At 55.8% G+C, this 57,671-nt stretch carries 51 protein-coding genes and 1 pseudogene (1 of these 52 cut by a window edge); 29 read left to right on the top strand and 23 right to left on the bottom strand.

Annotation, left to right across the window (positions count from 1 at the left end; translation table 11 throughout):
* From DPA2511_RS12130 to DPA2511_RS12120, 3 genes are all read left to right on the top strand, one after another.
* Positions 1–1,401, top strand: the 3' portion of a protein-coding gene (locus DPA2511_RS12130; protein WP_035050192.1) for a LytS/YhcK type 5TM receptor domain-containing protein. 282 nt of this gene lie to the left of the window's left edge; the window shows 1,401 of its 1,683 coding nt (coding positions 283–1,683); its start codon lies off the left edge, out of view; it ends in the stop codon at positions 1,399–1,401.
* A gap of 19 nt (positions 1,402–1,420) precedes the next feature.
* Complete coding sequence (locus tag DPA2511_RS12125) at positions 1,421–2,155, top strand: LytR/AlgR family response regulator transcription factor (RefSeq protein ID WP_015854047.1); 735 nt, start codon at positions 1,421–1,423, stop codon at positions 2,153–2,155.
* Positions 2,156–2,359: 204 nt separating this feature from the next.
* Positions 2,360–3,577 (top strand): L-lactate MFS transporter, encoded by a 1,218-nt coding sequence (locus tag DPA2511_RS12120; protein WP_015854046.1) that lies wholly within the window; start codon positions 2,360–2,362, stop codon positions 3,575–3,577.
* A gap of 157 nt (positions 3,578–3,734) precedes the next feature.
* Here the strand turns inward: DPA2511_RS12120 and rplY are convergent, their stop codons facing one another.
* From rplY to DPA2511_RS12105, 3 genes are all read right to left on the bottom strand, one after another.
* Complete coding sequence (rplY, locus tag DPA2511_RS12115; RefSeq protein ID WP_015854045.1) at positions 3,735–4,022, bottom strand: 50S ribosomal protein L25; 288 nt, start codon at positions 4,020–4,022, stop codon at positions 3,735–3,737.
* 162 nt (positions 4,023–4,184) lie between these two features.
* Positions 4,185–5,945, bottom strand: a complete 1,761-nt coding sequence (locus tag DPA2511_RS12110; protein WP_023638350.1) for a DEAD/DEAH box helicase — start codon at positions 5,943–5,945, stop codon at positions 4,185–4,187.
* Positions 5,945–6,184 carry a YecH family metal-binding protein gene (locus DPA2511_RS12105; protein WP_015854043.1) on the bottom strand — a complete coding sequence of 80 codons (240 nt, stop codon included), beginning with the start codon at positions 6,182–6,184 and terminating at the stop codon, positions 5,945–5,947. Before DPA2511_RS12105 ends, DPA2511_RS12110 begins: the two co-directional genes overlap by 1 nt.
* 173 nt (positions 6,185–6,357) lie before the next feature.
* Between DPA2511_RS12105 and rsuA the strand changes: the two genes are divergently transcribed.
* The 11 genes from rsuA to DPA2511_RS12055 all read left to right on the top strand — a co-directional run bounded on the left by rsuA (position 6,358) and on the right by DPA2511_RS12055 (position 17,323).
* Positions 6,358–7,056 (top strand): 16S rRNA pseudouridine(516) synthase RsuA, encoded by a 699-nt coding sequence (gene rsuA, locus DPA2511_RS12100; protein WP_015854042.1) that lies wholly within the window; start codon positions 6,358–6,360, stop codon positions 7,054–7,056.
* 66 nt (positions 7,057–7,122) lie between these two features.
* Positions 7,123–8,319, top strand: a complete 1,197-nt coding sequence (locus DPA2511_RS12095; RefSeq protein WP_015854041.1) for a Bcr/CflA family multidrug efflux MFS transporter — start codon at positions 7,123–7,125, stop codon at positions 8,317–8,319.
* Between the two features lie 311 nt (positions 8,320–8,630).
* On the top strand, positions 8,631–8,984 hold the full coding sequence (locus tag DPA2511_RS12090) for a YejG family protein (RefSeq protein ID WP_015854040.1): 354 nt from the start codon (positions 8,631–8,633) through the stop codon (positions 8,982–8,984).
* Positions 8,985–9,195: 211 nt separating this feature from the next.
* Positions 9,196–10,029, top strand: a complete 834-nt coding sequence (locus tag DPA2511_RS21675; RefSeq protein WP_438919025.1) for an integrase arm-type DNA-binding domain-containing protein — start codon at positions 9,196–9,198, stop codon at positions 10,027–10,029.
* Positions 10,030–10,041: 12 nt separating this feature from the next.
* Positions 10,042–10,395, top strand: a complete 354-nt coding sequence (locus DPA2511_RS24340; protein ID WP_438919027.1) for a tyrosine-type recombinase/integrase — start codon at positions 10,042–10,044, stop codon at positions 10,393–10,395.
* Entirely contained in the window at positions 10,392–11,558 is a 1,167-nt protein-coding gene (locus DPA2511_RS12080) for a PDDEXK nuclease domain-containing protein (RefSeq protein WP_015854039.1), read from the top strand. The genes DPA2511_RS24340 and DPA2511_RS12080 overlap by 4 nt, the downstream gene beginning before the upstream one ends.
* 334 nt (positions 11,559–11,892) lie before the next feature.
* The gene (gene radC / locus DPA2511_RS12075; protein WP_015854038.1) at positions 11,893–12,402 is read left to right on the top strand and encodes a RadC family protein; all 510 of its coding nucleotides are present in this window, start codon (positions 11,893–11,895) and stop codon (positions 12,400–12,402) included.
* 239 nt (positions 12,403–12,641) lie between these two features.
* Positions 12,642–13,817, top strand: coding sequence for an HNH endonuclease (locus DPA2511_RS12070; protein ID WP_015854037.1), 1,176 nt, complete (start codon positions 12,642–12,644; stop codon positions 13,815–13,817).
* Positions 13,817–15,067: a nucleotidyltransferase domain-containing protein gene (locus tag DPA2511_RS12065; protein ID WP_015854036.1), complete on the top strand. Its 1,251-nt coding sequence runs from the start codon at positions 13,817–13,819 to the stop codon at positions 15,065–15,067. Before DPA2511_RS12070 ends, DPA2511_RS12065 begins: the two co-directional genes overlap by 1 nt.
* A gap of 247 nt (positions 15,068–15,314) precedes the next feature.
* Positions 15,315–16,835, top strand: coding sequence for a ThiF family adenylyltransferase (locus tag DPA2511_RS12060; protein ID WP_226376594.1), 1,521 nt, complete (start codon positions 15,315–15,317; stop codon positions 16,833–16,835).
* Positions 16,832–17,323: a Mov34/MPN/PAD-1 family protein gene (locus tag DPA2511_RS12055; protein WP_015854034.1), complete on the top strand. Its 492-nt coding sequence runs from the start codon at positions 16,832–16,834 to the stop codon at positions 17,321–17,323. The genes DPA2511_RS12060 and DPA2511_RS12055 overlap by 4 nt, the downstream gene beginning before the upstream one ends.
* Here the strand turns inward: DPA2511_RS12055 and DPA2511_RS12050 are convergent.
* The 10 genes from DPA2511_RS12050 to yeiP form a co-directional block, all read right to left on the bottom strand.
* Positions 17,320–17,868: a 3'-5' exonuclease gene (locus DPA2511_RS12050; protein ID WP_023638349.1), complete on the bottom strand. Its 549-nt coding sequence runs from the start codon at positions 17,866–17,868 to the stop codon at positions 17,320–17,322. The genes DPA2511_RS12055 and DPA2511_RS12050 overlap by 4 nt on opposite strands.
* Before the next feature lie 395 nt (positions 17,869–18,263).
* Positions 18,264–19,408, bottom strand: a protein-coding gene (locus DPA2511_RS12045) for an IS3 family transposase (RefSeq protein WP_153247100.1) whose coding sequence is annotated in 2 segments (ribosomal slippage) — positions 18,264–19,171 and positions 19,171–19,408 — 1,146 coding nt in all. Because the reading frame shifts where the segments join, the coding sequence is not laid out codon by codon here.
* 611 nt (positions 19,409–20,019) lie between these two features.
* Positions 20,020–21,612 (bottom strand): microcin C ABC transporter ATP-binding protein YejF, encoded by a 1,593-nt coding sequence (gene yejF, locus DPA2511_RS12035; protein ID WP_015854030.1) that lies wholly within the window; start codon positions 21,610–21,612, stop codon positions 20,020–20,022.
* Between the two features lies 1 nt (position 21,613).
* Entirely contained in the window at positions 21,614–22,639 is a 1,026-nt protein-coding gene (locus tag DPA2511_RS12030) for an ABC transporter permease (RefSeq protein WP_015854029.1), read from the bottom strand.
* A complete protein-coding gene (locus DPA2511_RS12025; RefSeq protein WP_015854028.1) occupies positions 22,636–23,730 on the bottom strand; it encodes a microcin C ABC transporter permease YejB in 1,095 nt (364 codons plus the stop codon). Before DPA2511_RS12025 ends, DPA2511_RS12030 begins: the two co-directional genes overlap by 4 nt.
* Before the next feature lie 9 nt (positions 23,731–23,739).
* A complete protein-coding gene (locus DPA2511_RS12020) occupies positions 23,740–25,503 on the bottom strand; it encodes an extracellular solute-binding protein (protein ID WP_404821627.1) in 1,764 nt (587 codons plus the stop codon).
* Between the two features lie 344 nt (positions 25,504–25,847).
* The gene (gene mepS / locus DPA2511_RS12015) at positions 25,848–26,423 is read right to left on the bottom strand and encodes a bifunctional murein DD-endopeptidase/murein LD-carboxypeptidase (RefSeq protein ID WP_015854026.1); all 576 of its coding nucleotides are present in this window, start codon (positions 26,421–26,423) and stop codon (positions 25,848–25,850) included.
* Between the two features lie 404 nt (positions 26,424–26,827).
* Positions 26,828–27,532 (bottom strand): phosphatase PAP2 family protein, encoded by a 705-nt coding sequence (locus DPA2511_RS12010; protein WP_015854025.1) that lies wholly within the window; start codon positions 27,530–27,532, stop codon positions 26,828–26,830.
* Between the two features lie 49 nt (positions 27,533–27,581).
* Entirely contained in the window at positions 27,582–28,559 is a 978-nt protein-coding gene (locus DPA2511_RS12005) for a CobW family GTP-binding protein (RefSeq protein ID WP_023638348.1), read from the bottom strand.
* A gap of 60 nt (positions 28,560–28,619) precedes the next feature.
* A complete protein-coding gene (gene yeiP, locus DPA2511_RS12000) occupies positions 28,620–29,192 on the bottom strand; it encodes an elongation factor P-like protein YeiP (RefSeq protein WP_015854023.1) in 573 nt (190 codons plus the stop codon).
* A gap of 177 nt (positions 29,193–29,369) precedes the next feature.
* On the opposite strand from yeiP, the gene DPA2511_RS11995 reads away from it, so the two are divergent.
* Complete coding sequence (locus DPA2511_RS11995) at positions 29,370–29,624, top strand: YkgJ family cysteine cluster protein (protein ID WP_023638347.1); 255 nt, start codon at positions 29,370–29,372, stop codon at positions 29,622–29,624.
* A gap of 11 nt (positions 29,625–29,635) precedes the next feature.
* On the opposite strand, the gene DPA2511_RS11990 is transcribed toward DPA2511_RS11995, so the two are convergent.
* Positions 29,636–30,814, bottom strand: a complete 1,179-nt coding sequence (locus DPA2511_RS11990) for a sugar efflux transporter (protein WP_015854021.1) — start codon at positions 30,812–30,814, stop codon at positions 29,636–29,638.
* Positions 30,815–31,143: 329 nt separating this feature from the next.
* Between DPA2511_RS11990 and fruB the strand changes: the two are divergent.
* The 3 genes and pseudogenes from fruB to fruA all read left to right on the top strand — a co-directional run bounded on the left by fruB (position 31,144) and on the right by fruA (position 34,918).
* Positions 31,144–32,278, top strand: a pseudogene (gene fruB, locus DPA2511_RS21670) (fused PTS fructose transporter subunit IIA/HPr protein).
* Complete coding sequence (gene fruK / locus DPA2511_RS11975; RefSeq protein WP_015854019.1) at positions 32,275–33,213, top strand: 1-phosphofructokinase; 939 nt, start codon at positions 32,275–32,277, stop codon at positions 33,211–33,213. Before fruB ends, fruK begins: the two are co-directional and overlap by 4 nt.
* A 16-nt stretch (positions 33,214–33,229) precedes the next feature.
* On the top strand, positions 33,230–34,918 hold the full coding sequence (gene fruA, locus DPA2511_RS11970; RefSeq protein WP_015854018.1) for a PTS fructose transporter subunit IIBC: 1,689 nt from the start codon (positions 33,230–33,232) through the stop codon (positions 34,916–34,918).
* A 116-nt stretch (positions 34,919–35,034) separates the two neighbouring features.
* On the opposite strand, the gene nfo is transcribed toward fruA, so the two are convergent.
* Entirely contained in the window at positions 35,035–35,901 is an 867-nt protein-coding gene (nfo, locus tag DPA2511_RS11965) for a deoxyribonuclease IV (RefSeq protein WP_015854017.1), read from the bottom strand.
* A 45-nt stretch (positions 35,902–35,946) separates the two neighbouring features.
* Complete coding sequence (locus tag DPA2511_RS11960) at positions 35,947–37,026, bottom strand: YeiH family protein (protein ID WP_015854016.1); 1,080 nt, start codon at positions 37,024–37,026, stop codon at positions 35,947–35,949.
* Positions 37,027–37,138: 112 nt separating this feature from the next.
* Between DPA2511_RS11960 and yieE the strand changes: the two genes are divergently transcribed.
* Positions 37,139–37,999 carry a DNA-binding transcriptional regulator YeiE gene (gene yieE, locus DPA2511_RS11955; RefSeq protein WP_015854015.1) on the top strand — a complete coding sequence of 287 codons (861 nt, stop codon included), beginning with the start codon at positions 37,139–37,141 and terminating at the stop codon, positions 37,997–37,999.
* A gap of 169 nt (positions 38,000–38,168) precedes the next feature.
* Positions 38,169–39,647: an amino acid permease gene (locus DPA2511_RS11950; RefSeq protein WP_015854014.1), complete on the top strand. Its 1,479-nt coding sequence runs from the start codon at positions 38,169–38,171 to the stop codon at positions 39,645–39,647.
* A 125-nt stretch (positions 39,648–39,772) separates the two neighbouring features.
* On the opposite strand, the gene DPA2511_RS11945 is transcribed toward DPA2511_RS11950, so the two are convergent.
* Positions 39,773–40,954, bottom strand: a complete 1,182-nt coding sequence (locus tag DPA2511_RS11945) for a sugar transporter (protein ID WP_015854013.1) — start codon at positions 40,952–40,954, stop codon at positions 39,773–39,775.
* A 603-nt stretch (positions 40,955–41,557) separates the two neighbouring features.
* On the opposite strand from DPA2511_RS11945, the gene DPA2511_RS11940 reads away from it, so the two are divergent.
* The 6 genes from DPA2511_RS11940 to DPA2511_RS11920 all read left to right on the top strand — a co-directional run bounded on the left by DPA2511_RS11940 (position 41,558) and on the right by DPA2511_RS11920 (position 46,599).
* Positions 41,558–42,646 carry a 3-oxoacyl-ACP synthase gene (locus tag DPA2511_RS11940; protein ID WP_226376593.1) on the top strand — a complete coding sequence of 363 codons (1,089 nt, stop codon included), beginning with the start codon at positions 41,558–41,560 and terminating at the stop codon, positions 42,644–42,646.
* Positions 42,647–42,813: 167 nt separating this feature from the next.
* Positions 42,814–43,296: a hypothetical protein gene (locus DPA2511_RS23925; RefSeq protein WP_226376592.1), complete on the top strand. Its 483-nt coding sequence runs from the start codon at positions 42,814–42,816 to the stop codon at positions 43,294–43,296.
* Complete coding sequence (locus DPA2511_RS21665) at positions 43,202–44,563, top strand: HAD-IIIC family phosphatase (RefSeq protein ID WP_226376591.1); 1,362 nt, start codon at positions 43,202–43,204, stop codon at positions 44,561–44,563. Before DPA2511_RS23925 ends, DPA2511_RS21665 begins: the two co-directional genes overlap by 95 nt.
* Positions 44,564–44,565: 2 nt before the next feature.
* Positions 44,566–44,805 carry a phosphopantetheine-binding protein gene (locus DPA2511_RS11930; protein ID WP_015854010.1) on the top strand — a complete coding sequence of 80 codons (240 nt, stop codon included), beginning with the start codon at positions 44,566–44,568 and terminating at the stop codon, positions 44,803–44,805.
* Positions 44,783–45,529, top strand: coding sequence for a 2-oxo acid dehydrogenase subunit E2 (locus DPA2511_RS11925; protein WP_015854009.1), 747 nt, complete (start codon positions 44,783–44,785; stop codon positions 45,527–45,529). Before DPA2511_RS11930 ends, DPA2511_RS11925 begins: the two co-directional genes overlap by 23 nt.
* On the top strand, positions 45,526–46,599 hold the full coding sequence (locus DPA2511_RS11920; RefSeq protein ID WP_015854008.1) for an alpha/beta hydrolase: 1,074 nt from the start codon (positions 45,526–45,528) through the stop codon (positions 46,597–46,599). Before DPA2511_RS11925 ends, DPA2511_RS11920 begins: the two co-directional genes overlap by 4 nt.
* Before the next feature lie 168 nt (positions 46,600–46,767).
* On the opposite strand, the gene DPA2511_RS11915 is transcribed toward DPA2511_RS11920, so the two are convergent.
* Together DPA2511_RS11915 and DPA2511_RS11910 are read right to left on the bottom strand one after the other, a co-directional pair.
* Positions 46,768–47,688, bottom strand: coding sequence for an ABC transporter permease (locus tag DPA2511_RS11915; protein ID WP_226376660.1), 921 nt, complete (start codon positions 47,686–47,688; stop codon positions 46,768–46,770).
* Positions 47,689–47,759: 71 nt separating this feature from the next.
* Positions 47,760–49,271: a sugar ABC transporter ATP-binding protein gene (locus DPA2511_RS11910; RefSeq protein WP_015854006.1), complete on the bottom strand. Its 1,512-nt coding sequence runs from the start codon at positions 49,269–49,271 to the stop codon at positions 47,760–47,762.
* Between the two features lie 243 nt (positions 49,272–49,514).
* Here DPA2511_RS11910 and DPA2511_RS11905 point away from each other — a divergent pair, with 243 nt between their 5' ends.
* The gene (locus tag DPA2511_RS11905; RefSeq protein WP_015854005.1) at positions 49,515–50,600 is read left to right on the top strand and encodes an oxidoreductase; all 1,086 of its coding nucleotides are present in this window, start codon (positions 49,515–49,517) and stop codon (positions 50,598–50,600) included.
* Positions 50,601–50,786: 186 nt separating this feature from the next.
* Here the strand turns inward: DPA2511_RS11905 and DPA2511_RS11900 are convergent, their stop codons facing one another.
* The 4 genes from DPA2511_RS11900 to DPA2511_RS11885 form a co-directional block, all read right to left on the bottom strand.
* Entirely contained in the window at positions 50,787–50,999 is a 213-nt protein-coding gene (locus DPA2511_RS11900; protein ID WP_015854004.1) for a KTSC domain-containing protein, read from the bottom strand.
* 464 nt (positions 51,000–51,463) lie between these two features.
* The gene (fghA, locus tag DPA2511_RS11895; protein ID WP_015854003.1) at positions 51,464–52,306 is read right to left on the bottom strand and encodes an S-formylglutathione hydrolase; all 843 of its coding nucleotides are present in this window, start codon (positions 52,304–52,306) and stop codon (positions 51,464–51,466) included.
* Positions 52,307–52,319: 13 nt separating this feature from the next.
* The gene (locus tag DPA2511_RS11890) at positions 52,320–53,441 is read right to left on the bottom strand and encodes an S-(hydroxymethyl)glutathione dehydrogenase/class III alcohol dehydrogenase (protein WP_015854002.1); all 1,122 of its coding nucleotides are present in this window, start codon (positions 53,439–53,441) and stop codon (positions 52,320–52,322) included.
* A 75-nt stretch (positions 53,442–53,516) separates the two neighbouring features.
* Complete coding sequence (locus tag DPA2511_RS11885) at positions 53,517–54,380, bottom strand: LysR family transcriptional regulator (protein WP_015854001.1); 864 nt, start codon at positions 54,378–54,380, stop codon at positions 53,517–53,519.
* A gap of 435 nt (positions 54,381–54,815) precedes the next feature.
* Here DPA2511_RS11885 and DPA2511_RS11880 point away from each other — a divergent pair, with 435 nt between their 5' ends.
* Both DPA2511_RS11880 and DPA2511_RS22410 read left to right on the top strand, forming a co-directional pair.
* Positions 54,816–55,505, top strand: coding sequence for a hypothetical protein (locus DPA2511_RS11880; protein WP_015854000.1), 690 nt, complete (start codon positions 54,816–54,818; stop codon positions 55,503–55,505).
* Between the two features lie 485 nt (positions 55,506–55,990).
* Positions 55,991–57,671 (top strand): methyl-accepting chemotaxis protein (locus DPA2511_RS22410; protein WP_015853999.1); only part of this gene is annotated, 1,681 nt, incomplete at its 3' end.

The raw sequence follows: 57,671 nt of genomic DNA, 5'->3' as shown, positions 1-57,671 counted from the left end.
CGGTATCTAATTGATATTCATGGTATTACCTCGGTTCCATGCCTGATCACCAGCATCGTGGCTGGGTTTATCTCTTCCTGGATACATCTGCGCATTGCTCGTGATCGCCATTGGTGGGTAGGGATTGTGGGCGGCATGCTGTGTGAGTCGCTGACCATGCTGCTGGTGGCGCTGTGGGCCAGGCCGTTCTCGCTGGGGCTGGATATCGTCAGTCGGATCGCGATGCCGATGATTCTGGGCACGGTGAGCATCGGCCTGATTGTGTTGCTGATCCGCAGCGTCGAAGGAGAAAAGGAAGCCATCGCCGCCCGTCAGGCCAAGCTGGCGCTGGATATCGCCAATAAAACGTTGCCGCTGTTTCGCCATGTCAACAGCCGTTCGTTGCGCAACGTGTGTGAGATTATCTGCCGGGACATCGACGCCGACGCCGTCGCGATAACCGATACCAGCCAGGTGCTGGCCTATGTCGGCGTGGGGGAGGGAAATTATCACGGTGGCGATCGCGATCTCAGCCCGACCACGCAGCAGGCGTTGAAAGGTGGGAAAATCATCATAAAAAACAATGATGAAGCTTATCGCACGCCAGAAATCCACTCAATGATTGTGATCCCGCTGCGGGAAAAGGGCGAGATTACCGGTACGCTGAAAATTTATTACCGCCGAGCCCACCGTATAACCTGGTCGTTGAAGGAGATGGCCATCGGCCTGTCGCAAATCATTTCCACCCAGCTTGAGGTATCGCGCGCTGAACAACTGCGGGAGATGGCCAACCGGGCGGAGCTGCGCGCCTTGCAGAGCAAGATTAACCCGCACTTTCTGTTTAATGCGTTGAACGCTATTTCTACGTCGATTCGGCTGAATCCGGACACCGCCCGCCAGTTGATCATCAATTTATCGCGCTACCTGCGTTACAACCTGGAGCGTGATGATGACACGCTGATCGACATCAAAAGCGAGCTGTATCAGGTCAAGGACTATATCGCCATCGAGCAGGCGCGCTTTGGCGATAAGCTGACGGTGATTTACGACATTGACGAAGAGGTCGATTGCCGGCTTCCCAGTTTGCTGATCCAGCCGTTGGTGGAGAATGCCATCGTGCACGGTATCCGCCCTTGTAAGGGCAACGGCGTGGTGGTGCTCAGCATCCGCGATGAGGGCGAGCGCATCCGTGTGGCGGTTCGTGATACCGGCAACGGCATCAGCGATGAGGTGATCGCCCGGGTGGCGGGCAACGAGATGCCGGGCAACAAAATTGGTCTGCTGAACGTGCTCCACCGCATCCGGCTGTTGTATGGCGATGGGCTGCGAATTCGTCGGCTAGAGCCGGGGACGGAAATCGCCTTTTTTATTACTAAAGACAGCGCAGCGTCGGCCGAAAATGCCGTCGCGTCGCCTTTATGACGGTGTCGGGAGTTCAGGCATGAAAGCGATCATGGTGGAAGATGAGTTTCTGGCTCAGCAGGAATTACGCTGGTTGATTAAACAACATAGTCAGATTGAGGTGGACGCGGTATTCGACGACGGGCTGGATGTGCTCAAGTACCTGCAGGATCACCGGGTGGATGTGATTTTTCTCGACATCAACATCCCATCGTTGGATGGCGTGCTGTTGGCGAAAAACATCAGTCAGTTCGCCCATCGGCCGCTGATTGTGTTCATCACCGCTTATAAAAACCACGCAGTGGAAGCCTTCGAGCTGGAGGCGTTCGACTATATCCTCAAGCCATACCATGAAAGCCGGATTGTCAGCATGTTGCAGAAGTTGGAGTCCGCCTGGCGCCAGCAGCAGGCGCAGCCGACGGCGAGCGGCGCCCCGCGCCCCGCGCCGATGACCATCAATCTGGTCAAGGACAAGCGCATCATCGTGACCAACATCCACGATATTTATTACGCGGAATCCCATGAGAAGCTGACGTTCGTTTATACCCGGCGCGATGAGTTCGTGATGTCGATGAACATCACCGAATTTTGCAGCCGGTTGCCGGAGGCGCACTTCTTTCGGTGTCATCGCTCGTATTGCGTTAACCTGAGCAAAATTCGTGAAATAGAACCCTGGTTCAACAACACCTACATCCTCACATTGAGCGATCTGGATTTTCAGGTGCCGGTCAGCCGCAGCAAGGTGAAGGAATTCCGTCAGTTGATGCGGCTGTAATCAGAAATGTGACCGGTCTCACAATGTGGCGGCGGCAGTGTCAACCCCTTTGGGGGCAGTTGATGCCGTTGTCATGGCATTTCATTCCCTGTCTGGCGCAGTTCATACCCTTATTGGATTCAGGGTTTTTCCTCCTCTTTATACTGGCGTCATTCGGCAGGCAGCGCCTGCTTCACATTCACACCAGAACACAAGGGGTCCGGAATGAACAGCAAACCGGCAAATCGCGCGATCATTATTGCAGGTACCGTCCTGGCCCAAATGGGGCTGGGGACCATTTACACCTGGAGCCTGTACAACCAGCCGTTGGTGGATAAATTCAACTGGCCTCTCAGTTCCGTCGCGACCACCTTCTCGCTGACCAGTTTCTTTCTGGCCTTTGCCACCCTGTTCGCCGGGCGCATTCAGGAGCGTATCGGCATCCGCCGTCTGGTGCTGATTTCCGGCCTGGTGCTGGGCCTGGCGCTGATGGCGACTTCATGGGTGTCATCATTGTCGTGGTTATGGCTGCTGGTGGGGGTAGTGGTCGGTTTCGCCGATGGCACCGCCTACATCACCAGCCTGTCTAATCTGATCAAATGGTTTCCGGAGCGTAAAGGGGTGATCGCCGGGATCTCCGTCGGCGCCTACGGCACCGGCAGCCTGTTGTTTAAATACATCAACAGCGCATTGTTGAGCCACGTCGGCATCTCCCAGACTTTTTTCTGGTGGGGGGCGATGGCGCTGGTGATGATTTGTCTGGGATCGCAACTGCTGAAGGATGCTCCGCTACAGCCGGCGCAGACCGCACAGTCGGCGGGTAACGTCAACTTTACCGTCGGTGAAATGCTGCGGCGCAAAGAAGCCTGGCTGCTGTTCGTGGTGTTCTTCACCTCGTGCATGAGCGGCCTGTACCTGATCGGTATCGTCAAGGATATCGGCGTGAAAATGGCGGGGCTGGATGTGATGACCGCTGCCGGCGCCGTATCCGCCATCGCCGTCTGTAATACGCTGGGGCGTCTGATTCTGGGGTATTTGTCCGATAAGGTCGGCCGTCTGCGGGTGCTGAATTTCACGCTGCTGGTCACTACGCTGGCGGTGACGGTGATGGCTTTCCTGCCGTTGAACGCCATGACCTTCTTTTTGTGCACCGGCGCGGTCGCCTTTTGTTTCGGCGGCAATATCACCGTCTATCCGGCGATTGTGGCCGACTTTTTCGGGCTCAAACATCACAGTAACAATTATGGCTTGATCTATCAGGGGTTTGGTCTGGGGCCGTTGGCCGGTTCTTTTATCGCCGCGTCATTGGGGGGATTCCACAGTACCTTTATCGCTATCGCGCTGCTGTCTGTGGTGTCGCTGATGATTACCCTGTTTATCCAGCCGCCGAAAACCGCGCGGGACGAGGATTCCGGGATGGTGGCGCAAGGCAGCCACGCCTGAGGCGGGTCTGAAACGTCATGGTAGATTGCTGGCCACCGTGTAACGACGGTGGCTTTTTCTATTGGGCCAGAGCGAAGGCCACAGGGGAAGGCCGAAAACAAAAACGCCGCAACAAGTGCGGCGTTTGGGCTGGCTCATCGAATGAGTCGTTGCGTGATTACACGCGCACGAAGTCGATGTGAGTCAGTTTCGGCTTGAACACGTGACGCTGTACAGCCTGGATTTTTACTTTGGTGGCTTTACCGTCGATAACCAGTTCGATTTCGCCAAACAGCTCGGCGCTGTTGCGGTCTTCCAGGTTTTTAACGATATCGTGATCCAGCACGATGGAAACCGGTGCTTCGTTGCCACCGTAAACGATAGCGGGGAATTTACCGGTGTTGCGCAGGCGGCGGCTCGCACTCTTACCCTGCTCGTTACGTACTTCTGCGTTGATAGTAATCATTGCTTTCTCTACTTGGATAAAGTGAACCTGCCGCAGGCGACCCAGCGGCAGGCAGGATACTTTGCTTGTATCCGTTTGGCGGCGTTAGCACGACAGACTGGACAAAAGCGGGCGAAATTCTAGCGGAATATGGCCTGTAGGGCAAACGAAACCACGGCGACGTTAGCCGCGCAGTTCATGAGCGCGGCGATAGCGGCCCTGATAGTCGAAAATCTTTTCCCTGATCTGCCAGAATTTGCCCTGTCGTCGCGCCACCACGAAATCCGGCGCACGCAAACTATCCTGCCGGTCGATCAGATCTTGCGCGTTGCGCCATTCAAACGGGACGCCCGGCGCCCGCAGATGTACACGCAGGAAGCGATGCTGGAATGCCGCCTGTTGCGCGGGGGAGTGTAATCGGAAACGTTCGCTGACATCGGCGCCGTCCTCATCGTAATAGGTGATGTTTAGCCACTCGCCTTTGGCGTCGCTGCCGCTATGCAACGTCATGCCGCTGCAACGCAGCACCAGCGCGTCCCTGAGTTTTAGCGCCGCTTTCAGCATATCGTCCGGATCCACCAACAGCGCTTCGCATTGATGACACCGGCGGGCAGCAATGTCGTTTTCCGCCCCGCAGTGCGGGCAGCTTTTGAAACGGAAACGGTAGTCGCACTGTTGGCGAGCTCCCCGTTCGTCCTCCTGCCAGCCCTGGCAGCGGCGGCCGTAATGCTCGATGACGGTGCCGTCGGCGGTGGTTTTCCCCCAGAACATATTGGCGAAACCGCACTGCGGGCAGAATATCTGCACCGGCTGGCTGTCGCTGTGCGGTTTGCTTTGGCCAACTTCCGGCGTGTACAGGTCGAACGGATTGCCGGCGTAATCGAGAATCAGACAGTCGGTCTTGCCAGGCGCCAGCCGCAGCCCGCGGCCGACGATCTGCTGATAAAGGCTGACGGACTCGGTCGGCCGCAGAATAGCGATGACGTCTACGTGCGGGGCGTCGAAACCGGTGGTCAGCACCGAGACGTTGACCAGATAATGCAACTGCTGCTGTTTGAAGGCGGCGACGAGGTTATCTCGTTCCTGGGCCGGCGTTTCTCCGCTGACCAGCGCCGCTTGTCCCGCGGGCAGCAAGCTTTCCACTTCGCGGGCGTGTTCCACCGTGGCGGCGAAGATCATCACGCCGCGTCGTTCGGCGGCGTAGTCGACAATCTGCCGGACGATAGTCGGCGTTACCCGCTGCTGACGTTTTAATTCAAGATTCAGATCCGCTTCGCTGAATAATCCGCTGCGGTTGGCGGCTAACCGGCTGAAATCGTACTGGACGATCGGCATATCCAGACGTTGCGGCGGCACCAGAAAACCGTGCTTGACCATGTAGCGCAGCGGCAATTCGTAGATGCAGTCCTGAAACAGACACTGTTCGTCGCCGCGGATCATGCCGTGATAGTGGTAATGATAAATCCAGCCTTTTCCCAGCCGGTAGGGGGTGGCGGTCAGGCCAAGTAGCCGCAGTAGCGGGCTGACGCTACGCAAGTGATTGATAATCTGCTGGTACTGGCTGTCATCGTCGTCACCGATGCGGTGGCTCTCGTCCACAATCAGCAGGGAAAAGGCGCTGTCGAAACGGTCGAGGTGGCGGGCGACGGACTGCACGCTGCCAAAAACGACTTTACCCTGGCTCTGATGCTGTTTCAGTCCGGCGGCGAAAATATCGGCATCCAGCCCGAGCGCCTGATATTTGGCGTGGTTCTGTTCCACCAGTTCTTTAACGTGCGCCAGCACCAGCACGCGGCCTCGCGCCAGCCGCGCCAGTTCGGCGATCACCAGGCTTTTGCCTGCGCCGGTGGGGAGGACGATCACCGCCGGGCTGTGGTGCCGGCGGAAATGGGCGAGGGTGGCGTCAACCGCTTCCTGCTGATACGGGCGTAATGTGAAGGACATCAATGACGGCAGATTTTGCTCTCGTGCGTGGTAAAGCCGTTATCTTGCGGAATGAATTTGCCTTTGTCAGCCAGAAATTGCACCAGCGCCGCGGCCGTCATGTCGGCGGCGGAACAAGTATGAAAGCGGGCGTCGGCGCCGAAGCGCTCTTCAATCGCGGCGACCAGCGCCTCGGTGGTAAAGGATCTGTTGGCAGCCATCATCATATGTAATACTTCATGGCCGTGAATCGATGACATAATAGGGCTCCTGACGGTGTCATGGCGCGTCAGCATCCGCGATTAAGGTCGGTTGTGCTGACAGGATTAAAGTTGCCTTTATCGTACCTGTTATGTCCGCACAAAATGACGGGCTATATCAAGATTGAAGGCGAAAACCGCCGCAGGCCACAACAACAGGCAATAACAAAGTAATGCGATTAGATAAATTTCTTTCCCAGCAGTTAGGCATTAGCCGGTCACTGATAGCGCGCGAACTGCGTGCCCAGCGGGTGACGGTCGATGGCGACGTCATTAAAAACGGGGCGTTCAAACTGGCGCCGGAGCATCAGGTGGCGTTCGACGGCAATCCGTTGGTACAGCAGACCGGGCCGCGTTATTTCATGCTGCACAAACCTCAGGGGTATGTCTGCTCCACCGACGATCCCGACCATCCCACCATTCTGTATTTCATCGATGAGCCGGTAGCGCACAAGCTGCATGCCGCCGGTCGTCTGGATATCGATACCAGCGGTCTGGTGCTGTTGACGGACGATGGTCAATGGTCTCACCGCATCACTTCGCCGAAGCATCATTGCGAAAAGACCTATCTGGTGGCGCTGGATCGGCCCATCGAGCCGGGAACGGCGGAGCACTTTGCCGCAGGCATACAGCTGAATGGCGAAAAAGAGCTGACCAAGCCCGCCGTGCTGGAGGTGCTCGACGAGCAGTTGGCGCGGCTGACGATCAGTGAAGGGCGCTATCATCAGGTGAAGCGCATGTTCGCGGCGGTGGGCAACCATGTGACGGCGCTGCACCGTGAACGTATCGGCGCCATTGTGCTGGACAGCAGTCTCGAACCCGGCGAATACCGGGCGCTGACCCAGGAAGAAGTGGACAGCATCGGGCGCTAGCCGCCCGTTCTCCGGGCAGGATGCCCGTCACAAGCCGTTTGTCATCTACCAGGAGAACCCTTTTCCGTGCAATCTACCCCTCCCTCGCGTGTCGGACTGATTTTTATTTTGGGTCTGATCTCGATGTTGATGCCGATCGCCATCGATATGTATTTGCCCGCTTTACCGGTGATCGCCAAAGAGTTTTCGGTGGATCCTGGCAGCGTGCAGATGACGCTCAGTTCTTACATCTTCGGTTTTGCCATCGGCCAGGTTTTTTACGGGCCGATGTCGGACAGTATTGGCCGCAAACCGGTGATCTTGGGCGGCGTGCTGGTGTTTACGGTGGCGGCGGCGGCGTGTGCGCTTTCTCAGACCGTGCAGCAATTGATTCATATGCGCTTTTTGCATGGCCTGTCGGCGGCATCCGCCAGTGTGGTGATCAATGCGCTGATGCGGGATATGTTTTCGAAGGATGAGTTCTCCCGCATGATGTCGTTTGTCATCCTGGTGATGACGGTCGCGCCGTTGCTGGCGCCGATCGTTGGGGGCGCGCTGCTGTTCTGGCTGAGCTGGCATGCCATTTTCTGGGTGATCGCGGTGGCGGCGCTGGTGGCGACGCTGCTGATCGGGTGGTTTATTCCAGAGACGCTGCCGGTTGCCCGGCGACAACGGTTTCATTTGCGCACGACGCTCGGCAATTTTTTCCAGCTATTCCGTCATCGCCGTGTATTCAGCTACATGCTGGCCAGCGGCTTGTCGTTTTCCGGTATGTTCGCCTTTCTGAGCGCCGGGCCGTTTGTTTACATTGATCTCAACGGCGTATCACCCCAGCACTTTGGTTATTACTTCGCCCTCAATATTGTATTTCTGTTCATGATGACCCTGCTGAACAGCCGCATTGTGTCGCGTATGGGGGCGATGTTTATGTTTCGGCTGGGGTTGAGCATCCAGTTTGCTATGGGGTTGTGGCTGATTGTGGTGTGTGCGTTTGATCTGGGGTTTCTGCCGTTGGTGATTGGCGTAGCGGCGTTCGTCGGCTGTGTGGCGACGGTTGCGTCGAATGCAATGGCGGTGATCCTGGATGATTTCCCCCATATGGCCGGTACCGCCTCATCGCTGGCGGGGACGCTGCGCTTTGGGTTGGGGTCGTTGCTTGGCGCGCTGTTGTCGCTGGTCTCATTTCACAGCGCCTGGCCTATGGTGGGTTCGATGGCGTTTTGTTCCGTATCGGCTTTCGCGTTGTTTCTGTTCGCCGGGCGGCGCCGTGCAGGGGAGGTCTGAAGGCGTCGAATCGATGAGTCGATATGTTCTTTGGTTGTGAATGTTTTGTTTGTTAAGTAAACAAAATAAAAAAAATGGTTGAGGTGTGCGGGGTAAAAGGTTACATATAGCCCCCGAATCGTTCAAATTCGTGATCGTCATAACATATTTTTTCAATAATTTTGCCGGTGATGTCAGTTCGAAACTATTTTTATTATAAAAATGTTGCTCTTTCGTTTCTGGTTGGTGAGCGAAAGTGAAGTGCAAAGCAAAAACAATGAGTTTGTTATGTTATAATTTTGTGAATTGTTGTCTGGCCGAGGAAAACTGTCGTGAATAATCTCCAACTTTCGGTGGTTCATCGTTTGCCGCAAAGTTATCGCTGGTTATCCGGTTTTACTGGCGTCAACGTTGAGCCTGTTCCGCTCAATACCATGGGTAATAATGCCGATGATAACCCGCTGATTGGCTTTAAATTATTAAGCCATGACGGCGAGGAAGCATGCTATATCATGCGTCAGCTGCAGCAATCGCTGGATGAGATCCAGGTTCAGTGCGCGGTTGTGGAATGGGAACGTGAACCCTGCCTGTTCCTGCACCGGCAGGATGAAAGTACCGCGTTATGCCGGCTAAAAGATGTCGGCGTCGCCATCGCTGAATCGGTTTGCGCCCGGTATCCTTTCTAAATGAAAACGCAGCGTCCTGACGCTGCGTTTTTTTTGTTTCACGATGACTCTAGCTCGGCAATTCGCTGGACTACGCCAAGGCTAGATACAACAGGTTTATCAATCACTTAGGTGAGTTCAACATATGCCGGTGCTTTCCGAAACTTGACCCGGCTTTTCCTCGCGTGGCTCCCATGCGGCTCTTGGAAACCGGGCTTTCCGAGGAGTCATCATGGCGAAGATCAAGCTCACCAAGTCCGCAGTCGATGCGGCACAACCCCAAGCCAAGGCCATCGAACTGCGGGATACCGTGGTGCCCGGCTTCCTGTGCAAGATCACCCCGGCGGGCCGCAAGGTGTTCATGCTTCAGTACCGCACGAACGCTGGCGAGCGCCGCAAGCCCGCCTTGGGCCAGTACGGGGAACTGACGGTCGATCAGGCACGCACAATGGCGCAGGAGTGGCTGGCCGAGGTGCGCAAAGGCGGAGATCCCAGCGCGGCTAAGAACGCTGCCCACAAGGCACCGACCATGAAGGAGTATTGCTACACCTTCATGGAGGACTACTCCAGGCAGCGCAACAAGCCCAGCACACAGCGTGGCTATCAGGGCGTGATTGACCGCTGCATCATCCCGATCATGGGCCGGATGAAGATGCAGGACGTAAAGCGCCCGGACGTGGCCGCGCTGATGAAGAAGCTGGCCTACAAGCAAGCCGAGGCGAACCGCACTTTCGGTGTGCTGCGCAAGATGTTCAACCTGGCCGAAGTGTGGGGACTGCGCCCAGACGGCACGAATCCGTGCCGCCATGTGCCGATGTACCCGCCAGGCAAGGAAACCCGGCTCATCGTCGATGACGAGCTGGTGCGGATCTTCCGTCACCTGGAGCACCTGGAGGCGGAAGGACTGGAGAACTACGTCATCCCGCTGGCGATCCGCCTGCAATTCGAGTTCGCCGCCCGGCGCTCCGAAATCTGCCCGCTCGAATGGGATTGGATTGATCTGGAAAACCGCCGCGTCGTCTGGCCTGACAGCAAGACCGGCGGTATCTCCAAGCCCATGAGCTAGGAAGCCTATCGGCTGCTGTCCACTGCGCCGCGCCGGGACGGCAGCCCCTATGTCCTGCCTTCGCCGAACGATCCCACCCGGCACATGACCCACGGTGAATACTACGGCGGCTGGACGCGCGCGCTCAAGGCCGCTGGCGTGCCCCACGTCGGCACGCATGGCATCCGCCACCGGGCGACCACCGATATTGCCAACTCGGGCGTGCCAACCAAGGTGGGCATGAAGCTCACAGGCCACAAGACCGTGGCGATGTTTATGCACTATGTTCATACCGAGGACAAGCCGGTGCGGGATGCGGCCGAACTGGTGGCGAATCGGCGACTGGCGATCACCGGGGCATCCCGTTCTATGGAGGCAACAGCATGACAAGGAAGGCACCTGTGGCAACGCGGAAGCCCGCCGCCTTACCTGCCGGCTACGCTGGAATCCACGGCGGCATCGTGGAACTGCTGGATGCGGCGCGCCAGGCAGCGGCGCGCAGTGTCAATGCTCTGATGACGGCCAGCTATTGGGAGATTGGCCGCCGGATCGTCGAAGCCGAGCAGAAAGGCAGGCGGCGGGCCGGTTATGGCGAGCAGTTGATGGCGCGGTTGTCCGCCGACCTGACTGCACGATTCGGGCGCGGGTTCAGCCCGGACAACCTGGAGAACATGCGGCGCTTCTTCGCCGCTTACCCCCTTGAGGCAATTTCCGAGACAGTGTCTCGGAAATCTGGAGACGGACTGCCCATCGAGAATTCCGAGACGGTGTTTCGGAAATTCGACCTCTCCGAACTTGCCCAAGTCTTCACCTTACCGTGGTCGGCCTATGTCCGGCTGCTGTCGGTTAAAGATGAACATGCCCGCCAGTTCTACGAGGTCGAAGCGCTGCGCGGTGGCTGGAGCGTGCGCCAACTTGACCGGCAGATTGGCAGCCAGTTCTACGAACGCACGGCCTTGTCCAAGGACAAGGCGGCGATGCTGGTCAAGGGTTCAGTGGCCAAGCCCGAGGATGCAGTCACGCCCAATGACGCGATCAAAGACCCGTATGTGCTGGAGTTTCTCGACCTCAAGGACGAGTATTCAGAATCTGATCTGGAAGCGGCATTGATCCAGCGGCTGGAAGACTTCCTGCTGGAACTGGGTGAAGGCTTCACCTTCGTTGGGCGGCAACGTCGGCTGCGCATTGACCAGACCTGGTACCGGGTGGATCTGCTGTTCTTTCATCGCAAGCTGCGCTGCCTGGTCATCATCGACCTGAAGCTGGGCAGTCTGACCCATGCCGATGTGGGGCAGATGCATATGTACTGCAACTATGCCAAGGAGCATTGGGCTTACCCGGACGAGAATCCGCCGGTGGGCCTGATCCTGTGCGCAGACAAAGGCCATGCCCTGGCGCGGTATGCGCTGGATGGCTTGCCGACCAAGGTGATGGCGGCAAACTACCGGACGGTACTGCCAGATGCCGAGTTGCTGCAAAAGGAACTGGAGAACACGCGGCGGCGGCTCGAATCTCGCGGAACTCTATCCCTCAAGGACGACAAGCCATAGTCGTTCGTCCCGGCGTACCGCCGTCGGGCTCGCGGGCTGCGCCCCGTGCTTCGTGCCGAATCACAGCCATTCGGCGCTGATCCCTGACGCCTTCGGCCTGGATCGTTGATCCGGGCCTGCGCGTGCTGCGCACTTGCCAACGGCGGGTGTGTGGCTGAGTGGGGTGTAGGCGGTATTGCTGTTCCCTTCACCGTATCACGGCGTTCTCGCCGTCAATGACTTCGCGTGCTCGCACGCTTGCGGCCTGTCGGCCGTCTTCGATCCATGACTGCTTGCGCTGCGCCGTGCTGGCCACGGTTCCGGGCAATTCCGCCCGAGCAACCGGAGCACGATCATGTCGCAACTATCCTTTTCCTCGTTCGATGACGCTTTGCTGGTGCGTGACGCCCAGGGGCGCTACCTGCCGGCGTCGGTGAATCAAATTCTTGAAGCGGCACGCCAGGCCATCGAGCTGAAGATGCAGCGTGGTGCTGAGTTCACTTCGCCGACGCTGGTCAAGGAGTACCTGCGCAACAAGCTGGCAGGCTTCGAGCATGAGGTCTTTGCGGTGCTGTTTCTGGATACGCACCATCAGCTGATCGAGTATCGGGAGATGTTCCACGGCACCATCGACAGTGCATCGGTGTATCCGCGTGAAGTGGTCAAGGAGGCGCTGCGGCTCAACGCGGCGGCGGTGATCCTCTCGCACAATCATCCGAGCGGGAATCCTGAGCCAAGCAGTGCCGACAAGGCGCTGACGCAGCGGCTCAAGGAAGCGTTGGGGCTGGTGGAGGTGCGTACGCTGGATCATGTCATTGTGGCTGGCGCAGATACGGTGTCGTTTGCGGAGCGTGGGTTGATCTAATCCTTGGGGCTTCGTCCCCTTTTTTGCTTTGACTTTTTATTGTGCGGCGGCTGATTTCCTCCCATTGTCGACGTTCGGGCGTGTAGATAGGGAAATTTTGTGCGGGATATGGCCGCTCGCCCCAAAGGCTTTGAGCGAGAAATTTTTTATTTTCTCCGCTTCGCTTCACCCCCTTGAACTCTTGTTTGGAGGCCTCATATATACGTAATGTGCTGGCATGACGTCTTTAAGGGGGTCAAGTGGGGAAACAAGGGAAAGCTAAAGCTGCCAACGGACGTTACAATACCGACGAGGTTACAAAACGTGTTGTCTGGACTCAGGCTGCAGGCCATTGTGAGCTGTGTGGCACCGACCTCATGTACGACTACCGGGCAGGTAAGCCCATGAACTGGGGAGAGGTCGCTCATATCCTGCCAGCGAGTCCAAAGGGTCCCAGAGGTCAATCTGACCATGACGATTCAAAGGCCGCGTCGCTTACTAACGACACAGCCAATCTCATGCTTCTCTGCCCTGGTTGCCATGACAAAATCGATCGGGATGCTGATGGATATCCGGAAAGCGATCTTAGCGGCCTGCACCAATCATACTTGGAGCGAGTACGGTTGGCGGCAACCACTCCTGACGGTGGAAGAGCTATTCCAGTAATTGTACAAAGCCAGCATTTCGCAACGAACAACGACATCCCCGTTCGTGATCTGTTGGTGGCAATGTCTTCTGAGGGACTGACGGCATTCGATCATCCCATCAAGATCACTTTTCCAGCCCCAAGCCATCGTGGCCGGGATGAACACTACTGGCAGAGCATCAAGGACAACATTCAGCACGAATTAGAGCAGCAACTAAAGCGCCGCGGAGGAGCTTATGGTGATGCTCCTGCGCTGGCCGTAGTGGGCGTGGCAGACATCCCAGCGCTGATCATGCTGGGGCAGTCCTTAGGTGATCGATCCAAGCGCCTGCTTTTCTCGTTCAACCGCGAACACCAACTACGTTGGCCTGACCAGTCAGCCGAACCTCCCGAGTTTGTGTTCACCCCACCCTCGGATGGAGAAGGCCCGCTGGCTCTGGTGTTGTCTATCTCCGCGCAAGTCCCAGCTCGCGATGTCGAAGAGGCACTACCTGGTGCGCGTATCGCTGAGCTGAGCATCCCAACGCCCAGCTATGTGATGGTTCAGAACCGTCGCGTGATACACGCGTTTCGCGACGCTTTACAAACGCACTTGAGCCGGCTCGAGGCCATGACTGCAGGCACAATTCATGTGTTTGCAGCGATTCCTGCTGCTTTGGCAATTGAGTTTGGCTCCTTGCTTACCACGCAACACCAGCACGCCTATCTGATTTTCGATCGAGATAAAGACAACCACAACATGTTCACGCCAACACTACATTTGGGCCACCAAGCCCAGGAGGTTCGTTGATGTCCATAAGCAATGAACAAACCAAACGTGGGAGCTGGGAGCACTTTCTGCTCCGCGCCGCGAGGGAGATCTCACTGTCGGAAGCACAGTACGAGAAGATCAACGACCGATACTCCCAACTGGAGCGGATCCTCAACGCATCCGACAATCCACTACTGGCGGAAGCGCATATTTTTGTCCAAGGCTCCATGCGCCTGAAGACGACGATTAAACCCGTTTCCGGAGCCCCCGAGGATCTGGACACCATCGATGCGGACGCCATTATTTGGCTCCCCCATGCCCAGGAGGCTGGAGCTCAAGAAGTTCTTGATGCTATTGAGGAGCGCTTCAAGGCTGGTAGCCGCGTCCAAGAAGAAATAAAACAGCTACGTCGGGGAATCCGGATCATCTATGCCGACGAGAACCCTGGATTCCATATCGATGTCACACCGGCGCGTGCCATCAATGGGAATTCTCAGAGCAATGGCGAAGGTAAGCTGGAAGTGCCGGATCGGGTAACTGGCTGGAAGGCGAGCAGCCCGATCCCCTACTCCAACTGGCTGCAAGTGGCTTCAAAACAGACGATTTCGTTGGAGCATCTGGTCGTCGCAAAAAGTCAACGCACCTTTGATGCTGCAACTCAGGATCCGCTGCCACAGTATGAGGACTACCTCGATCAAGACCCACTTCGGGCAACGATTAAGCTACTGAAGCGGCACCGAGATGAGTGGGCTATCCGCACCAAAAATGCAGACCATCGCCCGATTTCAGCAGTCATCACCACACTCGCTACCCACGCCTACCTTGACGTGGCGAATGAATCTCAGTCGACGCCGTTAAGGCCACTGGACGCCATTCTCGAAATCGTCCGGAGGATGACGGATCATATTAAACACAGGGGGAACGAATGCTTTGTCTGCAATCCAGCAGACAGCGGTGAGAACTTTGCTGAGAAATGGAATAGACCACTTGATGGGCAGCGCTACCGCCGGGCATTCCAAGAATGGCACGAGAATGCTAGCGCATCAGTGTCGCTGGGGCTTGAAAGCTTCGATTCTGCCGAGGCTTTTGCCAAAGCAGTGAAGGAAAACTTTGGCATGGGCCCCGCATTCATTTCGGCAGTGAACAGAGAAATTCCGTCCAACTGGACGATGCCTGGCCGCTCGGACGGAACCACCCGAAATTCCACGTCGATGGGCGCGCTGTTTGGTGGTCTCAGCGGAACAGCGAGTTCTCAAGAGGATGTGAAGCCAGTTGGGCGTCTTGGTTGATCACACCGATACGCTTCTGCAGCAGGGTATAGCCGCACTGCGAGGCGCTCTTGGCGAAGATGCCGCACTGGCTCTGCTTCAGCCTGTTGCTACACGGGCTGACGAAGCTGCGAGTTACATCTTTCCGTTGCCAGTAGACTATACGGGCGCAGAGAGACGTTTACGCATCGGCTTTCCGAGGAATTTCCCCCGCAGCGGGCTAAGGCTTACTGTCGAGCCTTCGCCATGGCTTATATGGCCCCACGCCATGGAAGTCGAGCTTTGCCTTCATGGCTTCCAGGAGCGCCCAGTGATGGGCACTCCCGAATATGTTGTATCGGATAGCCTGGCTCGATTACGCAAGATCGTTAACCTATCCCGAATGGGATCATGCGCAGCTACCCGGGACGCCGAATTTCAGCGTGAAATCACGTCCTACTGGTCTAGGCAGCAGGGACTGTCACTACAGAACCTCATTCTTCTTGATCGCCCCCAAGCCGCCTCGAAGCTGTTTGCTCTAAGCGACCCTCGGCAAGCATTGCCTTCTGGCCAGGAGACAGTCTGGCTCGCAACGGATCTGTCATCACTCAAAAAACACTGCAGGCGCACGATTGGACGTTCTCCAAGGATGCGTGCCCCGGAGACCCCTGGATTTTACGCGAAGCTTCAGAGTTATCCGGACCTACGTCTTCCAGCCCCAGAGTTACTGCTCACATGGCTCATGCCACACCTTACCCCTGGGGACAGCACTCAGCTGTTAGCTTGGTTCAATGAGCGTGGCTCGCTACCCAATCGTTGGATTGCTTTGGAGCTTCCAGGAGATTCCAATGCTCCAATCTACTGCCTGAACATTCGCGCATACGGCCCGCAGTTGGATAGAGGATCGAAGTTTTACCTGCGATCAGCGCGGCGCCGACCTGCAGTTGCGGTCAACTACCCCCCAGTTCTGATCCGAGCAACGACGCTGGATGTGCTGGATCGGACAGAAATCTTGTCTCGTGACCTCAGTGGCGTAGCGCAGAAACTTGAAGGAGCTCACGTCGTTTGCGTTGGCGTAGGCTCATTGGGTAGCACCGTTGCCCTACAGTTGGCGCGCTCGGGGGTTGGCCATCTGACACTCATTGACCCGGACCATTTGGTCTCGGCAAATCTTGGCAGACATGTGCTCGGTGCTGATGACCTCGGCCTCTCCAAGGCCAAAGCGCTTCAGGAGCAAATTCGCAAAGACCTGCCTACTACGGAAGTCACGGCGTTTGCAACCTTCGCCGAAGTGGTGATGTACAAGAATCCCGAAGTTTTTGATAAGGCGGATCTTGTGGTGGTTACTACCGCGGACTGGCAGTCGGAGGTGGCGCTATGGGGGGCCAAGTCGAATGGTGTCTCCTGGGGTTTACTCCAGGCCTGGAGTGAGCCTCATACGCAGGTGGGACATGCGCTCCTAGCGCCATCTGGTGCATTTGATGCTCGAGGCCTGTTCACAGACAACGGTGATTTTAAGCACAAGTTCACTGAGTGGCCGGAAGGTGGAGTCGTCGCTCTTCCCGCCTGCGGGGAGAGCTTCATCCCAGGAGGTTCTCTTGGAATGGTGAACATTGCTTCGATGGTTTCTCAAACTGCATTACGAGTGTTGAGTGGAAACATCGGTAGCCCAAGCTGGATCAGCAGCATCAATAGGCCTAATGATGTGGTGACGCTGGGAGGTAAGTACCTTGGACCTGATCTACCTGCCGGAATTCAGCAGGCTCAGTTGGAGCGCGACTGGCCGGAAACATTGGAGAGAGGTAAATGACGACGATCGCCTGGCAATGGAGTTGGCCCGGGCTGAACACTCCTCTGTTGGTATCGCAGGAGGTCGCGAGTCTCCTAGAAAGCTATAGACAGAAGCGCTTTGAAGTAGAATGTGGGGGCCAGCTATTCGTCGACCCCTCAAGCGCTACCGGACTTGTACTCGCCTTGGCGACGCCCCCTCATAAAGATGATCGAGCAGGCAGGACTTGGCTGGATTTGAATGCTCATCGCTGCCGAAAGGAAATTGAGCAGGCCAATGCTGTAGGTCTCCGCTTGGTGGGGTACTGGCATACGCACCCACAAAGTATTCCTATGATCTCCCCCACTGATATCGGGAGTTTTTCTCGGTTCGCCGCGTACTACACCCAACAACTGCCGCACCCGATGGCAATCATTGTGGGCAATTCCAGTAGCAGTAATGGCATAAAGGCTTGGTCCTTCAGGGATGGGCGGTATGTTGAAGCCGCCTGGGGGCGCAGGTCGGATTAACGGTTACGTGCTTCTGCCAACATAAGAGCGAAAAGCTCCCCCTGAAACCGTGCGTCGTCTAGCGCATTATGGCTGGGTACGCTTATGGGGTTGAACCGAGCAGTCATCTGTGAGGATTTGGTTTCCTTCCAGAGGCATCCGGTAAGCCCCATGTAATACGCCTTCATGTCGATTGCGGTGAACCCAAAGGGGTTCATCCCAGAATACTTATGAAAGTAGTAATTGATGAAGGACCAGTCGAATGGAGCATTAAGCCCCACGAAAATGACTTTCTGCTCTGCAGGACACACCTGAGTCAGCCATTGCTCAAGCTTGAGCATCGCCACCTGCGGAGGAAGTCCTTCGCTCTCAAGCTTGGTAAGGTCAAGCCCAGTGACGGCGACGGCCTCTGGATCGTGCTTTAGGCCGTCTGGCTGGAGTTCGAGATAGATAGACTGAGTGGGTTCTGAGACGACGCAAGCACCGATGGAAAGCAGGCTATAGATGCCTGGCACCGGTCCTGAAGTCTCGACATCGACGGAAACATAAAGCTCATCGCTCATCATTTTTTCCTTAAATCTCGAATAGCATGCTTGGAGTGGAGCATCCTCGTAGAATTTATACTCATTCGATGACCACTTTTGGCCGAAATCAGGTATTGATTCAAATGGTTAATAAGAGAAACAGATCCTTGCGTCTCCGCTTCGCGGACCGCGCTGCTCCAGGTTCACTGTTCGCTCATCTCTGACGGGACTGGCATTCGCCAGCCTTCCACATCCCTGACGCCTACGGCCCGGCTTCCAGCTTCGGGCCTGCGCGCTTCGCTTGCGTGCGGTCTGCACATCGCGGCGGCCGTTGTCATGTCCAGCTGTCTCCCCTGACTCCATCACCTTGCTCGCGACTGGCTGACAGCACCGTGGAGCCTCTGTCGGATGCGGCAGTCTGAATCGCCACGGATAATTTAGACACTTCCGAGCCGTTGATAATACTGGTTTTCATATTCTGCCGGTGACATCTGATCGCTAGAACCATGCCGACGCTTACTGTTATAAAACATTTCGATGTAATCAAAAATATCGCTGCGGGCTTCTTCCCGCGTTCCGTAGATCTTTTTCTTTATCCGTTCGCGTTTCAGCAACTGGAAAAAGCTTTCTGCAACCGCGTTGTCATGACAGTTACCGCGACGGCTCATACTGCCCTCCAGTCCGTGTGATTTAAGGAACGACTGCCACTCATGGCTTGTGTACTGACTACCCTGATCAGAAACCAGCACCTGTTTTTGGGGATTACGTCGCCACACGGCCATCAGCAGCGCATTCAGGACAATATCTTTTGTCATCCGGGGTTGCATTGACCAGCCGATAACTTTGCGCGAGAACAGGTCAACAACTACGGCCAGATACAGCCAGCCTTCGTGGGTTCGGATGTAAGTTATGTCCGTTACCCAACGTTCATCCGGTGCTTCCGGGTTGAACTGCCGCTGGAGTCTGTTGGGTGTCACGATACTGGCTTCACCTTTACGCGCTCGTGGGCTTCGATACCCGACCTGAGCTTTTATCCCGGCACTCTTCATCAGCCGCCAGACCCGGTTAACCCCGCAATGTTGCCCGCTATCTCGCAGATCGAGATGGATCTTGCGATAGCCATAAACACAACCGGACTCCAGCCAGAACTGTTTGATTTGTCCTGTCAGTCTGAGATCCGTCTGATACCGTGGTGAATGCGGCTGCTGAAGCCAGGTGTGAAACCCACTCGGATGAACATTCAGCACCCGACAGAGCAAACGAACAGGCCAATAACAGGAGTTGTCACGGATAAAGGCGTACCTCAGTCGGACAGCTTTGCGAAGTACGCCGCGGCTTTTTTTAATATGTCCCGTTCGTCAGTAACCCGCTTCAGCTCCTTCTGGAGTCGGCGGATCTCGGCCTGAGCATCTGACTGTTCTTTGTTGGTGGAAGAGTCCGGCCCGTACTTCTTTATCCAGGCATAAAGACTGTGGGTAGTGATATCGAGACGTGTTGCAACACTGGAAACAGAATGACCACGATCAACAACCTGTTTGACCGCTTCAATTTTAAACTCTTCAGGATAACGTTTACCGCTCATGGGCACCTCTCTTTAAGCCATTTTAAATGACTCTGAGGTGTCTGTTAAACCTGTGGCGATTCAGGGATTCAAGAAAGGAAACGCCAGCAAGTCCGTGCCACCGAAGCCAAGCTGAAGATGCACTGGAACCATACTGACCATCCCTCGAACGCGCAGCCCGATGCTGCGCGTTCTTCATTCTGGATGAGCTGCGAGGGAATGGGCTAAGATGACTGAACAAGCCTGCCAGCCCTTGGCAATCTGCATCGCCACAACGCGACCCGGCTTGTTTTCCGAAGGCTCTCATGTGGCTCCCAGCCCACAACGCCGCGTCCCCTGCAAGCGGCACGAAACAGAGCTAACCTATTGCCCCGTATATGGTTTCAAGCCTCGTGTGATTTGTACGGAAGGCTTGACACCGGCCATTTTTTGTCGCCGTTTTCCCAATGCGTGTTCGGACATGCCAATACTCATGATGTTCGAAGACCCGCTATCCGCAATTCCTCGTTTTTACCCGGTACGGCGTGATGCCTGATCAGCGGCTACTGCTGTCCTGAATCATCCACCCCGTTCCCGAGGCATTGCGCCGTATTCGGGGCAGGACGCACCGGCATCTGTCCATCGTCCGGTGTTTAGCCGTCGATCTGCGATAGCAACTGACGGGTATAGTCATTGCCGGGATGATTAAAGATGTGCTGGCAATCACCCTGTTCCACGACCTCACCCTGACGCAGCACAATGACCTGATGACACAGCGAACGCACCACCTGTAGATCGTGGCTGATAAACAGATAAGCCAGATGGTGTGTCTGTTGCAGTTGCTTGAGCAGCGACAAAATCTGCGCCTGCACGGTGCGATCCAACGACGAGGTCGGCTCATCCAGAATCAGCAATTCCGGTTGCAGGATCAGCGCTCTGGCGATGGCAATGCGCTGGCGCTGCCCGCCGGAAAACTCCGATGGATAACGATGACGGCTCTCCGGGTCGAGCCCCACTTCCTGCATTGCCTGAATGACGCGGGCCTGCTGCTGTTGCGGCGTCAGCGCGTGATGTACTCGCAACCCCTCGGCAATCAGCTGCTCGACATTCAGACGCGGATTGAGTGAGGAATTCGGATCCTGAAAGACCACCTGGATTCTGCGGCGGAAGGGCAGCATCTGCTGGCGGTTGAAGGTGTGCAGCGGTTGTCCGTCGAACCAGATCTCGCCGCGGCTATTGAGCAGGCGCAAGAGGGCCAGACCCGTAGTGCTTTTGCCTGAACCGGATTCGCCCACCAGCCCCAGGCTTTCGCCGCGCCGCAGGCTGAAACCCAACGTTTTGACCACCGTTTTTTCTGCGACGGTACGCCGTAGTAACCCGCGTTTGATCGGGAAGCCGACCTCTAGCTTGCGAACCTCCAGCAGTGGCGTATCGTCGTTGTTCAACGGTAACGGTAGGCCACGGGGTTCCGCATCCAACAGTTGCCGGGTATAACGATGTTGCGGCGTGGCAAACAGCGCCGTCGTCTGGTTCTGCTCCACGCACTGCCCGGTTTGCATCACGGCGACGTTGTCCGCCAGACGGCGCACGATGTTCAGATTATGGGTAATGAACAGCAAGCTCATGCCCAGTTCTTGTCGTAGTTCTTTAAGCAGGGCCAGAATTTGTGCCTGCACGGTGACATCCAGCGCGGTAGTCGGCTCGTCAGCAATCAACAAATCGGGCTGCGTCAGCAGCGCCATGGCGATCATTACGCGCTGACGTTCGCCGCCGGAAAGCTGGTGAGGAAAATCCTTCAACCGGGTACGCGCCTGCCGAATACCGACACGCTCCAGACAGGTAACAATTTCACTGCGCGCCGCTTCGCGAGACATGCCGCGATGCAGCGACAACACTTCAGCCAGCTGTTTCTCAACATTGTGCAGTGGGTTGAGCGACACCATCGGTTCCTGAAAAATCATGGCGATGCGGTTGCCGCGGATGTGACGTAACCGTGGTTCGTCGGCGTATAGCAACGATTCGCCTTCGAACAGAATATCGCCATGGGGATAGACCACGGGCGGGGAGGGCAACAACCGCAGTACCGACAGCGCGGTGACGCTTTTGCCGGAGCCGGATTCCCCCACCAGCGCCAGCGTTTCACCGGCGTGAACCGCGAGTGACACCCGATCGACCACCTGACGTTCCTGCCCGCCGTTGCGAAATGCGACGCTGAGTTCGCGAATATCGAGTAATGGAGTGCTCATATTAATGCACCTTGCCTGGGTCGAAGGCGTCGCGTACCGCTTCGCCGATGAAAATGAGCAGGGACAGCACGATCGCCAGCACCAGAAAGACCGTAATGCCCAGCCAGGGCGCCTGTAGGTTGTTTTTCCCTTCCAGCAGCAGGCCGCCCAACGACGCGGATCCCAGCGGTAAGCCGAACCCCAGAAAATCAAGCGAAGTCAGGGTAGTGATGGAGGCGCAGAGGATAAACGGCAGATAGGTGAGCGTCGCCACCATCGCATTGGGCAGCATGCAGCGGAACATGATGGCCCGGTCGCTGACGCCCATCGCCTGCGCCGCCCGGATATAGTCGAAATTGCGGGTGCGTAAAAATTCGGCGCGCACGACGCTGACCAGTTGCATCCAACCGAACAATACCGTGATCCCCAGCAACCACCAGAAATTGGGCTGGATCACGCTGGAGAGCAGGATAATCAGAAACAGCGTCGGCATGCCGGACCAGACTTCGATGAAACGTTGGCCCCACAGATCCAGACGGCCGCCATAATAGCCTTGCGTCGCGCCGGCCACGATGCCGAACAGGCTGGACGCCAAGGTCAGGGCCAGACCGAACAACATGGAAATTCGAAATCCGTACAACACCTGCGCCAGTACGTCGCGCCCCTGGCTATCGGTACCCAGCAGATTTTGGCGCGACGGCGGCGAAGGGAAGGTCAGGTCGGCGGCGTAGTTAATGGTGCGGTAGTGGTAGCGCACCAGCGGCCATAGCGCCCAACCGTGTTGTTCAATGCGGGAGGCCAGATACGGATCGCGGTAGTCCGCCGGCGTAGAGAGCTCGCCGCCAAAGGTGGTTTCGCTGTAATTCATCAATACCGGGACGTAGAACTGCTGGTCATAGCGTACCAACAGCGGCTTGTCGTTCGCGATAAACTCGGAAAACAAGGTGGTGATGAAGACCGCCAGAAAAATCCAGAGCGACCAGTAGCCGCGCTGGTTGGCGCGAAAACGCGCCCAGCGAGCCTGATTGATGGGGCTTAAACGACTCATTGGCGATCCTCGAAGTCGATACGCGGGTCTACCAGCGTGTAGGTCATATCGCTGATGATGTTCAGCAGCAGACCGATGAGGGTAAAGATATACAGTGTGCCGAACATCACCGGGTAGTCGCGTTGCAGGGTGGCGTCGTAACCCAGTAACCCGAGGCCGTTAAGCGAAAACATCACTTCGATCAGTACCGAACCGGTAAAAAACATGCTGATGAAGGTGGCGGGGAAACCGGCGATGACCAGCAGCATGGCGTTGCGAAATACGTGCCGATACAGGATGCGTTGTTCATCCAGCCCTTTAGCGCGGGCGGTGACGACGTATTGTTTACGGATCTCGTCCATAAACGCATTTTTGGTCAGCAAAGTCAGTGTGGCGAAACCGCCGATCACCGTTGCCAGCACCGGTAGCGTGATATGCCATAAGTAGTCGGTGATTTTGCCGTACCAGGGGAGATTGTCGAACTGGGGAGAAACCAGGCCGCGCAGTGGAAACCAATCCAGATAGCTGCCCCCGGCGAACATCACGATCAACAATATGGCTATCAGGAATGAGGGAATGGCGTTACCCAGTGCAATTACCACGCTGCTCCAGATATCGAACGGCGTACCGTTGCGGACGGCTTTGCGGATGCCCAGCGGGATGGAGATCAGATAAATAATCAACGTACTCCACAGACCGAGCGTGATCGATACCGGCATGCTGCTTTTGATCAGCGACACGACTGACGCGCCGCGGAACAGACTGTCGCCGAAATCGAAACGGATATAGTTCCACACGAGCGTGAAGTAACGTTCGTGGAGCGGTTTGTCGAAACCGTAGCGTTTAGTGATCTCGGCGATAACTTCCGGGTCGAGGCCGCGGGCGCCGCGGTAGGTGTTTTCCACCGAAGGAATGCCGCCGCCCGGCATTTTCACCATGCCGCCACCTGCGCCACCGGTACCAAAACCGCTGCCCTGGCCCATTTCGATAGCGGCAATCGCCTGATCCACCGGCCCGCCCGGCGCGATTTGCACAATGAAGAAATTGATGGTGATGATGGCCCACAGTGTAGGGATCACCAGCAACAGTCGGCGTAACAGATAAGTACCCACATTGACTCCTTATCGGCGCGTCGCCGGTAGTGTGGCGGCCTTATCGGCGTCGTACCACCAGCTATCGAATCCCAGCGTGTAAGCCGGGCGCTGTGCCGGCATAGCAAATTTATTCCAGTAGGCAAAGCGATCGTGATTGGTGAACCACAGCGGGATCATGAATTGATTCCAGGTCAATACCCGATCCAGCGCCCGCCCTAACGGCAGCAGGGCTGTTTTATCGCCCTGATGGCGAACAATGTCGTCAATCAAACGGTCGATGGCCGGATCCTGAACACCCGGCGCATTATAGCTGGAGTTGATATAGGCCGAGCTCCAGAGAATCGCCAAATCGGAGCTGGGATAGGGCGTCGCCGAAAACAGCCTGGGCGTCATGTCGTAATCGCGTTTGCGTATTCGGCTGGTAAATTGCGGTGTATCCACGCTACGGATGTCCATCTGAATGCCGAGGCGTTGCAGGCTGTGTTGAAACGGCAGTGCATACAGCGAATTGGAGGCGGTGGACAACATGAGCTCAAAGCGGAACGGCGCGCCGGTTTGCTTGTTGACCAGCTTGTCGCCGCGCAGTTCCCATCCTGCCTGCTGCAACAACTGTAGCGCCTGGCGTAGGTTATTACGGTCATAGCCGCTGCCGTCAGACTGCGGCGGTTGCCAGGCCGGGCCGAACACCTCCGGTGGCAGCTTGTCCTTTAGCGGCGCCAACCATTTCAGTTCCCCGGCATCCGGCACACCTTGCGCGGCATACTCGGTATTCTGGAAGAAGCTGCTGGCGCGCTGATAGCTGTTGAAGAACAGCGCCTTGTTCATCCAGTTGAAATCGAACATGAGCGACAACGCCTGACGTACCCGGCGATCGCTGAATTGCGGGCGTTGAATGTTGAACACCAGCCAGCGTGTATCCTGCGCCGCTTGGTTAGTGAGATCTTTTTTTACGATGTAACCGCGAGTGAAGTTGCCCCCTTCATACTGGGTTGCCCAGTGTTTAGGGGATCCTTCCAGACGAAAATCGAACGCGCCTGCTTTGAATGCTTCCATGGCGACGCTGTCGTCCAGATAGTAGTCATAGCGAATATGGTCGAAATTATACCGGCCCTTGTTGACCGGCAGGTTGGCGGCCCAATAGTCGGGAACCCGGCTGTAGATAACATACTGCCCGGTTTTGTAATCGCTGATGCGGTAAGGGCCGCTTGCCGGCGGTGGTGCGGAAAGCGGATCGCTCAGTTTGTGATCTTTCCAAAACTGCGCCGGCATGATGGGGAGCGTCAGCAGCCCCAGCATTTTTTCCTTATCGGGTTCGGCAAAGCTGAACCGTACTGTAAGGGGGCCGCTGGCTTTGGCTTCAGTGCCTTTGTAATACACACGGAACTGCGGTACGCCCTGCGTCATGAACATATTGAAGGTGAACACGACATCAGCCGCAGTGACGGGGTTGCCGTCGTGAAAACGCGCCTGCGGATTTATGGCGATTTCAATCCAGCTGAAGTCGCTGGCATAGCTGGCGTTCAGTGCAATCAGCGGATAGTAACTGCCGGCTTCATCCTCCGAGCTGACATATAGCGAATCATAGAGATTTTCTGTTCTGACCGCCGCCAACCCTCGCTGTGCATAGCGGTTGAAGTTGTCGAAGGTGCCCGGTGCGCTAAGGGTGATGCTTCCTCCTTTGGGCGCATTGGGGTTGACGTAATCGTAATGGGTGAATTGGCTATTGTATTTGGGCGTCCCCAGCGTGGTAAAAGCAAATGCTTGCAGTGTGGTAGGGGTTGCGTGCGCCATCCAGGAACCGGCGGTAAGCAGAAGAGCGGTAACAATAGGTTTTAGCATCGAAATGACAAACTCCTGATGTCGGATATTGACCGATAGCGCCGATAAGTCCGCCGTCTTTATACAAGCCAGCTATCCTGCCGAAGGGAATGGCATGGCCTGAAGTCTCTGATATTACAGACAATCAGCGTTGATGCGCGGAGTCTGTTTTATCATGAAAATGAGCATGGGCCTACAGATAATCCGCGTACCGCGTGGATCTGCCCGGTCAATACCGAACATAAAAAACGCCGCTGTCTGACGAGCGGCGTTTTATTCATTTTCGTTTGGTATGAACAACAAAGGATGCAGAGGAATCAGCTGTGGGGCGTTGCCGGTTTCAGGACGCGACGTGCCTCAAGGTAACGGTTTTTCCAGTAGCCTTCATCCATGCTGGAGATAGTGACGCCAATGCTGGTGGAGGCATGAACAAATTGCTGATTGCCGAGGTAGATACCCATATGACGACCGGTTGAACCGGCATGGAACACTACGAGATCACCGGCGCGCAGCTTACCGCGTTGGATTTTTTCGCCGATATCCTGCTGTTCATAGCTTGAGCGGGGTAAATCCATACCGAATTGTTCGCGGAAGGTACGTTGAACGAAGCCTGAGCAATCAATACCTTTTCTGCTATCGCCGCCAAGCCGGTAACGAACACCTTTCCAGCTGGAATATTGCTCGAGCAATTTGGACTTCACTTCAACATTGCGAACCATCGCTTCGAATTCATCCTGAGAGGCTTGTAGTGAAGGGTCACCACCAGTAACCACATGCCTATCAGTTTGATTGTTGAGTGCTGTATTAGTTGTACATGCGGATAACATAACTGCTACCGCGACGGCAGGCACTGCCCGCCAGATATATCTCAGAATCGGTTGAGATTTGACCATTATTCTTATATTCCCTTGCTGTCCTTAACGATCGGGATGATCGCTATGTGTTATTACCAAACGAAAAACGAAGGTCAGACTAAAGCACTACTATTTATAGGACAATTATTCGTCGACTAAACTGTGCAACGCCGCACAATATTTTCTGCTACTGGTCGGATGACCCCTATAAATAGCGGACTTGGGTGAGCCTACAGTAATGAAAAACAGATTGCGAGTTTTTTTGCCTTTTTTATTTATATGATTTCGTGATGAAATATTTCATCAGAACGACATAAAAAACTGTATGGAACCTTCTGGACAGTAATTTAGCGCGAAAAAACACCAATAATGCGTTCAGGGAAAGTCATCCGCCGACGACACAGGAAGGATAGTCTGTCGGCGGCGTGAGTCTCGTCGGTAGTTTAGCGGGGCGCGCTTTGACCGGGCAGGCGGCGCTCGAACAGGGCGAGAAGCCGGTCGCTGGCTGGCGTCAGCAACCACCCGCTGAGCCCCACCAGTACCACGGACAGCGAACCCACGGCGATATCCGTAAACCAGTGGGCGCCAATCATGACCCGTGGCGTTGCGAAGATCAGGGTAATCGCCAGGCCGCCGATGAATGCGGACAGACCAAAGTAACGCCACATAAACGCGGCAAAAACCATCAACATCATGCCGTGATCACCGGGAAAACTGTCGCTGGATGCATCTTTGGTCGGAACGCCGGTCAAATCGCTGACGCGGTTGATATCGGTGAAATAGAGGGTGGGGCTGCCGTGTTGTACCGGAATCAGATGACCCAATTGATTAAGCACCACCGCAGTCAACAGCATGATGACGCCGATCAGCAGCATACGTCGGCGCCCGGCATGATCCGCCGGCAGATAATAATGCAGGTAGAGCAACCCCATCGCCAGTAGCGCACAAGCGTCAAATACTCGATTGTTCGTAATAGCCACCAGTTGCAGAAAGGCGGCGGACGAGGCCAGGTGCTGGTTGAAATAGAAGAAGAGGCGCTTGTCTATCTCAAACCAGAAGCCTCCCTGCCCGGAGAGATACCAGGAGAAAAACAGCGCAAAACCCAGAATGTTGCAGCATAAAATAAACAGTACATTGCCTTTTGACATATATTAAAAAACTCTTGTCAATGATATCCAGACGGATAGCGTACACGGCTTATTTTAAACGAGACTGTAACAATTGTGTCTGAAGCGTGTTCCATTCCGCTTCTGACTCGTTGATCAATTCAATGCGGCTGTCGAGTGGGGGCAGCGACTTGGTTTCAATTCGCAGATCGAATCCCTGCCGGTTGACGACCAGCGTACCTTCGGGAATACGCATTACTCCTTTAACGCGACTGACGGGGGACAGACGCACCCAGTCCAGCAGTCGCGCGGTATCGAAGACGGTTTCGCCGCTGAAAACCCAGCCGCAGGCGAAATAGCCTTGGCCCTGATTCAACGCTCGTCGCCAGTTTTCCTGACCTGTCAGTTTGAGTGCGGCCAACCCTTGTCGCGGTAACGAACTATGGTGGTGCGCGCCGTCGGGCAACTCGTTGTGGTTGTTGCGCGCCGCATCCAGTAGAGCGATATCGATAACGCCTTGCCGGGCGGTGATCAGCCGACGCTGCTGCCCCTGCTGTGCATACCAGGCGGTTAGCGCATCTCGATCCGCCGTCTGCCAGGTGTCTTCTTTATTGGCGATAATGATATCCGCCGCTGCGAGCTGATCGCGGAAATTTTCGTTCTCGGTGTAACGGCTTTCGCCAAGCTGGCGAGGATCAAGCAGACATAGCGTGGCCTGCAGCGTCAGCCAGGGCTGATAGACCTCGGAAGTCAGCAATGAAAGGATCTGCTTCGGGTGGCCGAGCCCGGTGGGCTCAATCAGCAGGCGGTGCGGTTTTTTCTGCTGTAACAGCATGTTCAGACCAACCTGCATCGGCAGGCCGTTGACGCAGCACATGCAGCCGCCGGGGATCTCTTTCAGCACTGCACCGCTGTCGGCCAACAGAGCGCCGTCAATGCCGATCTCGCCGAATTCATTCACCAATACTGCCCAAACTTCGTCCTGCGGTTTCTGCGCTAAAAGATGGAGGATGGTGGTGGTTTTACCGCTACCGAGAAAACCGGTGATTACGTTTACGTTAGTCAACAGTCTGTCTCCCGATGTTAATGGCAAAACCGCCCGGATAACGGGCGGCGAGGATATGGCGACTCAGTCGGCGCGGCTCATGTAACGGCGCTCAGCGATGTGGACGCGGATTTTCTCACCGGCGCTGAGGTATTCCGGCACCTGGATGGTCAGCCCAGAGCTCAGTGTCGCCGGCTTGGTACGGGCGGAGGCGGATGAGCCTTTGATGCCGGGCGCGGTGTCGACGATTTCCAGATCCACGGTCGGCGGCAGTTCCAGCGCCAGCACCTGGCCTTCCATCGTCAGCACCTGCATGCCGGGCATGCCGCCTTCCGGCATAAACAGCAGTTCGTCTTCGATCTGCTCTTTTTTGAAGGTGTACGGCGTGTAGTCTTCGTCATCCATAAAGATGTACTCATCACCGTCCACATAGGAGAAGTTTACCGAGCGGCGCGTCAGGGTGATGGTGTCCAGAATGTCGTCCCCCTTGAAACGCTCTTCGACTTTCAGACCGGTGCGGACATCGGAAAAGCGCATTTTGTACAGCGTACTGGCGCCGCGCGCGCTGGGGCTTTGAATATCAATATCTTTCACCAGCAGCAGTTTGCCATTGTAGCTAACGGCCATGCCGCGTTTTATTTCATTCGCTCTTGCCATGAAAAAAATACCTTAAATATAGGGAGAGAAAGTCAAGTGGCGACACGTTACTCGCGCCGCCGGGTTCAGGCAAGGGAGATTTGTAAAACCGCGCTTCAACGCCAAACACGGAAAGAGTAGCCGCCCGACAAGCGGCCTGATAGGCTTGCCTGCCCTGCGTTTCCCGGAGAGTTAATGATGGAATGCCGCCCTGATTGCGGTGCCTGCTGCATCGCCCTGTCGATTTCCAGCCCAATACCCGGCATGCCGCAAGGAAAACCCGCCAATACGCCCTGCATCCATCTGGATGAGCGGATGCGTTGCCGTATCTTCACATCGCCGTTGCGACCGGCGGTATGCAGAGGATTGCAGCCTGAACAAGAGATGTGCTGCGATTCAAAAGACGCTGCGATGATTTATCTGCTTACGCTGGAAGAAAACACCACGCCGTAACCGTGCCGGGATCAGACGTCGCGAATGCGCCACATGCAGTATGCCGCGCCCGCCAGAATCAACACCGCGATGGCAAAACCGGCATGATAACTCCAGATTTCAGCCACGGAACCGGCCAGCGAACCGGAGATAATCCAGCCTACGCGCGTCGTGTTGGTAAACAGCGTGGTGGCGGCACCGGCCTGGCCCGGCATCAAATCCTGAAAGTAGAGCATGCCCATGCCCGCCAGTATGCCGATGAAGACAGCGTTCAGCAGTTGCAGCGCCAGCAGCGTCCATGATGTGTTCAGCAGCGTCAGCCCGATGTAAAACATCAACCCTGCGGCGACGGCCAGCCGCATCAAACGGCGCTTACCAAGCCGTTTTGTCAGCCACCCCGCCAGCAACATGACCGGTATCTCCAGCCCGGCGGCGGTGCCCATCATCACGCCCGCCAGTTTTTCCGGTAATTGCAGTTCATGCACCAGATACAGCGGCATATTGATGAGGTAAATGCCGTTGCAAGTCCACATCAGGGTACAGGCGATAAACAGCAACAGCGTATCCCGGCGGTGACGACGAGGTGACTCCAGCACTGCCGCCGCTTTCATCTGCGATTTCGACATAGACGGCAGCAACAGCCAGACCAGTACCCCGCACAGCACAAATACCGAGGCGGCGGTAAGGTACATCGCCGTAAAGCCGAAACCCAGCGCCAGCGCAAAGGCGGCTGGCGGGCCGATGACCCAGGCCAGCGAAATTTGGGCACGCATGATAGACGTGAACATAGCGGCTTCGCGACCGGTGCGGTCGACATGCTCCCGCGCCAGTGCGAACAGTTGCGGATTAGCGGTGGAACCGAAGCTGGACAGCAGTACGCCGATAAACAACAAGACGAAATAGTTGCGGTTCCAGGCATACAGCAGACAGGCCAGCGCGCCCAATAGGCAACATTGCAGGATCAATATTTTGCGATCGCCTTTACGATCGGAATATGCCGCCAGAATTTGGCTGACCACAATGCCGATGACGGCGCTGCCGGTATAAAACAGCCCGACCATAAACGGGCGAGCCTGTACTTCCGTCGACAAAAACAAGCTGAGCGTAGGGAGCTGAAGCGCACCGGCGGTTCCGGTGAGAAAAGCAATAACCAGAAAGGCTGACGCGGTCAGATCTGGCAGACGACGAGTTGTGCTGGCTGAAATGGGCATGCGGTCGATGGGGGTCTGTCAGTGCGAAAATGAAAGCGTGCTATGTTACGCCCACGGGGCGAAAACGAAAAATGGTTTCAATTTTTTCCTTTTCAGCAGGCATTCAGCAATTGTTATCAAATCTTTAAATCTGCGGCGTCAAGTTTCTAAAAATGTGCGTAACCTCTAAGATTCGCGCTATCACTTGTGGAGAATGCTTGCATAGCAATAGTGAAAACCGCAGAATTTTTGAAACGTTTCAGCGGTAACTTTTGAGACGTCCACAAAAAATCGGCAATTTTTTTCTCATGAAAGCTGAAACGATTCAAGTTCAGCGAGCGAGGAGAACCATGTTTCAGTTGTCACAACATGACATTCATTTGGGCGCGAGCGCTGACAGTAAACAAGAAGCAATTCAACAGGTTGCTGCTGCGCTCACTCAGGCTGGCTGCGTCAGCGAAGGCTATGTGGCCGGAATGCTTCAACGCGAGCAGCAGACTTCAACCTATCTGGGCAACGGGATTGCTATCCCGCACGGCACCACGGATACCCGCGATCTGGTACAAAAAAACCGGCGTTCAGGTATTCCAATTTCCGCAGGGTATCGCCTGGGGAGATGACCAGACCGCTTATGTCGTGCTGGGTATCGCTGCTCGTTCCGACGAGCATCTGGCGCTGCTGCGCCAACTGACGCACGTATTGAGCGACGACAGCGTGGCTGCGCGTTTGGCCACGACCACATCGGCTGAAGAGTTGCGCAGCCTGCTGATGGGAGAGAAAACCGCCGGCGAATTCCGTTTCGACACGTCGTTGATTTCGTTGAATGTAGCCACTGACAATCTGGTGACGTTGCAGGCGCTGAACGCCGGTCGTCTTCAGCAGATCGGCGCGGTTGACGCCAGTTTCGTCAGCGCGGCCGTTGCGGCTAAACCACTGCACCTGGGGCAGGGCGTTTGGTTGAGTGACAGTATCGAAGGCAACAAAGTTAGCGCGCTGGCGGTAAGCCGCCCGGCTGAGCCTTTCGCGGCAGACGGCGAAAAAGTGGCGCTGCTGTTGACGGTTTCCGCCGCAGATGAACAAGTGTTGGCGTCGCTGGATTACCTCAGCAATCTGCTGATCGCCGGTAAAGCCGCGCGCTTGCTGGACGCAGACGAAACCACGCTGATGGCGTTGCTGACCAGCGATACGGTTGAAGATAGCAGCGCACTGGCCGCGGAATTCGTTATCCGTAACGAACATGGTCTGCACGCCCGTCCCGGTGCGACGCTGGTCAACGTCATCAAACAATTCTCCAGCGAGATCACCGTGGCCAATCTCGACGGTACCGGTAAGCCGGCCAACGGTCGCAGCCTGATGAAGGTGGTGGCTCTGGGTGTGAAATGCGGGCACCGCCTGCGCTTCACTGCCAACGGCGATGATGCTGAAGCTGCGCTGAAAGCGATCGGTGAAGCGATCCAATCCGGTCTTGGCGAGGGGGCAGCATGAGTCGTCGCGTTGCCACCATTACCCTGAATCCCGCTTATGATCTGGTGGGGTACTGCCCGCAAATTGAACGCGGTGAAGTGAATCTGGTGCAAACCACCGGTCTGCACGCGGCGGGCAAAGGCATTAATGTGGCCAAGGTACTCAAGGATCTCGGGATTGATGTCACGGTGGGTGGATTCCTGGGTAAAGACAATCAGGATGGGTTTCAGCAACTGTTCAGTGAACTGGGCATTGCCAACCGCTTCCAGGTAGTCGCCGGACGTACTCGCATCAACGTCAAGCTGACCGAGCAGGACGGTGATGTCACCGATCTGAATTTCTCCGGTTTTGAAGTTACCCAGCAGGATTGGCAGCGTTTCGTGAATGATTCGCTGAGCTGGTTGGGGCAGTTCGATATGGTTGCTGTCAGCGGCAGTCTGCCGAGCGGCGTGAATCCGGACGATTTCACCGACTGGATGTCCCGCCTGCGCAGTCAGTGTCCGTGCATTATTTTTGACAGCAGCCGCGAAGCGCTGGTCGCTGGCCTGAAAGCCTCACCCTGGTTGGTGAAACCGAACCGCCGGGAGCTGGAAATCTGGGCGGGTCGCAAGTTGACCACGTTGGCAGAAGTCGTGGACGCGGCGCACGCGCTGCGTGAACAAGGCATTGCTCACGTCGTGATTTCGCTGGGAGCGGAAGGCGCGTTGTGGGTGAATGCATCGGGCGCCTGGCTGGCGAAACCGCCGGCGTGTGAAGTGATCAGTACAGTCGGTGCGGGTGACTCCATGGTGGGGGGATTGATCTATGGCTTGTTGATGCGTGAGTCCAGTGAACATACGTTACGTCTGGCAACGGCAGTGGCAGCACTGGCGGTTAGTCAGAGCAATGTGGGTATTACCGATCGACCGCAGCTGGCTGCGATGATGGCGCGTGTTGATCTGAAACCGTTTAATTGACAGCAGGAGATAAACAATGAAAACGCTGCTGATACTCGATAAGTCACTGGGACTGGCGAAAAGCCGTCTGGTGAAGAACTTGCTCGGTGCTGCTGCGGCTAACGCAGGGCTTACCCTCACCGAACAACTTGCTGAGGCAGAATTGGCCATCGTGCTGGGTGCTCCGGCACAGGCCGACAGTGGTCTTAATGGCAAGAACGTCTATGCCGGGGATGTGGAGCTGGCACTGAGCCAGCCCGCCGCATTCCTGGAAAAAGCCAAAGCTGAAGCTCAGCCTTACACGGCACCGGCCGTTGCGGCGGCGTCAGCACCGTCGTCAGCTAAACGTATTGTGGCGGTAACGGCTTGTCCGACCGGCGTAGCCCACACCTTCATGGCGGCTGAAGCGATTGAAAGCGAAGCCAAAAAACGAGGCTGGTGGGTGAAAGTGGAAACGCGCGGCTCCGTGGGCGCCGGCAATCCCATCAGTGACGAAGAAGTGGCTCAGGCCGATCTGGTCATTGTTGCGGCGGACATTGAGGTTGACCTGAGTAAGTTCGCCGGCAAGAAAATGTACCGCACCTCTACCGGCCTGGCACTGAAGAAAACCGCACAGGAATTTGATAAGGCAGTGGCCGAAGCGAAGCCGTACCAGCCTGCTACGCAAGGCAACACCGCCACAGGCGGCGAGTCTGCGCAAAAAGGCGGTACCGGCCCCTATCGTCACCTGCTGACCGGCGTATCCTACATGCTGCCGATGGTGGTGGCGGGGGGGCTGTGCATCGCGTTGTCATTCGTGTTCGGGATCACCGCGTTCAAGGAAGAAGGCACGTTGGCGGCGGCGCTGATGAAGATCGGCGGTGGTTCCGCGTTTGCGCTGATGGTGCCGGTTTTGGCGGGTTACATCGCGTTTTCGATCGCTGACCGTCCGGGCCTGACGCCGGGTATGGTCGGTGGGATGCTGGCGGTCAGCACGGGCGCCGGCTTCCTCGGTGGGATCATCGCCGGTTTCCTGGCGGGATATCTGGCGCGCGCCATCAGTAACCATGTATCGTTGCCGCAGAGTATGTCGGCGCTGAAACCGATCCTGATTATTCCGTTATTCGCCACGCTGATTACCGGCCTTATCATGATCTACGTGGTGGGTACGCCGGTGGCGAAAATTCTGACCGGTTTGACCAGTTGGTTGCAGTCCATGGGTACCGCCAACGCGGTAATTCTTGGGGCGATTCTGGGCGGTATGATGTGTACCGACATGGGCGGCCCGGTGAACAAGGTAGCCTATGTGTTCGGTACTACGCTGCTGAGTAGCCAGATATATGCGCCGATGGCTGCCGTTATGGCTGCGGGGATGGTGCCGCCGCTGGCGATGGGCCTGGCGACCTTTATTGCAGGGAAAAAATTCAGCGCCAACGAGCGTGAAGGTGGTAAAGCGGCAGTGGTGCTGGGGTTGTGCTTCATTTCTGAAGGCGCGATCCCTTATGCCGCCCGCGACCCGATGCGTGTCCTGCCGTGCTGTATTCTGGGCGGTGCGCTGACCGGTGCTACTTCCATGGCGATTGGTGCCAAACTGATGGCGCCGCACGGTGGGTTGTTCGTGTTGTTGATCCCTGGTGCGATTACACCGGTTGTGGGGTATCTGCTGTCGATCATCGCCGGTACGGTGGTGGCTGGCGTGCTGTACGCGGTGCTGAAACGCCCGGACGAGCAGTTAGTCAAAGCTTGATTTAGTCAAAGTCTGACCTGACCCGGTGCGCAACCCGCATACGGATGTAAAAACGCCAGCCTTCGCGCTGGCGTTTTTTATGCTCATCAGATCACTACATGATGATGTAGAACAAATCAGCCGGGGGCGTCGGCACTGGCGTCCAGTTGCTGTGACTTCAGCCAGGCGATCTCTTCCGCCCAGATAGCCGGGTTGATGGTCTCCAGAATCATTGGAATGCCGTTGAAACGATCGTCGCGCATGATGTAGCGGAATACGGTTTTGCCGATGTTACCTTCCCCCAGGCTGTGGTGACGATCCACCCGACTGTTGAATTCACTTTTGGCGTCATTGAGATGCATTCCCCGCAGGTAGCGAAAGCCCACAATACGCTCCAGTTCGGCGAAGGTACGCACGCAGTCGGCTTCGGTACGCAAATCGTAGCCGCCAGCGAAGGCATGGCAGGTATCAATGCACACGCCGACCCGGCTTTTGTCCTCCACGCCGTCGATGATCTCTGCCAGATGCTCAAAGCGAAAGCCGAGATTGCTACCTTGGCCTGCGGTGTTTTCAATTACCGCCGTCACGCCCTCGGTAGCCGCCAGCGCGATATTAATGGATTCGGCGATGCGCGCCAGACACGGATGCTCGTCAATCTGGCGCAAGTGGCTGCCAGGGTGAAAATTCAGCAATGTCAGCCCCAGCTGCTGGCAGCGGCTCAGTTCATCGATAAACGCCGAGCGGGATTTTTGCAACGCATCGTCATCCGGATGGCCCAAATTGATCAGATAGCTGTCGTGCGGCAGGATGTGCGCCGGGGAATAGCCGTATTGCTCACAGGCGGCGCGAAAACTGTCGATAGTTGCGCTGGTCAGCGGCGGCGCCTGCCACTGGCGTTGATTTTTAGTGAATAGCGCGAAGGCGGTAGCACCGATTTCATGGGCGCGGATAACGGCCTGATCCACACCGCCGGAGGCGCTGACATGGGCACCAACATATTTCATGGTCTGACTCCTTTTTATGGGGCCCATGCATTATGACATTAGCGTTCAGGAAAACAGATGCTGAACGGCCAGATTGATGGCGCCGCCGCCCAACACCAACCAGATAAACAGAACGAGAGCCAGCAATATCGGCCGTAATCCCGCGGCGCGCAGCAGGGTGAAGCGGGTGGCGATACCCAGTGCGACCATGGCCATGGTCAGCAGAATGTTATCCAGCAGCAATAATTCATCAATCCAGCGTGCAGGTAACAAATTTAATGAATTGAGGCAGGATGTCAGCACGAATCCCAGCGCAAACCACGGAAAACTGGCGGCCATAGAGGTGTTGTCAGTGCTGATCGCCGGTTGACGGCGTTTTAGCCACAGGCTCAGCAAAAACAGAAATGGCGCCAGCATCATCACCCGCAGCATTTTACCGATCACCGCCATGTTTTCGGTATCGGGAGCGATGGCGTGTCCTGCTGCCACCACCTGGGCTACTTCGTGAACAGTTGAACCGATATAAACGCCAAACTCCGGCGCGGTGAAAAGGGCGCCGCTATACTGGATCAGATGCTGATAAAACCAGGGGTAAAGAAACATGGATGTCGTGCCGAATAGCACCACGGTAGCGACCGCCATGGCGACTTTATCCGCCGAGCCTTTTACCACCGGCGCGGTGGCGAGCACGGCAGCGGCGCCGCAGATGCTGCTGCCGGCGCCGATCAGCATGGATGTCTGTTGATCTAGTCGGAACAGGCGCTGGCCAAGCCAGCAGGCGAGCAGAAAGGTGGAACTGAGCATGATGACGTCAATGAGGATGCCGACAACACCGACAGCGGCGATTTGCTGCAGGCTGAGCCTGAATCCGTACAGGATGATCCCCCAACGCAACAGGTGGTGTTTGGACCATTGAACGCCTTCATCGCAGTAGCGATGCAGTTGAGGGTAGAGGGTATTTCCCACCGCCATGCCGACTAAAATCGCCAGGGTGAGGGAGCCGAGGCGCATGCCGGCGACAGCGGGCAAGACGCAAAGCGACAGAATAATTTTTGTCAGTACCCCGACCAGGAGCATTCCGGTCAGTGTGTGCCGGAGCCGATAGTAAGACTGTAACTGAAGAATGTTGGGAGAAAATGGAAGCATAACCCTGCCTGCCGAATCATGAGGTTGAGGGCCCAGCCTATGATCGGACGCTTTAAAATAGAAATTGATTATATATTTATAACCTATAGATATTTACGATAAGAGCCCTATTATGCATATCACTTTACGTCAACTGGAAGTGTTCACTGAGGTATTGAAAAGCGGTTCGACGACGCAGGCCTCGGTGGCGATGTCGCTGTCGCAGTCAGCCGTGAGTGCGGCGTTATCCGATTTGGAAAGTCAGCTCGGCGTGCAATTGTTCGATCGCGTCGGCAAACGGTTGGTGGTGAATGAACACGGCCGTTTGCTTTACCCACGCGCGTTGTCATTGCTGGAGCAATCCTCCGAAATTGAGCAACTGTTTCGACGGGACAACGGTGCGTTGCGCATTTACGCCAGCAGCACCATCGGCAATTATCTGATGCCGGCGGTGATCGCTCGCTATCGTCAGGATTTTCCCGATATTCCGCTGGAGCTGTCCGTGGGCAACACCCTGGATGTCGTGAACGCCATTTCAGAGTTCAAGGCCGATATGGGGCTGATTGAAGGCCCATGCCATCACCCCGACCTGATTACGCAGCCGTGGCTGGACGATGAATTGGTCGTCTTCTGCGCGCCAGGTAATCCGCTGATTGGCCAGGTCACGTTGGAGGCGCTGGCGGATGCCCCGTGGATCTTGCGAGAACATGGTTCCGGCACCCGTGAAGTGTTGGATCATCTGTTGCTGGCGACATTGCCGCATTTTCGGCTGGTGATGGAGTTGGGCAACTCGGAGGCCATTAAGCATGCGGTACGGCATGGCATTGGCATTAGCTGCCTGTCACGACGAGTGATAGCTGATCAACTGGACAGCGGCACGTTGGTCGAACTGTCGATACCGCTGCCACCGTTGATGCGCAAGCTATATCTGGTGCACCACCGGCAAAAGCATCTCTCCGGCGTGCTGCACTCCTTTCTTGAATATTGCCGCTAATCCTGCCGCTGCCACTGGGAACCCGGCCCGGTGGCAATCATATTTCCAGATGATTTTCTTATGACTGACGCCGAGTTATGAAGCTCTCTTATAATCGGTGTGAATCACTATCCAGCTAAACCTCATTTGTTACAATCCGCCCTCAATTTTTATGGGCAGCAGGATTGTTATGGCTCAACATTCTACCGAACTCCCGGATCAGGGGAATAAAACACTACGCCGCGAGTTAAAAGCACGGCATTTGACGATGATCGCCATTGGCGGCTCGATCGGTACCGGTCTGTTCGTCGCTTCCGGTGCGACGGTGTCGCAGGCGGGGCCAGGCGGCGCGCTGCTGTCCTATGCCCTGATCGGGTTGATGGTCTATTTTCTGATGACCAGCCTAGGCGAGCTGGCGGCGTTCATGCCGGTTTCCGGCTCTTTCGCGACCTACGGTGCCCGCTATGTCGACGAAGGGTTCGGGTTCGCGCTGGGTTGGAACTACTGGTACAACTGGGCAGTCACCATCGCGGTGGATTTGGTCGCCGCGCAGCTGGTGATGGGGTACTGGTTCCCGGATGCCCCCGGTTGGATCTGGAGTGCGCTATTCTTGTCACTGATTTTTCTGCTGAATTATGTGTCGGTGAAGGGGTTCGGCGAAGCGGAATACTGGTTCTCACTGATCAAGGTCGCCACCGTTATTTTGTTTATCGCCATCGGTGTATTGATGATCACCGGTATCCTGCGAGGCGGCGAGCACGCCGGCTGGCATAACTGGCAGATTGGCGATGCGCCTTTCGCCGGCGGTTTTTCCGCGATGATCGGCGTGGCGATGATTGTCGGTTTCTCATTTCAAGGCACCGAACTGATTGGTGTGGCGGCCGGTGAATCGCGCGACCCACAAACCAATATTCCACGCGCAGTACGGCAGGTGTTCTGGCGTATTCTGCTGTTCTATGTGTTCGCTATTCTGATCATTAGCCTGATTATTCCTTATACCGACCCAAGCCTGCTGCGTAATGACGTCAAGGACATCAGCGTCAGCCCGTTTACGCTGGTGTTCCAGAACGCCGGGCTGCTGTCGGCCGCTGCGGTGATGAATGCGGTGATCTTGACAGCGGTGCTGTCGGCGGGCAACTCCGGGATGTACGCTTCGACCCGTATGCTGTACACCCTGGCGCAGGAAGGTAAAGCGCCGGCCTGCTTCGGACACTTATCGAAGGGCGGGGTGCCGCGTAACGCGCTGTATGCCACAACAGTGGTGGCTGGGTTATGTTTCCTGACGTCTATGTTCGGTAATCAGAGCGTGTATCTGTGGCTGTTGAATACATCGGGTATGACCGGGTTTATCGCCTGGCTGGGCATCGCTATCAGCCACTACCGTTTCCGGCGTGGTTATGTATTACAAGGGCGCGATCTTAATGCGCTGCCGTACCGTTCCGGGTTCTTCCCGCTGGGGCCGATTTTTGCTTTCGTGCTGTGTCTGGTGATCACGCTGGGGCAGAACTACCAGGCGTTTCTGGCGGACAAGATTGACTGGAACGCGGTGGCCGCAACCTATATCGGTATTCCGCTGTTTCTGGTTATCTGGTTTAGTTATCGCCTGACCAAAGGTAGCCAGACGGTGAAATACAGCGAGATGACGTTCCCGGAGCATCAACAGCACTAAGCGCTCAAACCGTAGGCAGTAAAGAGCCGACCTGATGGTCGGCTTTTTATTGCAGATATTGCAGACACCCAGTGCGTTCCCGGCGTGCCGCCGTTGACATGCTAGCGGTATCGGTGCGCTGTGCGTCAGGCTCGGGTAGGATGCACACTACGATAAGCGCCGACGAGCATGCCGCACAGTGGGAGCAGTGCCAGCGGAGCGCCGATATAACCGATCTTGTCCATACTCAGATGCAGGCTGATCATGTTGCCCAGTAAAGCGCCGCCGCCGATACCGAGGTTAAACAACCCGGAATAAATCGATGTCGCGACATCGCTGGCGTCCGGCGCCAGCATTAGCACCCGGGCCTGCATCGCCAGCCCCAATGCCATCATGGATAGCCCCCATACCAGACAGAGCAGCGTCAGCCCCAGCGGATAACCGGACAGCGGTTTCAGCAGTGTCAGGCTAATAACCAGCAACAGCATCGCCGTGATGATGAAACCGGTGGGAAAGCGTTCGCTGTAGCGACTGTAGAGCATACTGCCGCCGATGCCCGCAATACCGAACAGCAACAGGATCAAGGTGGTAAAGTTTTCCGGCAACTGAGCCACCGTTTGGATAAACGGCTCGATATAGCTGTAAGCAGTGAAGTGCGCCGTCACCACCATCACGGTGGTCAGGTAGATAGTCACCAGTTCCGGGCGCTTGAACAGTGTGGGAAGACTGGCGAGTGAGCCGGAATGTTCGCTGGGCAGCCGCGGGAGCAAGCGGGCCAGCAGGATCAGCGCGATAGTGGCGCCAACGGCGATAAGTACCAACGTGGTGCGCCAGCCCATGTATTGCCCCACCACACGTCCCAGCGGTAATCCGATGATCATCGCCAGCGACGAACCGGTGGCGATCAGCCCTAACGCCTGGGCGCGCCTGCCCGGCGGGGCAAGGCGAATCGCCAGCGAGGCCGTAATCGACCAGAAAATGGAGTGCGCCAGCGCCACGCCGATGCGGGAAAGCAGCAGGGCATTGAAGCTCCAGGCGGCGGCAGAGATCAGATGGCTAATGATAAACAGCCCGAAAATACCGATCAGCAAGCGCCGTCGTTCAACGGCGCTGGTTAACAGCATACAGATGAGGGATGCCGCGGCCACGATCCAGGCGTAGAGGGTGATCATCAACCCGACATCTTCAGTCTTCATCTGGAAAGAGTCGGCGATATTGCTCAGCAAGCCGACCGGGATAAATTCTGTGGTGTTGAAGATAAACGCGGCGATAGCCAATGTGACCACGCGCAGCCAGGCGGTGGCGCGCGAGGGTGATGCGGATGTCATAGCGGGATCCTGATCTGGTGTAACGGGCGCGCCATTGTAGTCAATTATGGGTAAAAATGCGATTACGCTCACATTTCAGCGAGGTGTCGCGGTGTCTGAATCAGGCGCTGGGGGAGGGGCGGAATCAGGCCGTCGTCTGGTGCGGCGACACGGTACATGGTATTGCCTAATATTATGGCGGATAACATTATCTCAACAATAATTAGTATTTATAATTAAGTGGCGTAATGGATATTATCAGGCTGTTTTATTGAGTGAGGTTTAAATAAGCTACATAAAAATAGAGTATTCGTTTTTTTTGGTGATTATTCATGGTGGTGAGTTGAAAATATTATTTTTGAATATTTTTGCGTGCGAATTGATGACGTTTTTTTTACGTTCCGGATTTCTTCAGAAAGAATATTTTATAGTTTTGGTTTAGGCAGAGGTTGTCACTTTTATCTGGTTGGTTTTCCTCTCTTCTGGCGATTATTAGGTTGTTTTATTATGTTTTTGCCATGTGAGTAAATAAATTTATCTCTCTAAAAATTATCCTGATAATTATTCTTCATTATGGAAAATACAAGCATAATCAGTAATAGTTTTTTATAATAATGCATAAGATTGCTGTTGCAAAAAATAAACGGGTATGAGAGCTTTATCACAAGCTTCGATGAGGGAACAACAATGAGCGTATATATTAATGCGGTGGAAACCTATTTGCCCGGCCCGGTTATTAGCAATCAGGAATTGGGAGATAAAATCGGATTTAAACCTGATTTAATTAAAAAACTTTTCGGTAATACCGGTCGGCATTTTGCCGTTAATATGAATACCGGTAAACCAACGGCGTCGTCAGCGGAATTAATTAGCATCGTTATCCGGAAACTTCTTGCCAGCACAGGGATAAATAAAAATTGTATTGATTTTATTATTGTGGCATCCGCCACGCCGGATACGTTATTGCCAAGCAGCGTAAATCAGGCGTGTCATGCCATGGGGTTTCGGCAGATTGAAACCTACCAGATTGTTTCGGGGTGTTCCGGCGCCGTACAGGCGCTCAAGCTAGCCCGCGAGCTGGTGGCTACGCCGGATAATGGCCTAAACAACGGCCTGGTTATCGGGGTTGAAACAGCCTATAAGTTCCTGAATTTCTTTGATGAACATGCAGGAAAGAAAGACACGAAGGAACTGGTGAACTATACGTTGTTCGGCGACGGCGTCGGTGGATGCCTGGTTTCCAATCAACAATCGGCGTCCAGTATTGAGATTGAACATATTTCTTTTCAATATCTGGGTATTGATGAAGCGGTCGGTCAACTGGCGAATTGGCGCGGCAGTCGTAATGACATTGAATATGGCGCCTTGCTGAATGAAGAATATAAATTGATTGAGAAATTAGTGCCGGTTATTACTCAGGATACGGTTAATGCATTGACGGATAAATTAGGCGGGCGTCCAGACTGGCTGCTGCCGCCACAACTCTCCGGCTCAATGCTGGTGAAAATTTTGTCCGATATCGGTTATACGACGGATAAAATATTCAGCCTGGTGGACAGAATTGGTAATACCGCCAATGCTGCGTTATTTTTTCAAATAAAAGAATTCAGCGATATTTCCCTTGCCAATGAATGCGCTATCGGTATTTCTGTTGAGTCTTCACGTTGGCTGGCGGGCGGTTTGATTCTCCGAAACAAAAAAGATCTTTTATAACATGACGTAAAAAGGATTTTTATCTATACCCTTTATATTTCAAATGATATGTGTTGGCTGCGATTATTTACCCGAATCACTAAGCTGAGTAAACGCATCGGGGTTTACGTATCAGCCGCCTTTCTGAAACGCGAATTATTTGGGGTATAAAGAAAATAGGGATGTTTATGAAACAGGATAATGCACTAGGTCGGATCGCCGCCTCGAAAAAAATCACGGCGGAAGGGAAACGTATTGTTAATATTGCCACCTTCAGCAATTTCAATCACAAAGCGTTGAATGACCTGATTACGTTCAACCTGAATGAACTGGGTTGCTATCCCTCCTTTTATGACGGTCTATACAGCGACTATTTTCCCCATGTACTGGGCAATGCCGCCGACATCAAAACATTTGGCGCGCAATTCCATTTTTATACCCTGGATACTTCCTTTATTGAAAACGACATCGGTGCGTTGCTGCCCACGGCTGAGATTGGCGAAAAAATTCAGGAGCAAAAAAAGCCGGCTGGCGTATCTGCTGAATTTTTCTGGCGCCGGCTGTGGCGCTCACGTCGTGCTGAACACTATCCATATCGGCGAGTCGCAACTCAAACAGATTATCGCGCAGGATCAACGCGCGGAACTGAAGCAACTGATCGGAGAGTTTAACTCGTTTCTTTTGGCGTTGGGGCAAACGGAACACCGCGTAACGGTGGTCGATTTGCAGGAATCCGGCGGGATAACGGAAGACCCTGCGACCAGCCGAACTGCGCAGTTACTGGGGCTGGGCGTCGGTCTGGCGGCGTTGGATGCCATCGCTCGCGTCGGCGCCGCATCCATCCGGCAGGCGCTCGGGAAAACGCTGAAATGCGTGGTCAGCGATCTGGATAACACGTTGTGGAAAGGCATTTTGGCCGACGACGGTGTCGACGGCATCCTGATGGCGGATAAACACATCGGCACGGGCCACCTGCGTTATCAGGCGTATCTGCGCACTCTGTACGATCAGGGCGTCATTTTAGCCATTTGCAGCAAAAACAACCTGGAGAATGTGGAAGAAGCGTTTAAACGCCGCGCCGATGAGATGCGAATTTCGCTGGATAAGTTCTCCGTGGTGAGCGCCAACTGGCAAGGGAAAAGCGGCAACATTCTGAATATCGCCAACGAACTGAACATCTCCCCGGAGCACATGCTTTTTATTGATGATTCAGCGTTTGAATGCGCAGAAGTCAAAGCACGCATTCCGGCGATCACGGTGCTGGAGTTTTCCGGCGACATGGCGGAGAACGTCGCTGCGCTGATTTCCGCCGACTATTTCCAGCGCCCGACGATCAGCAGCGATGACCGTATGCGCAATTTGAGCTACGCGCAAAACAAGCTCCGCACTGAGCTGCAAAAAGAGTTTGCGGACGATCAGGCTTTCTTGAGCAGCCTGGATATGACGCTGACCATCCACCCGGTGGCGGCGGATTCGCTGGATCGTGTATCGCAACTGACGTTGCGTACCAACCAGTTCAATATGACGACGCAACGGATGAGCCCGCAGGATGTGGCCGGCTACCTGACCCGGGAAGGGCATCAGGCGGTTACGCTGGCGTGTCGCGATCGCATCGGCGATTACGGCACCATTGGCGCGATATTTCTGCGTTTCGCCAGCGACGGTTGCCATATCGACAATTTCATCATGAGTTGCCGTATCTTCGGGCGACAAGTGGAGTTCGCGGCAATGCGCTGGCTGTTCGGTCTGTGTCAGGCGCAGGGCGTCGACCGGATCACCGCCGTATACGGCCCGACCGAAAAGAACAAAAAATTCCAGCGGTTCTATGCGGATTGCGGGTTTGCTGAAACCGCCAGCAACCTGTTCACCATTCTCGATCCAGCTCCTGCATTACTGGCCGGGAACAGCAATACCGTCACTGTCAACGAGAGGGAATGACCATGAAACTGGACGATTTTATCGGCTTGATTAACACCAAAACCGGCATGGGGCTGGCGACCGAACAGGCTCAGGAAGATTTGACCAACCTCCCGGAATGGGATTCGCTCACGTTCGTCTATCTGCTGATGGAGATCGAAAAACAGCAGAACGTCAAAATCGATGTCGAAAAGGTGTTGCAGTGCACCACGCTGAATGACATTTACCGGGTGGTGAGCCATGAAGTTGCGGCAAGTTTCTAGGGAACGGCGCCAGACGCTCTCCTTTCTGGCGATATCCAAGGGCATTCCTGCCATTACCGTTATGCGCGAGATCGATGTCTCGCGCATCGTCGCGGGCGGGCAGCAACGCAGTATGACGGCGATAACCATCAAAGCCATCAGCGACGCGCTGCGTCAGTATCCGCAACTGAACGCGATGATCAAATACGGCAGCGCCAGCACGTTGATTTGCCCGGATAACATCAGTAGCCGGGTGACGCTGGAAAAATCGCTGAACGGCGTATCCGGCGTGTATTCCCGGGTGATCAGCAATACGGATCGGTTGCCTGTTGCCGATATCGATCGGGCGTTGCAGCAGTTCAAGCAGGAGGACGCGGCAACCAGCGAGCACTACGAAAAAATCCGTTTTATTCAGCGTTTGCCGCCGTGGCTGGCCAGCCTGTTGCTGCGGTTGGCCATGTTGTCGCCGAAGTTACAGGCGCAAACCTGGGGCAGCTTCACCGTGACGTCGTTGGGGAAAAACGGCCCTGACGCCTGCATTCCCCTTTCCGGCTCTACGTTCACGTTTACGTTGGGGGTGATCAATGAAAAACCATCGCGAAACCCGCAGGACATGGCAATGTCGCATGTCGCGACGCTGTCGATGATCTTCGACCATCGCGTACTGGACGGACGGTTGGCGTCAGAATTTCTGGCGCAGATAAAAAGCAACATGGAAGGTGTTGCGCTGGAGTCATCATCATGATGCTGGATGAACTCAAGAATTTTGTGTTGCTGCACAGCAATGTGTTGAATGTCGGCGCGGAAACCCGCGCCATCCTGCCGGATATCCATCATCTGGGCGACGACCTGCCGCATAGCTGGAGCCAGGTGTTTTACCGTCAGGCGCAACACTATGAGCATCAGGGAGAATGGCTCAAGGCGTGTTCGCTTTACAATCTGGCGCGTTTTCCCTATCCGGAAACGCCGCTCCAGCATGAGTGCAATCAGCATTGCCTGCGGTTGTTTCGTCAGCAGTATATCGATAACGGTAAAGTGACGCGGGTCACGTTGTCGCAGGGGCGGCAGGTGTGCTACCTCAGCCGAAAGCGCAGCGACAACGTCGTCATTATCAACGGCGGTATTATCTCGCTGAAAGAGCAATGGGTGCATCTGGTGGGGCTGTTTGAGCGTTTTGACGTGACCGTGGTGTTGACGGAAATGCCGGGGGTAGGGGAAAACCAGCTGCCCTACAGTGAGCAGTCTTTCCGTATGTACAGCGATGTGCTGGATTATCTCGCGCAGGATCGTCCCGATATCCGGTGCCACATTTTCGGTCTGAGCTTTAGCGGGTTTATTGCGTATAAGAACAGCCTGACCGATAGCCGTATCCTGGGGATCACCATGGCGGGTACGCCGCTGGATTCGCTGTACCACGATCGGGATGTCTACCGGCGGCTGCCTTACGTTACGCGGCTGGTTATCAGGCAGAACGTGGGGAAAACCCATCCGGAATGGGATGACGACGACAAGGTATTTCGTTACCTCGATACCACGTTCGTCATGCGTCAGGGAGATATCAATCATAACGTCAGGCTGTATTACGTTCAGAGCCTGCGCGACGAGGTGATCCCCAATGCCGAAGCGGACACGATCCGCCGTTTGTCCCGGCATAACCATGTGCTGGCGCTGGATGATGTGCATGGGTCGCCCGGGTACGGCAAAACCGTGCGGGTCTATCTGCTATGGTCGCTGCTGGATTCGTTACGCTTGTCGCGGGTGCTGCTGGGGGTCGCCGGGGTGGGGGTTCGCCTTTTGCGGCGTCTGAAGAGGTAGTGTCGGACACTTGCGGTGATAAGCGCCGGGGCGGCGTGTTCCGGCGAGATAGGCGTGCGCGCCGACGCCTGTATTACCCGACTGGCGCGTTGAGTTGAAAACCGTTTAGCCTGTTGTCAGTTTGGGGCGGTAACACCGCCCGCTTTTTTTGTGTCCTCAACGCAGACATCAGCGTTTCTGGACGTAAGTCATGGCCAGCGCCAGCGCCAGCACTAAGCCTTTGATGATATCCATGGCGTAATAAGGCACCGATAACATCACCAGACCGTTCTGCAAGACCCCCAGTAAGACGGCGCCGACCAGCGTTCCCAGCGCGTTCGGCTTGCCGGAGCCTGCCAGCGAGAAACCGATATAGGCCGCCGCCACTGCATCCATCAGGTAGCCGCCGCCGGCGTTCACCTGGGAAGAGCCGATGCGGGATGCCAGCAGAATTCCGCCCAGCGCCGCCAGCAGCGACGAGATCAGATACGCCAATACGCGGTAGCGGGCAGTGCGGATGCCGGCCAGCCGCGCCGCTTCCGGGTTGCCGCCGATGGCATACATCCGGCGACCGTGCTGGGTCAGGGAGAGATAAAGCTGCACCACCACCGTGACTGCCAGCATGATAATCACGATCACCGGTACCTGACCCAAGGTCGCGAACAGTTCAGGGATCACGCCTTCCGCCATCTCGCCGCTCGGCAGCAACATATTTTGGGTAATGGAGCCGCCATAGCTGTAGGTCATGGCGACGCCCTGGATCACGAACAGGCTGGCGAGCGTCGCCAGCATATCGGGGATGCGCAGCACCACGATCAGAAAGGCGTTGAACAGCCCCACCAGCAGGCAGAGCAACAGCGTCAGCGCGATCGCCCCCGCAGTGCCGAAACCGTGCCAGACGAACAACGAGATAACCAGCGCGTTGGCCAGCGATGCCGTGGAGCCGACGGAAAGGTCGAATCCGCCGACCGACAACGACATGGATACACCGATGGCGATCACGGTGACGATGGCGATAGAGCGCAGAATATTAATGATGTTGTTGGGATCCAGAAAGGTGTCTGACGCCAACCCAAATAAGGTGATCAGCGCCATGACGGTAATCAGCATGCCCCATTTGTAGAGAAACTCGAACAGGCGATGGTAAAGGGGCTGCGTGCCGTTAGGGGAAAGTAGCTGACTCACGCGGGAGTTCCTCCGGTTGAATAGAGTAATAATGTTTCTTCGTCGGTCTGAGCGGCGTCCAGTTCAGCCACGATCCGCCCATCCCACAAGACGCAGATGCGGTCGCACAACCCCACCAGCTCGGAAAATTCGCCGGAAGCGTAAATGATGCCTTTGCCTTGCTGCGCCAGTTCGCCAATCAGGGCGAACAAATCCTGTTTGGCTTTGATGTCTACGCCTTTGGTCGGCTCATCCAGAATCAGTACCTGCATGTCGTTGCGTAGCCACTTGCCGATGGCCACCTTCTGCTGGTTGCCGCCGGACAATCGCCGCAGTTTCTGCTGTGGCCCGCGGGCGCGGATGGTCAGCCGATGGATCAGATCCCTGGCCCAGGACAGCGCCTGGCCATGCCCGAAAATACCGTAGCGGGAGAAGCTGTCGCTGGCGCTGATGCTGAGGTTCATGGCGACGGATTCGTCAATAAAAATGCCTTCTTTGCGCCGCTCCTCCGGCACCAGCGCGATGCCCTGCGCCACCGAATGCGCCGGCGAGGTCGGCCGCCAGGGGTTGCCCTGATAAGATGCTTCCTCCAGCCGGCTGCGGGTGGCGCCGAACAGCGCTTTGCACAGTTCGCTTTTGCCCGCGCCCGCCAGCCCCGCGACCCCCAGAATCTCGCCCTTGCGCAGGGTCAGCCTGATATCGTGCAGCAACGTATCGTCGTGCAGCCCCTGAATCTGCAACAGGGGCTCGGTATCCGGCAGCGTGCGGCGCGGCGGGAAAATATCGTCCAGCCGATGCCCCAGCATCCGCTCCACTATCTCTTCACCGCTGAGCCCTTGCATGGCGCCGCTGCTGACGAATTCGCCGTCGCGCAGCACGGTGAGGGTGTCACAGATGGCGCTGAGTTCATGAATCCGGTGGGAGATAAAGACGATGCCGATGCCTTCACGTTGCAGGCGGCGTACTACGCCGAACAGGCGCTCGCTTTCCGTGTGGTCGAGCGGCGCGGTGGGTTCGTCCAGAATCAGGAAACGGCAGCGGTGGGACAGCGCGCGCGCCAACAGGATCTGCTGTTTCTCGGCCAGCGAGCAGCGGTCGAGCCGCTGGCGAACATTGATGCCGACACCTAATTGCGCCAGCAGGGATTCCGCCTGGCGGCGCAACTGTGACCAGTTCAGCAGCAGGCCCGGCTCCGCCAGCCTATCGAGCATGATGTTTTCCGCGACCGACAGCGTGGGCACCAGCGCGGCGTCCACCTCTTGCTGCACCAGATGGATGCCGTGGCGTTTGGCATCGCGCGGAGAACGAAGGGCGATCTTTTCGCCGTCCAGCAGGATATCGCCGCGGTAGTGGTCATAAGCGCCGGACAGCACCGCCATCAGCGTTGACTTGCCCGCGCCGTTGGCGCCGGTCAGCGCATGGATGGATCCCCCCTCCAGCGAAAAATTCACTTGCCTGAGTGCCGGGAAACCAGCGAAAGAAATGGAAATGCAGCGCATTTCCAGACGTGATGGCGGTGTTATGGACATAATGAATCGCAGCGGGCTCGTTACGGAGATGGTTACGGGTTTATTCGGCAAAAAAATACCATATTCATCACCGAATAGAACGCCAGAGTGTGGGGAGAAACGCCGTCCTGAATGACTGAAAAAGCATATCTTAAGTAAAAAAGTTATTAAAACCCGCAAATGATGTGCTTAAGATGAAGCACAGTCTCGACATCCGGCATCGCACGCAGCGCGCAGCGGGTGTCCGTTCGCAAGGAATCCACGATGAGTACGACCGCTATCCGGGTCCAGGTCGGCCCGGACAACTATTTTTCTTTTCCCGGCGCTATCGACCGGTTATCCGATATTTACTCCAGCCAGGCGCTTGAACAGGCGTTGTGGATCGGCGGCGAACGTGCGCTGGCCGCTGCCCGTCCTTATCTGCCGGCGGTGTTTGACGCGCCGACGGCGCGCCATTCCTCGGTGACGATGCACTGCAATGAGCGGGATATTGCCGCATTGACGACGCTGGCGGGCAGCGATCGCCAGGTCGTGATCGGCGTCGGCGGCGGCGCGGTGTTGGATACCGCCAAGGTGGTGGCCCGTCGGCTGGGGGTGCCGCTGGTGGCTATCCCGACGATTGCCGCCACCTGTGCCGCCTGGACGCCGCTTTCCGTCTGGTATAACCAAGACGGGCAGGCGCTGGGGTTTGAGATGTTCGACGATGCCAACCATCTGGTGCTGGTAGAACCGCGCATTCTGCTGGCGGCGCCGGTGGACTATCTGCTCGCGGGGATCGGCGATACGCTGGCGAAATGGTATGAGGCGGTGGTGCTCAGTCCGCAACCGGAAACGTTGCCGCTGACGGTGCGTTTGGGGTTGCAGACGGCGCAGGATATCCGCGATGTGCTGCTGCGCCAGAGTGAGTCGGCGTTGAAGGCGGTCGCCAGCGGCGTGTTGAATCAGGATTTTCTGGATGTGGCGGATGCCATCATCGCCGGCGGCGGTATGGTGGGTGGGTTGGGTGAGCGTTACACCCGCGTCGCGGCGGCGCACGCGGTGCATAACGGGTTGACGGTCTTGCCGCAGACGGCGCGTTTCCTGCACGGCACCAAAGTGGCTTACGGTATTTTGGTGCAAAGCGCGCTACTGGGGGATGTGGCGACGCTGCGCCAACTCACGTCGGCTTTTCAGGTGTTCGGGTTGCCCACCCAGCTGCGCGAGCTGGATGTGGATATCGATGACGAAGCGGCGCTGCGGGCGGTCGCGGCCAGGACGTTGCAGCAAGGGGAATCCATCCATTATCTGCCGGGCGAACTGAATGAAGCCCGTTTGCTGGCCGCTTTTCGTCAGGTTGAGCAGCAAGGCTGAAAGCCGGCATACAGGGTGAGAGGGCATGCGGTTAGCTGTGCATTATGTGGCGGGATGACGGCGGGGCGGCCGCCGTGCGGGGCACCGTTTCAGGCGCTTCGCACGGCGTGACGAACCGACCGCATGTTCTTTCATTTCATCATGATGGTGCCCGGCGTGTGTGACGCCTAACGGCAACCAACAGGATTACTGGAGCTTGTCGTAGGGAAAGGAATTCTTGATATAACGGGCGTAATAACGCGCCTTAGCGTTCGAGTCCATCAACTCCTCGTAGATCATCCGGGCGACGTTTTTATACTGATAAAGACTCCCGTTCAGTAATTCGATTTCCAGAATGTTGTTTTCCGCATCGTAGCCGACGGCGAACAGTTCGGTAGATGAAACACGCTTACGTTGCAAACCCGTTGCTCCCTGTTGATTCCTGCCTGTGTCCCGTTATTGGCCGCAGATAACACGCTTTCGCGGTTACGGCATGGAGGGGGGACACCGTGAGTTATTGCTCAATATATAGCCAGAAAAGGTGTTGGGCAAACGGAATAGACCAGTGGCCTATCGCAAAACGCCCGGTAGTCCATCACTCGATATCCCGTGTGCGCCGACGGCGTTCAAAGGGCGGCGAGAGCACTGATACGGCGGTTTCGTCTGGCTCGGTAGTCGATGAGAAACCGCTGTCAGCGATAATGGGCTACGTGTGGCGTCGTTATCGGTTGTCCGGATCCCGGCTTCGTTTTTGATTACCTGGACGCCTGCGGGCTTCTGGTGGGGAAACCCGGCGTCGGCGGCCAGATAATGAAAGAAAATAGCCTGACACACGGATGGATATCAGGCTATGAACGCCGAGTATTAAACAACCCGGCGTGACTTTACTGCAAGTGTTTTGCGTGGAAGCGCAGATGATCTGCGATAAAACTTGTAACAAAGTAATAGCTGTGATCGTAGCCGGGTTGCAGGCGCAGCGTTAGCGGCCATTGGCGCTGACGAGCCACGGCGGCCAGCGCCTCCGGCTGAAGCTGGGTAGTCAGAAACGGATCGCTATCGCCTTGGTCGATCAGTATCGGCAATGGCGCTGCGTCACTGTGCGCCAACAAATGGCAACTGTCGTATTGCAGCCACGGTTGTTCGTCCGGGCCGAGATAGGCGGCGAACGCCTTTTGCCCCCAGGGAACCTGGGTCGGGTTGACGATGGGCGCGAAGGCGGAAACCGAGCGGAAACGGCCCGGATGCCGTAGCGCCATCATCAGCGCGCCGTGTCCGCCCATCGAATGGCCGCTGATCGACTGGCGATCGCTGACGTTAAACGCGCTGGCGATCAGCGCCGGTAGTTCGTCGCTGAGGTAGTCGTACATCTGAAAATGCCGATCCCACGGCGCTTGTGTTGCGTTCAGGTAGAACCCGGCGCCCTGGCCCAGATCGTAGCTCGCGTCGTCGGGGACGTTCTCGCCGCGCGGGCTGGTATCCGGTATCACCAGCGCCAGCCCCAGTTCGGCCGCTGCGCGTTGCGCCCCGGCTTTGGTGGCAAAGTTTTCGTCGCTGCAGGTCAGGCCGGAAAGCCAGTAAAGCACCGGCGGCGGCGAGACGTGGTATGACGGCGGCAGGTAGACGCTGAGGGTCATCGGGCAGCTCAGCGTGGCGGAATGGTGGCGATAGCGCCGCTGCCAGCCGCCGAACGCGCAGTGTTCTTCCAGTAATTCCAGCGATGTGCTCATGGTGGTTCCCCGGTTAACTGAAATGTACAACCGAGCGGATGGATTTGCCTTCGTGCATCAAATCAAACGCCCGGTTGATCTCTTCCAGCGGCATGGTGTGGGTGATGAAATCGTTAAGCTGGAATTCGCCGCCCATATAACGCTGCACAATACCGGGCAACTGGCTGCGCCCCTTGACGCCGCCGAAAGCGGAACCGCGCCACACGCGGCCGGTGACTAACTGGAACGGCCGTGTCGAGATTTCTTCCCCGGCCCCGGCCACCCCGATGATGACCGACTCGCCCCAGCCTTTATGGCAACACTCCAGCGCTGCGCGCATCACATTGACGTTGCCGATGCACTCGAAAGAGTAATCAACGCCGCCGTCGGTCAGTTCGACAATCACGTCCTGGATCGGTTTATCGTAGTCTTGCGGGTTAATCAGGTCGGTCGCGCCCAGTTTACGCGCCAGCTCAAACTTGCTGGTGTTGAGATCGATGCCGATGATGCGGCCGGCCCCGGCCATTTTTGCGCCGATGATCGCCGACAGCCCGATGCCGCCCAGCCCGAAAATCGCCACAGTATCGCCCGGCTGTACGTTGGCGGTGTTTGCCACCGCGCCCATGCCGGTCGTTACGCCGCACCCCAGCAGACACACTTCTTCCAGCGGCGCCGCTTTGTCGATTTTAGCCAGCGAAATTTCGGCGACCACGGTGCGTTCGGCAAACGTGGAGGTGCCCATATAGTGGAAAATCGGCTTGCCGTCTTTGAAGAAGCGGGGGGTGCCGTCCGGCATCAGGCCTTTCCCCTGTGTGGTGCGAATCGCCTGACACAGGTTGGTTTTGCCGGAACGACAGAATTTGCACTCGCCGCATTCCGGCGTGTACAGCGGGATGACATGGTCGCCGACGGCGACGCTGGTGACGCCTTCGCCGATGGCTTCCACGATCCCGGCGCCTTCATGGCCGAGAATGGCCGGGAATACGCCTTCCGGATCCTTGCCGGATAAGGTGTAGGCATCGGTATGACAAACGCCGCTGGCGACGATGCGTACCAGCACTTCGCCTTTCTGCGGCGGCATCAAATCCACGTCTTCAATCGACAGCGGTTGGTTAGGGCCCCAGGCGACGGCGGCGCGGGTTTTGATCATTTGCATGGTGATACTCCTGGTTATGTTGGGCTAGACGCGGTGCGCCGTACCGGGGTGTGCTCCCCAGATGGGGAGAGCGGCTCAGGCGCCGCTTTCGATCATCAATTTTTTCAAGGCTTCTACGTTGGGGCCGAATGCCCCCTGGCGCCACACCAGCCAGGTGTCGATAACGGCGACCCCTGGCGGCAATGAGTGCGGTTGTACGTTTCGACCTGCAGGAAGTGCGTGCAGGACGCTTTGTGGAACCAGGGCGGCGCCGTTACCTGCGGCAACGGCGGCCAGCAACACGGAATAGGAGGGCACTTCAACGAGCAGTGCCGGCGTAATACCCTGGGCGCGGAACCAGGATTCCAGATGCTGGCGGTAGCCGCAGCCATTGGCAAAGACCAGCAACGGCGACTGGCGCAGTTGTTCTGGCGTCGATGCGTCGGTGATGGCCTGTGCTGTCACCAGCGACAACGGTTGGGCATAGATCGGGCAGCTGTGCAGTGACGGATGATTAACCGGGCCTGTCACCAGCGCGGCGGCCAGTTCCCCGGCGTTAACCCGTTCTATCAATGTTGCGCAAGGCGCGGTATGTAAATGGACTTTCACCGACGGGTAGCGTTGGTGATAACGCGCCAGCAGCGGCGGCAGTTCGGTCAGCAGCAGGCTTTCCACCACGCCAAGCTGAAACAGGCCGGAAGGTTCGCCGTTGTGGGTCAAACTGAGCGCTTCATCGCTCAGCGACAGGATTTTTTGCGCGTACCCCAAAAAATTGTACCCGGCCGGAGAAAGCCGGACGCGCTGTTTCTCGCGGATGAACAAATCGGTACCCAACTCTTGTTCCAACTGACGCAGCCGGGTTGTCAGATTGGACGGCACACGCTCCAATTGCGCTGCCGCCCGCACCAGCGACCCCGTTTCGGCAACCAGACAAAACATACGTAGTTGGGTGAGATCCATAATTTCTCTATCCGTGAACAACTTTTTAAAGTTGGTGATTTATGGTGAGTATATGGAGGGATGGCAGGATTGGCAACCCTCAGGCGAGAAACAGACATCAGGGCGGGGACGCGCGAATACTAAAAATCATGGAGGTAATTGTGATCCTGATTAGATTTATTTCTTTTTTGTTAATAAGTGGGGTTTCTTTTATGTCATATTAGAAACAAAAAATAGTGTGGTTAAATAAAGTTGACGACGCGCAGGTTTTATTTCGTCACGACGGATGTTATTTCACCATGACGGATGTTATTTCGTTATGACAAATGTTGTTCCGCCATGATGGATGTTATTCCATCGCGGTAGATGTTATTCCGTCACGGTAGATGTTATTTCGTCGCGGTAGATGTTATTCCGTCATGAAATAACACCACAGATGATTCTCCGGAGGCCGCTATGATTCGTTTAAGCGATACGATGGTGAAAAAAGTCATCACATTTATCTTTTCCTCCGTGATGATTACCGGCGGATGCGCGGCGATGATTCATCTGGATGTATTTCTTTCCATGAATGAAGGCCAGCATGAATATGCTCTCCCCAGCCAGGGGGATGCCTCCATTGATAAAGGACATTATCAAATATCCCGTACCGTGAAACATATCATGGCGGCGGTTGTGCATCTTCAGCGTGGTGAAAGGGAATATGCGGTTCCTAATGTGATTCAGGCTGCAAAAGCGTTGCAGGATAGCCGCATGGCGTTGCAGGCATTTCAGCGCGATAGCCATTCAGACGCTGTGCGTGATCACGTCAGCGAGGTCGGCTTAGCCTGGCAGCAACTGCTGGATAAAGGGCTTGAGCCGATGTTGCAGACGGCCCATGCCGGGCTGCCGGAAACCACGACACAGCACTATCAGTATCACTTCACCCCGCTCCGCCAGCGCTTTGAGCACACCCTGAGCCGCTATCAGGATGCGCTGAATCAGGAAAAGACGCAGTCAACGCGATTGCCCTATGCCGATAGCGTCTGGAGTCTGATGTTGGCGACGTTGCTGGCGGCATTACTGGTGCTGACGTTGCGCCATCCTGCACTGGGCGATGTATCTCGCCGCCTGTGGCAGGGGTTCAGGAGGTATCTACGGCGCTAGTGGTGGCGTTGATGTCGCTGCAGTTTCCCCGTGGTTCAACCTGTCTCTCCGGTTCCATCGTTATGGAACCGGTTTTTTATTGCGCCTGATGTTTTTTCTGAATCTGGTGTGGATATTTACACCGTATGATTAATCGCCGAAATAATCGCCAGAATATTTTTCCTCAGTTAAGGATGGCTTAATTTAAAATGGGTAGCTTCATTGATGTAAGTTGAAGTTTTTGTCATGTGGTCAAGGCAGACTGACTTTGAATGTTGATGCGATTATAGTGACTTAATGTTTTCGTACTTGTTATTTCTAACGTCGGGGAAAATTAAGGTTGTCACTAAATACAGTGTGAGTCATTCATTCGCTAGGGTCATTTTCGTCATATTGACGAACACAGCAGCAGTAGGGAGAACTTCTGTAAATACCGGGTACGCCGGAAGCAGGGCAGCCAACAACAACATGTACCGCGAGGTACAACTAATTATCTGGAGCCTGTTATGAACGTTTTAAAAGATATTACTGTCAGAAAAATGTTGGTCATCATTTTGACGCTGTTTACTGTTATCTGGGGCGCAGTATCGATATTTACCATGCAGTCTTTTAGCGAAGTGAATTCGCTGTTGGACGATAGTTTAGCGCAGAAAAAAAGCTATACCTTGCTGGTGAAAGGTAACGACCAGTATTTTCGCTCCGTAACCCGGATGTTACGGGCGGCGGATTTTCTGCAATCCGGCGATACGAGCAACGCACAAAAAATCTTCGATTCTTCAGCGGCGGCGCTGAGCATCAGCCGCGATATGCTGGAGCAATTTAAGAACAGCCGTCACATCGGCGTCAGCGATGAGTTGGTCAAATCGATGATCTCGTCCTGGAGCAACCTGCTGGATGGTGCTATCGCGCCGATGCTGGCGGCTTCCCGTGATGGCCGGGTGGAGGATTTCCGCCAGATTTTTCGCAACCAGTATCCGCCATTGAGCGTTGAGTTCGGCGCGATAGCGGAAAAATACTCGGCGGCTACACAATCTGACGATGGTATCAACACGGCAAAACGTCACGCCGACTTCAATCAGAAACTGTTGCTGGCGGCATTGATTGTCGGGATTCTCGTCCTGGTGATGACGGATCGGTATCTGGTCAACTATCTGGTCAAACCGATCAATATGATCAAGCATCATCTGGGGTTGCTGACCGATGGCAAGTTGCATACCGAACTGGATGAATTTGGCCGTAACTGTGCCGGCCAGTTGATTCCCTATATCAAATCGATGCAGAAGAGCCTGCGCGATACCGTGGTGGTGATTCGCGATAGCTCATCGAATATCTACAACGGCACCAGCGAACTCCGGCAGGGTAATGACGAGTTGTCGAGCCGTACCGATCAACAAGCCGCGGCGTTGCAGGAAACCGCCGCCAGTATGGAAGAGTTGACCTCTACGGTGAAAAACAACGCGGATAACGTGCATCAGGCGAGGAAACTGTCGGAAGAAGCGCAGCAGATGGCCAAGAAAGGGGGCGAAATTTCGGCGAGTGTGGTGCAAACCATGCAGAGCATTTCGGATAGCTCCCGCAAAATTGCAGATATTACCAGCGTGATCAACGGTATCGCCTTCCAGACCAACATTCTGGCGTTGAACGCAGCGGTAGAGGCTGCCCGGGCCGGTGAACAAGGGCGTGGGTTTGCGGTGGTTGCCGGTGAAGTGCGTAATCTGGCGCAGCGCAGCGCGCAGGCGGCCAAGGAAATTGAAACCCTGATCAGCGAGTCGGTGAACCGGGTACAGATTGGTTCCGGTCAGGTACAGGAAGCGGGCAATGCCATGGGCACCATTATCTCGTCGGTATCCCATGTGCACGACCTGATGGGGGAAATCGCCGCCGCCTCGGATGAACAAAGCCGCGGCATCTCTCAGATTGGCCAGGCTGTCACCGAGATGGACGGCGTCACGCAGCAAAACGCCGCGCTGGTTCAGGAGGCCTCTTCCGCCGCCAGCTCGCTGGAAGAGCAGGCACGTAATCTGGCGGATGCGGTGTCGGTGTTCGACATCGGTGATGACCGCGAATCGACCCTGTTGCGTCGTCCGTCGGCGCAAACGCTGAAACGTCCGGTAAAGAAAGCCGCGCCGGCACTGAAAGCACCCGCGAAAGCGAGCGCATCAGGCAGCGGTAATTGGGAAACGTTCT

The organism is Musicola paradisiaca NCPPB 2511, assembly GCF_000400505.1.
GTDB lineage: Bacteria > Pseudomonadota > Gammaproteobacteria > Enterobacterales > Enterobacteriaceae > Musicola > Musicola paradisiaca.
The sequence above is the reverse complement of the archived record's forward strand: the minus strand, read 5'-3'. Positions and strand labels throughout refer to the sequence as shown.

Bases quoted from the DNA above. Each gene is read 5' to 3' on its own strand.
- DPA2511_RS11925 (WP_015854009.1), top strand. From the start codon at position 44,783: ATGAAGTTGCGGCAAGTTTCTAGGGAACGGCGCCAGACGCTCTCCTTT.
- yieE (WP_015854015.1), top strand. From the start codon at position 37,139: ATGCATATCACTTTACGTCAACTGGAAGTGTTCACTGAGGTATTGAAA.
- rplY (WP_015854045.1), bottom strand. From the start codon at position 4,022: ATGATTACTATCAACGCAGAAGTACGTAACGAGCAGGGTAAGAGTGCG.
- DPA2511_RS12030 (WP_015854029.1), bottom strand. From the start codon at position 22,639: ATGAGTCGTTTAAGCCCCATCAATCAGGCTCGCTGGGCGCGTTTTCGC.
- DPA2511_RS12010 (WP_015854025.1), bottom strand. From the start codon at position 27,532: ATGTCAAAAGGCAATGTACTGTTTATTTTATGCTGCAACATTCTGGGT.
- DPA2511_RS12055 (WP_015854034.1), top strand. From the start codon at position 16,832: ATGACGACGATCGCCTGGCAATGGAGTTGGCCCGGGCTGAACACTCCT.
- DPA2511_RS11890 (WP_015854002.1), bottom strand. From the start codon at position 53,441: ATGCAAATGATCAAAACCCGCGCCGCCGTCGCCTGGGGCCCTAACCAA.
- DPA2511_RS11960 (WP_015854016.1), bottom strand. From the start codon at position 37,026: ATGCTTCCATTTTCTCCCAACATTCTTCAGTTACAGTCTTACTATCGG.
- fruK (WP_015854019.1), top strand. From the start codon at position 32,275: ATGAGTCGTCGCGTTGCCACCATTACCCTGAATCCCGCTTATGATCTG.
- DPA2511_RS12105 (WP_015854043.1), bottom strand. From the start codon at position 6,184: ATGTCATCGATTCACGGCCATGAAGTATTACATATGATGATGGCTGCC.
- DPA2511_RS11995 (WP_023638347.1), top strand. From the start codon at position 29,370: ATGGAATGCCGCCCTGATTGCGGTGCCTGCTGCATCGCCCTGTCGATT.
- DPA2511_RS11915 (WP_226376660.1), bottom strand. From the start codon at position 47,688: ATGCTGATTACCGTCATGGCGCTGATCACCTTATTTGGGTTGGCGTCA.
- DPA2511_RS11990 (WP_015854021.1), bottom strand. From the start codon at position 30,814: ATGCCCATTTCAGCCAGCACAACTCGTCGTCTGCCAGATCTGACCGCG.
- yejF (WP_015854030.1), bottom strand. From the start codon at position 21,612: ATGAGCACTCCATTACTCGATATTCGCGAACTCAGCGTCGCATTTCGC.
- DPA2511_RS12125 (WP_015854047.1), top strand. From the start codon at position 1,421: ATGAAAGCGATCATGGTGGAAGATGAGTTTCTGGCTCAGCAGGAATTA.
- yeiP (WP_015854023.1), bottom strand. From the start codon at position 29,192: ATGGCAAGAGCGAATGAAATAAAACGCGGCATGGCCGTTAGCTACAAT.
- mepS (WP_015854026.1), bottom strand. From the start codon at position 26,423: ATGGTCAAATCTCAACCGATTCTGAGATATATCTGGCGGGCAGTGCCT.
- DPA2511_RS11950 (WP_015854014.1), top strand. From the start codon at position 38,169: ATGGCTCAACATTCTACCGAACTCCCGGATCAGGGGAATAAAACACTA.
- DPA2511_RS12065 (WP_015854036.1), top strand. From the start codon at position 13,817: ATGTCCATAAGCAATGAACAAACCAAACGTGGGAGCTGGGAGCACTTT.
- DPA2511_RS11910 (WP_015854006.1), bottom strand. From the start codon at position 49,271: ATGTCCATAACACCGCCATCACGTCTGGAAATGCGCTGCATTTCCATT.
- DPA2511_RS11905 (WP_015854005.1), top strand. From the start codon at position 49,515: ATGAGTACGACCGCTATCCGGGTCCAGGTCGGCCCGGACAACTATTTT.
- DPA2511_RS23925 (WP_226376592.1), top strand. From the start codon at position 42,814: ATGAAACAGGATAATGCACTAGGTCGGATCGCCGCCTCGAAAAAAATC.
- radC (WP_015854038.1), top strand. From the start codon at position 11,893: ATGTCGCAACTATCCTTTTCCTCGTTCGATGACGCTTTGCTGGTGCGT.
- DPA2511_RS11880 (WP_015854000.1), top strand. From the start codon at position 54,816: ATGATTCGTTTAAGCGATACGATGGTGAAAAAAGTCATCACATTTATC.
- DPA2511_RS11885 (WP_015854001.1), bottom strand. From the start codon at position 54,380: ATGGATCTCACCCAACTACGTATGTTTTGTCTGGTTGCCGAAACGGGG.
- DPA2511_RS12020 (WP_404821627.1), bottom strand. From the start codon at position 25,503: ATGGCGCACGCAACCCCTACCACACTGCAAGCATTTGCTTTTACCACG.
- DPA2511_RS12120 (WP_015854046.1), top strand. From the start codon at position 2,360: ATGAACAGCAAACCGGCAAATCGCGCGATCATTATTGCAGGTACCGTC.
- fruA (WP_015854018.1), top strand. From the start codon at position 33,230: ATGAAAACGCTGCTGATACTCGATAAGTCACTGGGACTGGCGAAAAGC.
- DPA2511_RS12110 (WP_023638350.1), bottom strand. From the start codon at position 5,945: ATGTCCTTCACATTACGCCCGTATCAGCAGGAAGCGGTTGACGCCACC.
- DPA2511_RS11920 (WP_015854008.1), top strand. From the start codon at position 45,526: ATGATGCTGGATGAACTCAAGAATTTTGTGTTGCTGCACAGCAATGTG.
- DPA2511_RS11945 (WP_015854013.1), bottom strand. From the start codon at position 40,954: ATGACATCCGCATCACCCTCGCGCGCCACCGCCTGGCTGCGCGTGGTC.
- DPA2511_RS12060 (WP_226376594.1), top strand. From the start codon at position 15,315: ATGGAAGTCGAGCTTTGCCTTCATGGCTTCCAGGAGCGCCCAGTGATG.
- DPA2511_RS12050 (WP_023638349.1), bottom strand. From the start codon at position 17,868: ATGATGAGCGATGAGCTTTATGTTTCCGTCGATGTCGAGACTTCAGGA.
- nfo (WP_015854017.1), bottom strand. From the start codon at position 35,901: ATGAAATATGTTGGTGCCCATGTCAGCGCCTCCGGCGGTGTGGATCAG.
- DPA2511_RS12080 (WP_015854039.1), top strand. From the start codon at position 10,392: ATGACAAGGAAGGCACCTGTGGCAACGCGGAAGCCCGCCGCCTTACCT.
- DPA2511_RS11930 (WP_015854010.1), top strand. From the start codon at position 44,566: ATGAAACTGGACGATTTTATCGGCTTGATTAACACCAAAACCGGCATG.
- fghA (WP_015854003.1), bottom strand. From the start codon at position 52,306: ATGAGCACATCGCTGGAATTACTGGAAGAACACTGCGCGTTCGGCGGC.
- rsuA (WP_015854042.1), top strand. From the start codon at position 6,358: ATGCGATTAGATAAATTTCTTTCCCAGCAGTTAGGCATTAGCCGGTCA.
- DPA2511_RS21675 (WP_438919025.1), top strand. From the start codon at position 9,196: ATGGCGAAGATCAAGCTCACCAAGTCCGCAGTCGATGCGGCACAACCC.